General features: G+C 71.1%; 48 protein-coding genes and 2 pseudogenes (1 of these 50 running past the window's edge). 26 read left to right on the forward strand and 24 right to left on the reverse strand.

What is annotated here, in order from left to right:
- Positions 1-93 precede the first annotated feature (93 nt).
- Complete coding sequence (locus tag ACWD2L_RS19200) at positions 94-1275, forward strand: saccharopine dehydrogenase family protein (RefSeq protein ID WP_351340497.1); 1182 nt, start codon at positions 94-96, stop codon at positions 1273-1275.
- Here ACWD2L_RS19200 and ACWD2L_RS19205 read toward each other — a convergent pair.
- From ACWD2L_RS19205 to tatA, 5 genes and pseudogenes are all read right to left on the reverse strand, one after another.
- On the reverse strand, positions 1247-1975 hold the full coding sequence (locus ACWD2L_RS19205; protein WP_351340499.1) for an endonuclease V: 729 nt from the start codon (positions 1973-1975) through the stop codon (positions 1247-1249). The two genes, ACWD2L_RS19200 and ACWD2L_RS19205, sit on opposite strands and share 29 nt — an antisense overlap.
- Before the next feature lie 22 nt (positions 1976-1997).
- Positions 1998-3056: an acyltransferase family protein gene (locus tag ACWD2L_RS19210; protein WP_351340502.1), complete on the reverse strand. Its 1059-nt coding sequence runs from the start codon at positions 3054-3056 to the stop codon at positions 1998-2000.
- Positions 3053-3634, reverse strand: coding sequence for a TerD family protein (locus tag ACWD2L_RS19215; RefSeq protein ID WP_351340504.1), 582 nt, complete (start codon positions 3632-3634; stop codon positions 3053-3055). Before ACWD2L_RS19215 ends, ACWD2L_RS19210 begins: the two co-directional genes overlap by 4 nt.
- A gap of 110 nt (positions 3635-3744) precedes the next feature.
- A complete protein-coding gene (locus tag ACWD2L_RS19220) occupies positions 3745-4320 on the reverse strand; it encodes a TerD family protein (protein WP_351340507.1) in 576 nt (191 codons plus the stop codon).
- 53 nt (positions 4321-4373) lie between these two features.
- Positions 4374-4535: pseudogene (gene tatA, locus ACWD2L_RS19225) on the reverse strand (Sec-independent protein translocase subunit TatA); the annotation flags it as partial.
- A 114-nt stretch (positions 4536-4649) separates the two neighbouring features.
- On the opposite strand from tatA, the gene ACWD2L_RS19230 reads away from it, so the two are divergent.
- Positions 4650-6116, forward strand: a complete 1467-nt coding sequence (locus ACWD2L_RS19230) for an LCP family protein (RefSeq protein ID WP_451190254.1) — start codon at positions 4650-4652, stop codon at positions 6114-6116.
- Between the two features lie 4 nt (positions 6117-6120).
- Here the strand turns inward: ACWD2L_RS19230 and mgtA are convergent, their stop codons facing one another.
- The 4 genes from mgtA to ACWD2L_RS19250 are packed head-to-tail and all read right to left on the reverse strand — an operon-like array spanning position 6121 to position 10299.
- Positions 6121-8688: a magnesium-translocating P-type ATPase gene (mgtA, locus tag ACWD2L_RS19235; protein ID WP_451190257.1), complete on the reverse strand. Its 2568-nt coding sequence runs from the start codon at positions 8686-8688 to the stop codon at positions 6121-6123.
- 10 nt (positions 8689-8698) lie between these two features.
- Positions 8699-9088: an ArsR/SmtB family transcription factor gene (locus ACWD2L_RS19240; protein WP_351340512.1), complete on the reverse strand. Its 390-nt coding sequence runs from the start codon at positions 9086-9088 to the stop codon at positions 8699-8701.
- Positions 9089-9115: 27 nt separating this feature from the next.
- Positions 9116-9682 carry a Uma2 family endonuclease gene (locus tag ACWD2L_RS19245; RefSeq protein WP_351340514.1) on the reverse strand — a complete coding sequence of 189 codons (567 nt, stop codon included), beginning with the start codon at positions 9680-9682 and terminating at the stop codon, positions 9116-9118.
- A 50-nt stretch (positions 9683-9732) separates the two neighbouring features.
- Positions 9733-10299, reverse strand: a complete 567-nt coding sequence (locus ACWD2L_RS19250; RefSeq protein WP_451190261.1) for an MSMEG_1061 family FMN-dependent PPOX-type flavoprotein — start codon at positions 10297-10299, stop codon at positions 9733-9735.
- Between the two features lie 129 nt (positions 10300-10428).
- Here ACWD2L_RS19250 and ACWD2L_RS19255 point away from each other — a divergent pair, with 129 nt between their 5' ends.
- Genes ACWD2L_RS19255 through ACWD2L_RS19270 form a run of 4 tightly spaced genes read left to right on the forward strand, consistent with a single transcriptional unit; the run spans position 10429 to position 14353 of the window.
- A complete protein-coding gene (locus tag ACWD2L_RS19255) occupies positions 10429-11448 on the forward strand; it encodes a FecCD family ABC transporter permease (RefSeq protein WP_451190264.1) in 1020 nt (339 codons plus the stop codon).
- A complete protein-coding gene (locus ACWD2L_RS19260; RefSeq protein WP_351340516.1) occupies positions 11445-12491 on the forward strand; it encodes a FecCD family ABC transporter permease in 1047 nt (348 codons plus the stop codon). The genes ACWD2L_RS19255 and ACWD2L_RS19260 overlap by 4 nt, the downstream gene beginning before the upstream one ends.
- A gap of 2 nt (positions 12492-12493) precedes the next feature.
- Positions 12494-13318, forward strand: coding sequence for an ABC transporter ATP-binding protein (locus ACWD2L_RS19265; protein WP_351340519.1), 825 nt, complete (start codon positions 12494-12496; stop codon positions 13316-13318).
- Positions 13319-13357: 39 nt separating this feature from the next.
- Positions 13358-14353, forward strand: a complete 996-nt coding sequence (locus ACWD2L_RS19270; RefSeq protein WP_351340521.1) for an iron-siderophore ABC transporter substrate-binding protein — start codon at positions 13358-13360, stop codon at positions 14351-14353.
- Here ACWD2L_RS19270 and ACWD2L_RS19275 read toward each other — a convergent pair whose 3' ends face one another.
- From ACWD2L_RS19275 to ACWD2L_RS19290, 4 genes are read right to left on the reverse strand one after another with little or no spacing between them, the layout of a single operon-like run.
- Complete coding sequence (locus tag ACWD2L_RS19275; protein ID WP_351340523.1) at positions 14354-15169, reverse strand: ABC transporter permease; 816 nt, start codon at positions 15167-15169, stop codon at positions 14354-14356.
- A 12-nt stretch (positions 15170-15181) separates the two neighbouring features.
- Positions 15182-16084 carry an ABC transporter permease gene (locus ACWD2L_RS19280; protein ID WP_351340526.1) on the reverse strand — a complete coding sequence of 301 codons (903 nt, stop codon included), beginning with the start codon at positions 16082-16084 and terminating at the stop codon, positions 15182-15184.
- 1 nt (position 16085) lies between these two features.
- On the reverse strand, positions 16086-17300 hold the full coding sequence (locus tag ACWD2L_RS19285; RefSeq protein ID WP_451190271.1) for an ABC transporter substrate-binding protein: 1215 nt from the start codon (positions 17298-17300) through the stop codon (positions 16086-16088).
- The gene (locus ACWD2L_RS19290; RefSeq protein ID WP_451190274.1) at positions 17287-18411 is read right to left on the reverse strand and encodes an ABC transporter ATP-binding protein; all 1125 of its coding nucleotides are present in this window, start codon (positions 18409-18411) and stop codon (positions 17287-17289) included. The genes ACWD2L_RS19285 and ACWD2L_RS19290 overlap by 14 nt, the downstream gene beginning before the upstream one ends.
- Positions 18412-18714: 303 nt before the next feature.
- Between ACWD2L_RS19290 and ACWD2L_RS19295 the strand changes: the two genes are divergently transcribed.
- The 5 genes from ACWD2L_RS19295 (at position 18715) to ACWD2L_RS19315 (ending at position 25322) form a co-directional block, all read left to right on the forward strand.
- A complete protein-coding gene (locus ACWD2L_RS19295) occupies positions 18715-19074 on the forward strand; it encodes a spore wall synthesis regulator SsgD (RefSeq protein WP_351340572.1) in 360 nt (119 codons plus the stop codon).
- 253 nt (positions 19075-19327) lie between these two features.
- Positions 19328-20977, forward strand: a complete 1650-nt coding sequence (locus tag ACWD2L_RS19300; RefSeq protein WP_351340532.1) for an ABC-F family ATP-binding cassette domain-containing protein — start codon at positions 19328-19330, stop codon at positions 20975-20977.
- A gap of 72 nt (positions 20978-21049) precedes the next feature.
- On the forward strand, positions 21050-23386 hold the full coding sequence (locus tag ACWD2L_RS19305; RefSeq protein WP_351340535.1) for an excinuclease ABC subunit UvrA: 2337 nt from the start codon (positions 21050-21052) through the stop codon (positions 23384-23386).
- 88 nt (positions 23387-23474) lie between these two features.
- The gene (ddaH, locus tag ACWD2L_RS19310) at positions 23475-24251 is read left to right on the forward strand and encodes a dimethylargininase (protein WP_351340538.1); all 777 of its coding nucleotides are present in this window, start codon (positions 23475-23477) and stop codon (positions 24249-24251) included.
- A gap of 93 nt (positions 24252-24344) precedes the next feature.
- Positions 24345-25322, forward strand: coding sequence for an acyl-ACP desaturase (locus tag ACWD2L_RS19315; protein WP_351340540.1), 978 nt, complete (start codon positions 24345-24347; stop codon positions 25320-25322).
- Between the two features lie 25 nt (positions 25323-25347).
- Here the strand turns inward: ACWD2L_RS19315 and ACWD2L_RS19320 are convergent, their stop codons facing one another.
- Positions 25348-25590, reverse strand: a complete 243-nt coding sequence (locus tag ACWD2L_RS19320; RefSeq protein WP_351340543.1) for a WhiB family transcriptional regulator — start codon at positions 25588-25590, stop codon at positions 25348-25350.
- 136 nt (positions 25591-25726) lie between these two features.
- Positions 25727-26518 (reverse strand): VOC family protein, encoded by a 792-nt coding sequence (locus tag ACWD2L_RS19325; RefSeq protein WP_351340546.1) that lies wholly within the window; start codon positions 26516-26518, stop codon positions 25727-25729.
- A gap of 246 nt (positions 26519-26764) precedes the next feature.
- Between ACWD2L_RS19325 and ACWD2L_RS19330 the strand changes: the two genes are divergently transcribed.
- A complete protein-coding gene (locus ACWD2L_RS19330) occupies positions 26765-27985 on the forward strand; it encodes a glycoside hydrolase family 64 protein (RefSeq protein WP_351340547.1) in 1221 nt (406 codons plus the stop codon).
- Between the two features lie 26 nt (positions 27986-28011).
- Here the strand turns inward: ACWD2L_RS19330 and ACWD2L_RS19335 are convergent, their stop codons facing one another.
- Together ACWD2L_RS19335 and ACWD2L_RS19340 are read right to left on the reverse strand one after the other, a co-directional pair.
- A complete protein-coding gene (locus ACWD2L_RS19335) occupies positions 28012-29610 on the reverse strand; it encodes a GMC family oxidoreductase (protein ID WP_451190352.1) in 1599 nt (532 codons plus the stop codon).
- Between the two features lie 169 nt (positions 29611-29779).
- Positions 29780-30724: a multicopper oxidase domain-containing protein gene (locus ACWD2L_RS19340; protein ID WP_351340574.1), complete on the reverse strand. Its 945-nt coding sequence runs from the start codon at positions 30722-30724 to the stop codon at positions 29780-29782.
- 257 nt (positions 30725-30981) lie between these two features.
- On the opposite strand from ACWD2L_RS19340, the gene ACWD2L_RS19345 reads away from it, so the two are divergent.
- Positions 30982-33495 carry a ThuA domain-containing protein gene (locus ACWD2L_RS19345; protein ID WP_351340553.1) on the forward strand — a complete coding sequence of 838 codons (2514 nt, stop codon included), beginning with the start codon at positions 30982-30984 and terminating at the stop codon, positions 33493-33495.
- A gap of 22 nt (positions 33496-33517) precedes the next feature.
- Complete coding sequence (locus ACWD2L_RS19350; protein ID WP_351340575.1) at positions 33518-35737, forward strand: OmpL47-type beta-barrel domain-containing protein; 2220 nt, start codon at positions 33518-33520, stop codon at positions 35735-35737.
- 13 nt (positions 35738-35750) lie between these two features.
- On the opposite strand, the gene ligD is transcribed toward ACWD2L_RS19350, so the two are convergent.
- On the reverse strand, positions 35751-36800 hold the full coding sequence (gene ligD / locus ACWD2L_RS19355; protein WP_351340556.1) for a non-homologous end-joining DNA ligase: 1050 nt from the start codon (positions 36798-36800) through the stop codon (positions 35751-35753).
- Between the two features lie 73 nt (positions 36801-36873).
- Here ligD and ACWD2L_RS19360 point away from each other — a divergent pair, with 73 nt between their 5' ends.
- Both ACWD2L_RS19360 and ACWD2L_RS19365 read left to right on the forward strand, forming a co-directional pair.
- A complete protein-coding gene (locus ACWD2L_RS19360; protein ID WP_351340558.1) occupies positions 36874-37938 on the forward strand; it encodes an ATP-dependent DNA ligase in 1065 nt (354 codons plus the stop codon).
- A gap of 50 nt (positions 37939-37988) precedes the next feature.
- Complete coding sequence (locus ACWD2L_RS19365; protein ID WP_351340578.1) at positions 37989-38906, forward strand: DUF3048 domain-containing protein; 918 nt, start codon at positions 37989-37991, stop codon at positions 38904-38906.
- A 303-nt stretch (positions 38907-39209) separates the two neighbouring features.
- On the opposite strand, the gene ACWD2L_RS19370 is transcribed toward ACWD2L_RS19365, so the two are convergent.
- Positions 39210-39674, reverse strand: a complete 465-nt coding sequence (locus ACWD2L_RS19370) for a MarR family winged helix-turn-helix transcriptional regulator (protein WP_351343965.1) — start codon at positions 39672-39674, stop codon at positions 39210-39212.
- Between the two features lie 213 nt (positions 39675-39887).
- Between ACWD2L_RS19370 and ACWD2L_RS19375 the strand changes: the two genes are divergently transcribed.
- The 7 genes from ACWD2L_RS19375 (at position 39888) to ACWD2L_RS19405 (ending at position 46598) form a co-directional block, all read left to right on the forward strand.
- A complete protein-coding gene (locus ACWD2L_RS19375; RefSeq protein WP_351343968.1) occupies positions 39888-40670 on the forward strand; it encodes a CoA transferase subunit A in 783 nt (260 codons plus the stop codon).
- A 2-nt stretch (positions 40671-40672) separates the two neighbouring features.
- Complete coding sequence (locus ACWD2L_RS19380; RefSeq protein ID WP_351343971.1) at positions 40673-41317, forward strand: CoA transferase subunit B; 645 nt, start codon at positions 40673-40675, stop codon at positions 41315-41317.
- A 122-nt stretch (positions 41318-41439) separates the two neighbouring features.
- Complete coding sequence (pcaH, locus tag ACWD2L_RS19385; RefSeq protein ID WP_351343974.1) at positions 41440-42213, forward strand: protocatechuate 3,4-dioxygenase subunit beta; 774 nt, start codon at positions 41440-41442, stop codon at positions 42211-42213.
- 6 nt (positions 42214-42219) lie between these two features.
- Positions 42220-42828 (forward strand): protocatechuate 3,4-dioxygenase subunit alpha, encoded by a 609-nt coding sequence (gene pcaG, locus ACWD2L_RS19390; RefSeq protein WP_351343977.1) that lies wholly within the window; start codon positions 42220-42222, stop codon positions 42826-42828.
- Positions 42825-44141 (forward strand): 3-carboxy-cis,cis-muconate cycloisomerase, encoded by a 1317-nt coding sequence (gene pcaB, locus ACWD2L_RS19395; RefSeq protein WP_351343980.1) that lies wholly within the window; start codon positions 42825-42827, stop codon positions 44139-44141. Before pcaG ends, pcaB begins: the two co-directional genes overlap by 4 nt.
- Before the next feature lie 447 nt (positions 44142-44588).
- Positions 44589-45707, forward strand: coding sequence for a bifunctional 3-oxoadipate enol-lactonase/4-carboxymuconolactone decarboxylase PcaDC (gene pcaDC / locus ACWD2L_RS19400; protein ID WP_351343983.1), 1119 nt, complete (start codon positions 44589-44591; stop codon positions 45705-45707).
- A 78-nt stretch (positions 45708-45785) separates the two neighbouring features.
- A complete protein-coding gene (locus ACWD2L_RS19405) occupies positions 45786-46598 on the forward strand; it encodes an SDR family NAD(P)-dependent oxidoreductase (RefSeq protein WP_351343986.1) in 813 nt (270 codons plus the stop codon).
- A gap of 34 nt (positions 46599-46632) precedes the next feature.
- Here ACWD2L_RS19405 and ACWD2L_RS19410 read toward each other — a convergent pair whose 3' ends face one another.
- On the reverse strand, positions 46633-49323 hold the full coding sequence (locus ACWD2L_RS19410; protein WP_351343989.1) for an ATP-binding protein: 2691 nt from the start codon (positions 49321-49323) through the stop codon (positions 46633-46635).
- A gap of 240 nt (positions 49324-49563) precedes the next feature.
- Here ACWD2L_RS19410 and ACWD2L_RS19415 point away from each other — a divergent pair, with 240 nt between their 5' ends.
- Positions 49564-50616: a DUF2510 domain-containing protein gene (locus tag ACWD2L_RS19415; RefSeq protein ID WP_351343992.1), complete on the forward strand. Its 1053-nt coding sequence runs from the start codon at positions 49564-49566 to the stop codon at positions 50614-50616.
- Positions 50617-50817: 201 nt separating this feature from the next.
- On the opposite strand, the gene ACWD2L_RS19420 is transcribed toward ACWD2L_RS19415, so the two are convergent.
- Positions 50818-51450, reverse strand: a complete 633-nt coding sequence (locus ACWD2L_RS19420) for a TetR/AcrR family transcriptional regulator (RefSeq protein ID WP_351343994.1) — start codon at positions 51448-51450, stop codon at positions 50818-50820.
- Between the two features lie 100 nt (positions 51451-51550).
- Between ACWD2L_RS19420 and ACWD2L_RS19425 the strand changes: the two are divergent.
- Together ACWD2L_RS19425 and ACWD2L_RS19430 are read left to right on the forward strand one after the other, a co-directional pair.
- Positions 51551-52345: pseudogene (locus ACWD2L_RS19425) on the forward strand (phosphatase PAP2 family protein); the annotation flags it as partial.
- 182 nt (positions 52346-52527) lie between these two features.
- Positions 52528-53535: a DMT family protein gene (locus tag ACWD2L_RS19430; protein ID WP_351343997.1), complete on the forward strand. Its 1008-nt coding sequence runs from the start codon at positions 52528-52530 to the stop codon at positions 53533-53535.
- On the opposite strand, the gene ACWD2L_RS19435 is transcribed toward ACWD2L_RS19430, so the two are convergent.
- The 3 genes from ACWD2L_RS19435 to tgmB form a co-directional block, all read right to left on the reverse strand.
- Positions 53488-54288, reverse strand: a complete 801-nt coding sequence (locus ACWD2L_RS19435) for a phospholipid scramblase-related protein (protein ID WP_351344000.1) — start codon at positions 54286-54288, stop codon at positions 53488-53490. The two genes, ACWD2L_RS19430 and ACWD2L_RS19435, sit on opposite strands and share 48 nt — an antisense overlap.
- A gap of 41 nt (positions 54289-54329) precedes the next feature.
- A complete protein-coding gene (locus ACWD2L_RS19440) occupies positions 54330-55817 on the reverse strand; it encodes a carboxylesterase/lipase family protein (RefSeq protein ID WP_451190289.1) in 1488 nt (495 codons plus the stop codon).
- A gap of 102 nt (positions 55818-55919) precedes the next feature.
- Positions 55920-56806, reverse strand: partial view of an ATP-grasp ribosomal peptide maturase gene (gene tgmB / locus ACWD2L_RS19445; RefSeq protein ID WP_351342050.1) — the 3' portion only. Its footprint extends 145 nt past the window's final position; the window shows 887 of its 1032 coding nt (coding positions 146-1032); its start codon lies beyond the right edge, outside the window; it ends in the stop codon at positions 55920-55922.

A 56806-nucleotide genomic window follows, 5' to 3' on the forward strand; every position in this document is an offset into this window, starting at 1 on the left:
AGGGCTTTCGGGAAGGGGTGGGGCGGGGGGTTCCAGTGCGGAGGGGTTAGCCTCGGCCACCGGCAGCGGCGCGCGACGAGGGTGAGGGGTGGCATGAACGAGTCGAGCAGGACGTACGACGTGGTGCTTTTCGGGGCGACGGGGTTCGTGGGGGTACTCACCGCCGAGTACCTCGCGGCCAACGCACCCGAGGGACTGCGGTGGGCGATCGCCGGACGCGACACCACGAAGCTGGAGCGGCTGCGTGAGCGGCTGACCGAGATCAACCCGGAGTGCGCGGTACTCCCACTGGTGCGCGTGGACGTCGCCGAGCGGGCCTCGGTACGCGAACTGGCCGTCAACACACGCGTGGTGGCGACGACCGTGGGCCCGTACCTGGAGTACGGCGAAGCGCTCGTCGCCGCCTGCGCGAGCACGGGCACCGATTACGTGGACCTCACGGGCGAGCCGGAGTTCGTGGACCTCATGTACGTGCGGTACGACGCCCTCGCGCGCGACACCGGCGCCCGCATCGTGCACGCCTGCGGCTTCGACTCCATCCCGCACGACCTGGGCGCGTACTACACCGTCAAGCAGCTGCCGGAGGGCGTGCCGCTGCGCGTCGACGGCTTCGTACGGACGAACGCGACGCTCTCCGGCGGCACGTTCGCGTCCGCCCTGAACCAGTTCTCGCGGGCCCGGCAGATGCTCGCCGCCCAGCAGGAGCGGCGCCGCCACGAGCCCCGCCCGATCGACCGCACGGCGTACGCGCCGACCGGCACCCCGCGCTACGCCAAGGAGATCGGCGCGTGGGCCCTGCCGCTGCCGACGATCGACCCGCAGGTGGTACAGCGTTCGGCGCGGGCCGTCGAGCGTTATGGCCCCGACTTCCGCTACCGGCACTACGCGGCCGTGCGGACGTTGCCGTTCGCGGTCGGTGGCGTGGCGGGGATGGGCGCGTTGTTCGCCGCGTCCCAAGTGCCGCCGGTACGGCGGTGGTTGAGCGGGCGGCTCAAGCCGGGCGACGGCCCGGACGAGGCGCGCCGGGCCAAGAGCCGGTTCTCGGTGCGGTTCGTGGGCGAGGGCGGCGGGCGCCGCGTCTACACGGAGGTGTCGGGCGGCGACCCCGGCTACGGCGAGACCGCGAAGATGCTCGCCGAGTCCGCGATGTGTCTCGTACGGGACGAACTCCCGGACACGGCAGGGCAGGTGACGACCACGGAGGCGATGGGCGACGCCCTCATCGAGCGGCTGCGGTCGGCCGGCATCACGTTCCGGGTCGCGGCCGAACGCTGACCGCGCCGCCGCCGACGAGCTCGGCGAGCGCGTCCCGGCACAGGCGGTCGGCCCGGCGGGTCGTCTCCGGGACGCGGTACGCCGGCGTGAGCGACAACGCGTGCGCGCACGCGTTGTCGAGCGAAATCCGGTGGCCCACGGACACGTACACCGGTTTCACGCCGTCCTGGGTGCGCAGCGCGCGGCCGACCTCCTCGGCGCCGTCGAGGAGCGCCGCCGTGCTCCCCCGCCGTGCGCCCAACTCGCCGTGGGAGAAGACGAACGGGTTCTTCGCGACGCCCATGGTGGGCAGGCCTGTGAGCACGCCCAGGTGACTCGCGAGCCCGAAGCGGCGCGGGTGGGCGAGCCCGTATCCGTCGCAGACGACGAGACCGGGGTCGGTGGTCAGCGCCTCGAGCGCGCCCACGACCGCCGGGATCTCGCGGAACGCCAACAAGCCCGGCACGTAAGGGAAGGCGACCTCCCCGAGGGCCGTCGCCTCCTCGACCACGTCGAGCGTCGCGCCGTCCAGGACGACGGCGGCCGCCGCGACGACGCCCCGCTCGTCGTCGTACGCGACGTCGATCCCGGTGACCGTGCCGGCACCCGGCGGCGGCCCGGCCTCGTCCCGTACGACACGGTCGCGCAGCGCGTCCTGCATCCCGCGCGCCGCGCCCTCGTTCGCGGGCCAGCCTTCGGGCACCCCCGTGATCGTCACCATGTGTCCGACCCTAGCCCCAGCCCTAGCCCTTGCCTTCGGGCTTCCGTCTGAACGCCCAGTCCATTCTCGGCTCCATCACGAACCGGAACGTCCGCTGCACCGGTGGTGTGCACAGCAGCGTGATCACGGCCGCCCCGATGAGGGTCACCGTGATCTCGCCCCACGGGGTGTGCACCCAGTCGACGTCGTACCAGTCCCAGAAGCGGGAGCCCTTGGCGAGGAAGCCGTGGAGCAGATATCCGTAGAGCGTTCCCGCGCCGAGCGCCGTGAACCAGAGTTTGCGGCCCGGCACCCACGCGAGGAAGCACGCGACGAGGATCGCCGAGCAGCCGAACATGGCCAGCGTCATGGCCACTCCGGTCCAGCCGGGCGCGCCCAACTCCTGGGCACTGTCCCGCCGGTAGAACCAGGCCGCGTTCATCCTCGGCACCGCCCAGTACGCGAACAGCAGCGCCGCCGCGAACACCGGCACCGCGAGGATCCGCGCCTCCTTGCGGCGCACCAGCTGGAAGTGTTCCGGCTTCAGGACCAGGCCGAGCACGAAGAACGGCAGGAACTGCAGGACGCGTTGGAGGTCCAGGTCGTCGCCGATGCTGGGCGAGACCGAGGCGAGCGCCGCGATGGCGAGCGCCAGCGGGAGCGGCCACCGGATCACCTTCCACAGCGGCGTGGTCAGCCGCCACACGAAGAGTGCGATCAGGAACCAGGTCAGGTACCAGGGGTCGAGCAGGCTGACCGGATAGCCGGGGTCGTCGCCCGCCGTCCGCTTGAAGAGGGTGTAGGCGACCTCGAACACCACGTACGGCACGGCCACGCCCGTGATCAGCCGCTTCAGCCGGCCGGGGCTCGCGTCGAAGGAGCGCGAGAAGTAGCCGGAGATCACGATGAACGCCGGCATGTGGAACGCGTAGACCGTGGTGTAGAGCGCGGCCGCGGCCCGGCTGTCGTCGCGCAGCGGCTCCCACGCGTGCCCCATCGCGACGAGCACGATCGCCAGATATTTCGCGTTGTCGTAGAACGCGTCCCGGCCCCCCGCCGCCCGCACCTCCGTGCGGGCGGCCGGGACCGCCGTCACGCTCACAGGTGGCGGGTGATCGCGGGCATCAGGTCCTGGAAGGTCCGGCCCGCCGCCGGCTCCCCGATCGCTCTCAACTGCCAGCCGCCGCCCTCGCGTTGGACCTTGGCCATGATCTGCGCGGTGTGGCCGCCGCCGCCCTCGAGCGTGTAGCGGGCGAGTTCCTGCCCGGTGGTCTCGTCGACGAGTCGGCAGTACGCGCTGCCGACTTCGGCGAAGGTCTGCCCGGTGAACGAGTTCACGGTGAAGACGATCTGGTCGACCTCCTTTGGCACGCGCGGGAGTTCGACGGCGATGGACTCGTCGTCGGCCTGCCCGGTGCCGCCCACGAGGTTGTCGCCGCTGTGCCGCACCGACCCGTCCTCGCTGACGAGGTGGCGGAAGAAGACGACGTCGACGTAGCTCTTCCCGGAGAAGAGCACGGCGGACGCGTCGAGGTCGATCTCGCGGGTGCCGGTCAGCTTGGCGAGGAAGCCCTTGCGGGGCGCGGCCTGCCAGCCGAGTCCCATGCGTACGAGGGTGAGGGCGTCGCCGGTGTCCTTGCTGAGGCTGATCTGCTGGCCCTTGGCCAGGTTCACGGACATTGCGATGCTTTCTGGTCGGGCGGTCGGGTGGTCTGGGTGATCGGACGGTGTCGTACGAGGCGCCGCCCGCCCGGAGTCCCGGAGCGGGCGGCGCCGGAGCGGCGCGTGCCTCAGACGTTGACGCCGAAGTCCTGCGCGATACCGGCCAGGCCCGAGGCGTACCCCTGGCCCACGGCGCGGAACTTCCACTCCGCCCCGTGCCGGTACAGCTCGCCGAAGACCATCGCGGTCTCGGTGGAGGCGTCCTCGGAGAGGTCGTAGCGGGCGATCTCGGCGCCGCCCGCCTGGTTCACGACGCGCATGAACGCGTTGCGGACCTGGCCGAAGCTCTGGCCGCGCGTCTCGGCGTCGTGGATCGACACCGGGAAGACGATCTTGTCGACCTCGGCGGGCACCCCGGCGAGGTTCACCTTGACGCTCTCGTCGTCGCCCTCGCCCTCACCGGTGAGGTTGTCCCCGGTGTGCTCGACCGAGCCGTCCGGGCTGGTGAGGTTGTTGTAGAAGACGAAGTGCCGGTCCGAGAGCACCTTCCCCGCCGCGTCGCACAGCAGGGCGCTCGCGTCGAGGTCGTAATCGGTGCCCGTCGTCGTGCGCACGTCCCAGCCCAGGCCGACCGTTACCGCGGTCAGGCCCGGCGCCTCCTTGCTGAGCGAGACATTGCCGCCCTTGCCCAGGGAAACTCCCACAGCTGCTACCTCCATCATTTCCAACACTTGCGCAAAGCTTAAAGTGGTGTCGCGGTCTCGTCGCTCTCCTTCATGGCCTTCGTCTCGCTTTTGAGGATGCGCAAAGACTTGCCCAGGGAGCGTGCGGTGTCCGGCAGCTTCTTGGACCCGAAGAGCACGATGATCACGACGCCCAGGACCAACAGGTGCCAGGGCTCCAGTGCGTTGCGGAACATGGCGTTCACCTCTTGTCGTGGTCGGACCGCGACCGGAGTGGGCGTCCCACCCCCACAGCCGCGCTTGCTACATTGCGCAACTGTACAACCAACGGGTGGATCTACAGCAAGGGCATGGGTATGGGGCGACGGCGTAAGCGCAGCCGACTGCGGATCACACTCGTGACGGGCCTTGCGGTGCTCGTCCTGATCACCGGCGGCGCCGGCTGGCTCTACCTGAAGCTGAACGGGAACATCGACACGTTCGGCTCGGACGGCCTGTCCAGGAACCGGCCCGCCGACACGTCCAAGGGCGAGAACGTGCTGGTGATCGGCACCGACGCACGCACCGGCGGGAACAGCGACCTCGGCGGCGGCGACAGACACGACATCGGCCGCTCGGACACCGCGTTCCTGCTGCACGTCTACGCCGACCACCGACACGCCGTCGGCATCTCCATCCCCCGCGACACCCTGGTCACCATCCCGCCGTGCAAGCTCCCCGACGGTACGTGGAGCAGCTCGCGGACCAACGTGATGTTCAACGCGGCCTATACGACGGGCCAGACCGCCGAGGGCAATCCGGCCTGCACCCAGAACACCGTCGAACAGCTCACGGGGCTGCGCGTCGACCACACCGTCGTCGTCGACTTCAAGGGCTTCTCGCAGCTCACCGACGTGGTCGGCGGCGTCAGGGTCTGCCTGCCGAACGACGTCTACCAGAACGACCTCAACCCGAACCGGCCCACGCAGGGCAAGCGCCTCTTCAAAAAGGGCGAGCAGACCGTCGCCGGGCAGCGGGCGCTCGACTACGTCCGCATCCGGCACGGCATCGGCGACGGCTCGGACATCGGCCGCATCCAGCGCCAGCAGTCCTTCGTCTCCAGCCTCATCAAGAAGATCAAGTCCGATGGCCTCACCCCGACGAAGCTGTTGCCGCTCGCCGACGCCGCCACGAAGTCGATGACCGTCGACCCCGGTCTGGGCTCGGCGGACAAGTTGCTGTCGTTCGCGATGTCGATGAAGGACGTCGACCTGCACAACACCAAGTTCGTCACCATTCCCTGGAAGTACGAGGGCAACCGCGTCGCCGTCGTGCACCCGGACGCCGACGCGCTGTGGGCGGCGCTCAAGAAGGACCGCACGCTCGACGGCAAGGACGCGAGCGGCAAGAAGGGCGGTGCCAAGGCGGGTTCGTCCCCCAGCCCGAGCGCCACCGAGGAGATCTCGGGCGAAGGCGTCTCCGTCAACGTCTACAACGGCACCGCCACCCCCGGCCTCGCCGCCGACGCCGCCGCGGCGCTCACCGGCCGCGGCTTCACCGTCCCCGCGACCGGCAACGCCGCCGACCGGGCCCGCGCCACCACGACCATCACCTACGGCCCCGGCGAGAAGGCCCACGCCTCGGCCGTCGCCCGGCTCTTCCCCGACGCCGAACTGACCGCGGGCACGGCGCCGGGCATCGGCGTGGTCCTCGGCGCGGACTACCGGCCGGGCAGCGCGGCCTCGCCGACGCCGACCCCGACGACGGTGCCCTCCGGCGTGGCCGACACCGCGCGCTCGGCGGACCAGGACATCTGCTCGCACCTGTCGTACGGGTGAGGCCCTACGGCTGCTCCGCCCAGCTGCCCCTGCGCCGCAGCAGGACCAGCGCCAGCGCGTACGCCACGAGGATCGCCGCGAGCAGCGGGTAGTAGAGCGGCGGCAGGCCGGAGACGCCGAGCCACGGGCCGAGCGGGGTCAGCGGCAGCAGGATGCCGACGGCCGCGAGGCCCGTCGCCGCCCAGCGCACGGGGCCCGGCGTACGGCCCTCGGCGGTCCTGCGGCCCGTGCGCAGCAACAGCATCACGAGGGCCTGGGTCAGCAGGTTCTCCGTGAACCAGCCCGCGTGGAAGCCCTGTTGGTCGCCGATGTTCAGGGAGCCGGGCAGGCACAGGGCGAGCGCGCCGAAGGTCGCGAGGTCGGCGAGCGCGCCCAGGGCGCCGAAGCCGGTGATGAAGTGCAGGAAGGGCCGGGGCCGCAGCACGGTGGGGCGGCGCAGCGCGGCCGTCCGTGGCCGGTCGAAGGCGAGCGCGAGCTGGGCCACGTCGAAGCACAGGTTCTGGACGAGGACCTGCGGCGGCAGCATCGGCAGGAACGGCAGCAGCAGGCCCGCGGCGAGCATCGCGATCACGTTGCCGAGGTTGGAGGAGAGCGTGATCCGCAGGTACGAGGCGATGTTGGCGCTGGAGTGCCGGCCCGCCACGACGGCGTGTTCGAGCGCCGTGAGGTCCTTGTCGGCGAGCACCACGTGCGCGCTCTCGCGGGCCACGTCGACGCCTCCGGCGGGGCAGACGCCGACGTCGGCGGCGCGCAGGGCGGGCAGGTCGTTGACGCCGTCGCCGAGGAATCCGGCGGTGTGGCCGCGGCCGCGCAGGGCGGCGATGACGCGGGCCTTGTGCTCGGGGGTGCAGCGGGCGAACACGGTGGTGCGGGCGGCGAGCTCCCCCAGCCGCTCGTCGTCGAGGTGCTCGATGTCGGCGCCGACGACGACCTCGCCGGGCTCGATGCCCACGTCGCGGCAGACGCGGGTGGCGGTGGCCGGGTGGTCGCCGGTGAGCACCTTGACGGTGACGCCGCGCTCACCGAGGGCGCGGACGGCGTCGTGCGCGGTGTCGGCCGGGGCGTCGTGGAAGGCGACGAAGCCCTGGAAGGTCAGGCCGCGTTCGTCGGCCGGGGTGTAGCCGCGGGCGCGGGCCGTGCGCTCGGCGGTGGCCACGGCCAGCAGACGGACGCCGTCGGCAGCGAGGTCGTCCGCCCGCTTGTGCGCCGCGGCCAGCTCGTCCTCGTCGAGCGCGCAACGCTCCAGGACCTCCGCCACGGCGCCCTTCACCGCGAGGACGTGCACGCCGAGGGTGCCGGGTTCCTTCACGACGGCGGTGGCCAGGCGGCGTACCGGGTCGAAGGGCAGGGCGTCGACACCGTCGTACGCGTCCCAGTCCTCGGGGCCCGTGGCCGCGAGCAGCGCCTCGTCGAGCGGGTCGGGGTCGGTGAGTTCGGCGGTCTGCAGCGTCCACCAGGCGGAGGCGCCCGCCCAGTGCAGGGCCTCCGGCTCGGTGCGGTCGGGGTCGACGGCGGGCTGGTCGCGGGTGAGGGTGCCGGTCTTGTCGACGCACAGCACGTCGACGGCGCCGAGGTCGTGCAGGGCGGGGAGACGGCGCACGATGACGCCGTGCGAGCGGGCGAGGAGGGAGGCGCCGCGGGCCAGGCAGATGGTGACGATGACCGGCAGCATCTCTGGGGTGAGGCCGACCGCCACGGCCACCGCGAAGGGCAGGGTCTCCAGGCCCCGGCCGCGCACCGCCGCGTTCGCCATCAGCACCAGCGGCGGGGTCAGCAGCATGAAGCGGATCAGCACCCACGAGATGCCGTGCACGCTGCGGTCGAAGGCGCTCGCGGGTCGGTCGCGGCGCGCTCCGTGCACGGCGGCGAAGCGGGTGTCGGCGCCGGTCGCGACGACGACCGCGGTGCCGCTGCCGGAGGCGACGCTGCTGCCCTGGAACAGCAGGTGCCCCTCGCCGTCCCCGTCCGGCAGGTCGGCCGGTTCCTTCGGCACGGGCGCGGACTCGCCGGTGAGGGCGGCCTGGTGCACGGTGAGGCCGCGCGCCTTCAACAGGCGTACGTCGGCGGGTACCAGGGCGCCGGGCGCGAGGCGCACCACGTCGCCGGGTACGAGGTCGTCGACCGGGATCTCACGCACGCGTGGTGCGTCGCCGGGGCGGTCCCTGCGCTGCACGCTCGCGGTGCCCGCGACGAGTTCGCGCAGCCCGGCGCCGGCCCGGTCCGCCCGGTACTCGCCGTGCGTGCGCAGCACGCTGCTGACGATGACCAGGGCGAGGATGACGCAGGCCGTGCCCCAGGAGGCGACGAGCGCGGAGACGAGCCCGAGGCAGAACAGCACGGTGGTGAACGGGTCGCGCAGGCTGCGCCACATCCGCAGCGGCCACGAGGGCTGCCGGGCGGTGGGCAGGGTGTTGCCGCCGTACCGGGCCAGTCGCCGTTCGGCCTCGTCCGCGGTCAGTCCGCGCGGGCTCGCGTCCAGAGCACGCAGCGTCTGCAGCGCACTCGGACCCTCGGGGGCGGTACGCGGCTGCGGCACCGAGCCGGTCCGCTCGGCCGGTTCGGGAACGGCCACGGGCCGGCCTTCAGGCTCCCGCGCCACGCAGGCGGCGCACCGGCGCCTTGGCCTGCTCGGCGCGCTCGGTGAGCTGGCCGATCATGAGGTGGACCACGCTCACGACCTCGGGATCGTCGACGTAGTACACCTGCCGCCGGCCCTCGCGCCGGGACCGTACGAGGCCGGCGAGCTTCAGCTTGGTCAGGTGCTGGCTGACGGCGGGCAGCGCGCCGCCCACCCGCTCGGCGAGCCCGCTCACATCGCTCTCGCCCTGCGCGAGGGCCCACACCATGTGCAGCCGCACCGGCGACGCGAGCAACGCGAACGCCTCGGCCGCCTCGGCGAGCACATCGGCGGACGGATCCTCGAACCGCCTGGCCCCTGCCACCACTGTCCACTCCTGTCCCACTGCCGGCATGCGTGCAGGGGCAAGTCTAGGCGCGCTTCAGATGGCTCCGAGGTCGACCGTCAGCTCGAAGGGCGCGGTGGCCTTCACCGTGCCGGTGAACACGTCGCCGTCCCGGTAGGTCTTGTTCGCGGGGTCCAGGACGTACGTGTAGACGATCGGGAGGCCGGTGACGGCCTGTTCGATGCGCCAGTAGAAGGGGATTCCCGCCTTCGCGTACTGGTCGACCTTGACGATCCGGTCGGTGGTCTCCGAGCCGGGTGACACGACCTCGACCACGAGGAGCACGTGTTCGGGGCGGGTGGGGGTGAGGTCGATGGTGTCGGCCCGGTACACGGTGACGTCGGGTCGCCGATTGGTGAGGGGGACGTCCTGAAGGCGTACGTCGAAGTCGGTGTCGGCGTTCCAGTCCGCGCCGGCGGCGGCATCCAGGGCATTGGCCAGGATGCGGGCGAGCCGGTTGTGCCGTTTGGATGCGCTGGGGCTCACGACAACCATCCCGTCCACGACCTCGATGCCGGCGCATTGCTCCTCGCTCCAGGAGTCGTACTGCTCCGCGGTGATCGGCGTGTGCATCCAGTCCGGTGCGACCATCTCGGCGGTCATGACGTACCTCCCTCGCGAGTGCCCGACGCTTCCCGTACCGCCTCGCCAGCCTACTGTTCCGCGCCCTCCCACGTCTCCGGCCGCCACAGGCCCGCGCGGCGGAGGGACTGGGGGCAGTGGAGGTAGATCTCGTCGATGTGCAGGAGGAGGGCCAGGCTCGGGGGTTGGCCCTTGACCGTCATGTCGGCGAAGAAGGGGGCGTCGGTGAGGATGCGGGCGCGGCCGTTGATGCGCAGGACGTCCGTGGCGCCGGGTATCAGGAAGAGCAAGCCCGCGTGCGGGTTCTGGATGATGTTGTGGAAGCTGTCGCCGCGGCGGTTGCCGGGGCGGTCCGGCAGGGCGATCGTGCGGTCGTCGACGATGTGCGCGAAGCCGGGGGCGTCGCCGCGCGGCGAGGTGTCGCAGTTGCCGTCCGCGTCGGACGTGGAGACGAGGCAGAACGGTGAGCGGGCCAGCAAGCCCCGGTCCTTCTCGGTGAGTTCCCCGTGCACCTTCTCGATCACGATGGGCCAGGGCTCGCCGAGGATCTCGCGCAGCAGGGCCGGGGACGTCAACTCCTCACAGCCCTCGGGGAGTCGGGGCGATCCGGTCGCGAGGGTGTCCGTGACGTGCGGCAAGCCGACTCCTGAGTCCGAGGTGGTTGATTCTCGTACCTTATCCGATGTTAGGTTAGGCTCCCCTAATGTTCGGAGCGCCCGGTTCCGGCGCCTGCCGCTGCGCGGCAACACGGTGAACAGGACGGAACGGTGCCACTCATAGCGCGGAGACCCCGCGGATCCCTGCTCGCCGGGCTGCTCCCCCTGGCCCTCGTACTCGCGGGCGCCGTTCTGCTCAGCCTCGCCGTCGGCTCCGGCGACGTCCCGCTCGGCGATGTCGTGGCAGGCCTGTTCCACCCGGACCGCGCCGACCGGGCCCAGCTGATCGTGCGTGAGGTCCGCGTGCCCCGCACGGCCGCCGGGCTCCTCGCCGGGGTGGCGCTCGGGCTCGCGGGCACCGTGATGCAGGGCGTGGCCCGCAACCCCCTCGCGGATCCGGGCCTGTTGGGCGTCAACGCCGGTGCCTCCGTCTTCGTCGTCTTCGCCATCAGCGTGCTCTCGCTGAGCGACCCCTCGCAGTACATCTGGTTCGGCTTCCTCGGAGCCTGTCTCGCCGCCGTCCTCGTGTACGGCGTCGGCAGCCTCGGCCGGGACGGCGCGACGCCCGTGAAACTCGCCCTGGCCGGCGCCGCCGTGGCCGCCGCCCTCGGCTCGGTGACCAGCGCCATGCTGCTCACCGACAGCCGCGCCTTCGACCAGTTCCGATTCTGGCAGGTCGGCTCGCTCAATGGGCGCGAGCCCGAAGTGCTGTGGCAGGCGCTGCCGTTCATCGCCGTCGGCGCCGTGCTCGCCCTCGCCCTCGGACCGCAGCTCAACACCCTCGCCCTCGGCGACGACACCGCGCGCGGCCTCGGCCAGCGGATCGCGCTCGCCCGGCTCGGCGCGGCGGCCTGCGTGGTCCTGCTGTGCGGGGCGGCGACCGTCGTCGCGGGCCCGATCGCCTTCGTCGGGCTCGCCGTTCCGCACGCCGCGCGCCTGATCACCGGCCCCGACCACCGCTGGATCCTGCCGTACAGCGCGCTCATCGCACCCTCCGCGCTACTCCTCGCCGACGTCGCGGGACGCCTCGTCGCTCGCCCCGGCGAGGTACAGGTCGGCGTCATGACGGCGGCGCTCGGCGCGATCCCCTTCGTCGTCCTGGTACGCCGCAGAAAGACGGTCGAGCTGTGAACACCGAGCTGCGTCCCGCCGCCGGACGCGTCGCCGCCGTACGCCGCCGGGGGCGTGCCCGGTTCACCGCCGTGAGCGCGGCGCTCGCCGCGGCCGCGTTCGCCGCGCTGTGCGTCTCGCTCAGCCTCGGCGACTACACGCTCCCGCTGGCCGACGTCGTACGCACCCTGTTCGGAGGCGGCGACAGCGGCACACAGTTCGTGATCCTCGAACTCCGGCTCCCCCGCGCCCTGTTGGCGCTCCTGGTCGGCTGCTGCTTCGGGCTCTCCGGCGCCGTCTTCCAGACGCTGCTGCGCAATCCGCTGGCCAGCCCCGACATCATCGGCGTGAGTTCGGGCGCGGGCGCCGCCGTCGTGCTCGCCGGGGCGATAGCCGGGCTGAGCGGTCCTTCCCTGTCGGCCGTCGCGCTCGCCGGCGCGCTGGTGGCGGGAGCCGCCGTCTATCTGCTCGCCTGGCGCAAGGGCGTCACCGGCTACCGGCTCGTCCTCATCGGGCTCGGCGTCGGCACCGGCCTGTCCAGCCTCATCTCGTACCAGATGACGCGCTCCGACGTGACCGAGGCGCAGACCGCGTTCCTGTGGCTGGCCGGAAGCCTCAACGGCCGGTCCTGGCCCCAGTTCTGGCCGCTGCTCGGGGCCGCCGTGCTGCTGCTTCCGCTGACCGCGCTCGCCGCCCGCGCCCTCACCGCGCTCCAGCTCGGCGACGACACCGCCGGCGGACTCGGCGCCCGTGTCGAGCGGGACCGGCTCGCCCTCCTCGCCTGCGCCACCGCGCTGGCCGGCGTGGCCACCGCCGCCGCGGGCCCGGTCGGCTTCGTCGCCTTCGTGTCCGCGCCGATCGCGCGCCGCCTGGTGCCGGGGCAGGGCGCGGCGCTGCTGCCGGCCGCCCTGACCGGGGCGCTGCTCGTGACGGTCGCCGACTTCGTGGGGCAGCACCTGCTGTCCGGCACCCAACTGCCGGTCGGCATCGTGACGAGCGTGATCGGCGCCCCGTATCTGCTGTGGCTGCTCGCCCGGTCCAACCGCGCGGGGACGGGCGGCTGACCATGACCACCAGCAAGGAGAAGACCGTGGCATCCCCGCACACCCTGCAGGCCCGCGGCCTCGAACTCGGCTACGGCGAGCGGCGGATCATCTCCGGCCTCGACGCCGACATCCCGGCGGGCCGCATCACGGTCGTCGTCGGCCCCAACGCCTGCGGCAAGTCGACGCTGCTGCGCTCCATGGCCCGGCTGCTCACGCCGACCGACGGCGCGGTCCTGCTCGACGGGCGCGACATCCAGCGGACGTCGACCAAGGAGGTCGCCGCGGTCCTCGGTGTGCTGCCGCAGACGCCGGTGGCGCCCGAGTCCATCACCGTCGCCGATCTGGTGGGCCGGGGCCGCTACCCGCACCAGGGCTGGTTCCGCCGCTGGACGGCCGCCGACGACGAGGCGGTAGCCGCCGCCCTGCACGCGACCGACGTCCTCGACCTCGCGGACCGGCCCCTCGACCAGCTCTCCGGCGGCCAGCGCCAGCGCGTGTGGATCGCGATGGCGCTCGCCCAGGAGACCGACGTGCTCCTCCTCGACGAGCCGACCACCTACCTCGACATCAGCCACCAGCTCGACGTCCTCGACCTGCTGACCGACCTCAACCGGGAGCGCGGCGTCACCCTCGTCGTCGTCCTGCACGACCTCAACCTGGCCTGCCGCTACGCCGATCACCTCATCGCCATGAAGGACGGCCGGATTGTCGCCGAGGGCGCGCCCGCCGACGTCGTGACCGAGTCCCTCGTCGACGACGTGTTCGGGCTGCGCAGCACCGTCATCCCCGACCCGGCGTCCGGCACCCCGCTGATCGTCCCCATGGGGCGCCACCACATCCGGTAGCCCCCACCTCCGTACCCCTTCGTAGAGAGAACACACACCATGGCCCGCACTGCCCCTCGCAGACTGCTCATCGGCGCCGCCGCCCTCGCCCTCACCGGCTCGCTCGCCGCCTGCGGATCCGAGAAGAGCGACGCCGCCGACGGCTCCGGCCAGAAGTCCTCCGGCGCCTTCCCGGCGAAGGTGTCCACCAAGTTCGGCACCGTCACGGTCGAGGAGCAGCCCAAGCGGGTCGTCGCCCTCGGCTGGGGCGACGCGGAGACGGCGCTCGCGCTCGGCGTGCAGCCCGTGGGGGCGAGCGACTGGCTGGCGTTCGGCGGCGACGGCCTCGGGCCGTGGGCCAAGGGGAAGTACGACAAGTCCCCGCAGAAGATCGGCACGCTGGAGCCCGAGTACGAGAAGATCGCGGCCCTCAAGCCGGACCTCATCCTCGACACCAAGGCCAGCGGCGACAAGACCCGCTACGACACCCTCAACAAGATCGCGCCGACGGTCGGCGTCCCCAAGGGCGGCGACCAGTACAAGACCCCCTGGAAGAAGCAGACCGAGATGGTCTCGCAGGCACTCGGCCTCGCCGACAAGGGCGAGAAGTTGATCGACGACACCGAGCAGGAGTTCGCCGCGGCCGCGAAGGAGCACCCGGAGTTCAAGGGGAAGACCATCACGATCGCCTCGCGCACCGCCTCCGCCTGGGGCGCCTACGTGCGCGGCACCGGCCGCATCGACTTCGTGGAGCGGCTCGGCTTCAAGAACAACCCGGCCGTCGAGAAGAAGGCCGGCAGCGCGTTCTCCGTGCCCGTGTCGGAGGAGAACCTCCAGATGCTGGACGCCGACCTCATGGTGATGGCACCCATCGGCACCACCGCGAAGAAGATCGCCGACGACCCGCTGTACAAGGCGATCCCGGCGGCGAAGAGGGGCCACTCGCTCGTCTTCGACGACAAGAACATCAGCTCGGCGTTCGCGACCGACTCCGTCCTGTCGGTGCGGTACGCGCTGAAGCACGTGGTGCCGCTGTTCGCGGACAAGCTCAAGTAGTCACACCCGGCTCCCCGCCGCCGTGTCCGACGACAGTCGCTGCGCCACGTACACGGGGATCACGGACAGCAGGACGAGGACGACGGCCACCACGTTGACCACGGGGGCCTGCTGGGGGCGGGACATGTTGGAGAAGATCCAGATGGGCAGGGTCTGGACGCCCGCGCCCGCCGTGAACGTCGTCACCACGATCTCGTCGAAGGACAGCGCGAACGCGAGGAGGCCGCCCGCCGCGAGCGCCGAGCGCATCAGCGGGAACGTGATGTCACGGAAGGTGCGGAAGGGGCCGGCACCGAGGTCCATCGCGGCCTCCTCGTACGAGGAGGCGAGGCGGCGCAGCCGGGCCGCGACGTTGTTGAAGACGACCACGACGCAGAACGTGGCGTGGCCGACGACCACCGTGAACAGGCCGAGGCCGATGCCGATCGGTTCGAGGACCGTGCGGAAGGCCGTGTTGAGGGCGACGCCGGTGACGATGCCGGGCAGCGCGATCGGCAGGACCACCGCGAAGGAGATCGCCTCGCGGCCGAAGAAGCGGTAGCGGGACACCGCGAACGCGGCGAGTGTGCCGAGGACGAGGGCGATCGCCGTGGCGGCGGTGCCCGCCTTCACCGACGTCCACAGCGCGTCTCTTGCGCCCGCGCTGTGCCAGGCGTCGCGCCACCAGTCGAAGGTGAGGCCGGGCGGCGGCCAGCCCGAACTCCGGTCGGGGTTCAGCGAGTTGACGACGACCAGGAGCAGCGGGACGTAGATGACGGCGAAGCCGAGGCCGGCGCCGACGCGGAGCGCGATGCGTGCCGGGCGGGACAGGTGCATCTCTGGCCCCCTTCAGAGGCTGCTGAGCGCACCCGTGCGGCGCACCGCCAGCAGGTACAGGACGATCACCACGACCGGCACGGTGCCGAGCGCCGCCGCCAGCGGCAGGTCGAGCGTGATGTTCGCGTAGACGAGATTGCCGATCAACTGCGTTTTCCCGCCCACGATTTGGACCGCGATGTAGTCGCCGAGACTGAGCGAGAACGTGAAGACCGAACCGGCCGCGACCGACGGCAGGACGAGCGGGAACAGTACCGTGCGGAAGGTGCGCCAGGCGCGGGCGCCGAGGTCGGCGGAGGCGTCGAGCATGCTGTCGGGGACGCGTTCGAGGCCCGCGTGGATCGGAAGGATCATGTACGGGAGCCAGAGGTAGGTCAGGACGAGGACCGTCGCGACGAGCCCGTAGCCGGGCGCGTCGAGACCGAAGGGCTTCAACAGCCAGTCGAGCAGGCCCCCTTGGGCGAGCATGACGCGCCACGCGTACGCCTTGACGAGGTAGCTCGCCCACAGGGGTGTGAGGATCGCGACGACCAGGAGCGGGCGCCACCGCGGCTTCGCGACGCGCGCCGTGCAGAACGCGATCGGGAAGGCGATGACGATGCACAGCGCCGTCACACCGAGCGCGACTCCTACGCTCCGCAAGGCCACTTGGCGGTACACCCCGGTCGTGAACAGTGCCTTGAAGTTGTCCAGCGTCCACGTCCGCACGATGTCCGACGTGAACGGGTCCGTGGTCCACAGGGCGGAGAGGAACAGGACCGCGAGCGAGCCGAGGTAGGCGACGACCAGCCAGGTCAGGGGCGCGGCGAGCAGCAGGGACAGGCGGAGCCGGGGGCTGCGGTGCAGCGCTCCGGCGGCGCGCTTCGAGACACCCGCGGCCCGCTCCGAGTCACCCCGCTTCGAGGTCAGTGACACGTCACCCCTTGATCTCCGTCCACGCCTGCACCCACTTCGCGTACGGCACGCACTTGGTGTCGGTGCGGCCGTCGAGGCACTGCGGGATGGGCGTGGTCCAGAAGTGGACCTTCTTCCAGTACGCGGCGTCGTCGGCGTGGTACGTCGCGCAGTGCTTGGGGTCGGCGGTCTCCTCGCAGGCCTTCGCGTTGGCGGGGGCCTCGCCGAAGTACTCGGCGACCTGGGCGTTGACCTTCGGCGAGACGATCCAGTCGAGCCATTTGTAGGCGCAGTTGGGGTGCTCGGCCTTGGCGGACACCATCCAGGTGTCGGACCAGCCGGTGGCGCCCTCCTTCGGGAGGATCGCCTTCACGGGCGCCTTCTCGCCCTGCGCGGTGTTCAGGATGACCTGCCAGCTGGTGCCGACGACGGAGTCTCCGCTCTTGAACGCGGAGACCTCCTTGAGGTAGTCGCTCCAGTACTCACCGACGTTGGCGTTCTGCTTCTTCAGCAGGGCGACCGCCGCGTCGAACTGCTTCTGGTCGAGGGCGTAGGGGTCCTTGATGCCGAGGTCCGGCTTGGTCTTCATCAGGTAGAGGGCGGCGTCGGCGATGTAGATCGGCGAGTCGTAGGCGGTGACGCGGCCCTTGTGCTGCCCTGCGTCGTCGAAGACGGCCTTCCAGGAGTCGGGTGCGGGTTTCACCTTGTCCGTGCGGTACATGAGGAGGTTGGCGCCGCGGCCGTGCGGGATGCCGTACGCGACCTTCTTGACCGAGTTCCAGGGCTGCGTCTTCAACCCCGGGAAAACATCTCGGTAGTTGGGCACGAGGTCGGTGTTGACCGGGGCCGCGTCGCCGGAGGCGATCAGGCGCAGGGAGGCGTCGCCGGACGCGGAGACGGCGTCGTACTGTCCCGTCTTCATCAGGTTGACCATCTCGTCGGAGGTTCCCGCGACCTTCGTGGAGACCTGGCAGCCGGTCCGCTCCTCGAAGGGGTGCACCCAGTCGACCTTCGGGTCGTTGGAGCCGTCCTCGGCGTAGCCGGCCCAGGCGATCAGGTTGACCTCGCCCTCGGTCTTGCCGAGGGACTTCGGGGCGGACATCTTCGGCGGGGTGAAGCCCTGCCCGCCGGGCGCGCCCTTGGCGCCACCGCCGCCGTCGTCGGACGAGCCGCAGGCGGTGGCGAGCAGGAGGCCGCCGAGCGCGGCGCCGGCCATCAGGGTCCTAGTTGCGCGCACGTGAACACTCCCAGGTCGTCGGGGTGAGTCGACTTGGCTGGTACAGAGGGACGTTGTGCCGATGGTGCCAGCGCAGGAGGACGCGGGCGCCGGGCGGCGCGGGCGCGTCCGCCGTGCCGTCCGGGTCGCCCGTGCCGTCCGCACTGTCGGCGGGGCCGGTGTTCTGGCGTATGACGACGAAGCGCACGCCCGCGTCGGTGTCGACGACGACGCGGGTGCTGTCCCCCAGGTACACGGCGTCGGCCACGGTGCCGCGCACCTCGCTGTGGTCCTCGCGGGCGTGCTCCGCACCGGGGTCGAGGACGCGGATCTTCTCGGGCCTGACACCGAACGTGCCCGCTCTCCCGACGAGCAGTTCGGCGGCGGCCCCGGTGAGCGTGTTGGAGGTGCCGACGAAGGACGCGACGAAGGCGGAGGCCGGGCTCTCGTACAACTCCCTCGGCGTGCCGACCTGTTCGACACGTCCCGCGTGCATGACGGCGACGCGGTCGCTGAGGGCGAGGGCCTCGGCCTGGTCGTGGGTGACGAGGACGAAGGTGATGCCGACCTCGCGCTGCAACTCCTTTAGCTCGACCTGCATCTGCTCGCGCAGCTTGAGGTCGAGGGCTCCGAGGGGTTCGTCGAGCAGCAGGACGCGCGGGCGCACCACCAACGCCCTCGCCAGGGCAACGCGTTGGCGCTGCCCGCCCGAGAGCTGTCCCGGCCTGCGCCCGCCGAAGTCCTCGAGGCGGACGGACGCGAGGGCGGCGCGGACCCGCTCGGCCTGCTCCCGGCGCGGGACGCCGCGCACCTTCAGGCCGTAGCCGACGTTCTGCTCGACATTCATGTGCGGGAACAGGGCGTAGTCCTGGAAGACGGTGGTGACGTCGCGTTCGAAGGGCGCGCGCCGGGTCACGTCCTCGCCCGCGAGATGGATCGTGCCGCCCGAGGGAGCCTCGAAGCCGGCGACGAGCCGCAGCACGGTCGTCTTGCCGGATCCGGAAGGACCGAGCAGCGAGAAGAACTCGCCCTCGGCGACGTCGAGTTCCAGCCCGTCGACGGCGCGCACTTCGCCGAACGACTTGCACAGGTCCCGCAGCCCGATCGCTGCGCCCTCCTTGGCGGTGGCCATAGCCGTAGATCATGCACACTTCAACGACAGCCACAAGGGTGCGGGAGGCCCGCAGATCACCTTTGTACGGGAATTGACGCGCCTGCCATCCCAGCAGTACCGACGGTCACACCCGCACCACGGTTGGATCCGGTGACAGAGGTCACTCGAATTTGACCGGGTTCAGGCGCACGGATTCCCTCATTCCGCCGTCTCTACATATGAGGCCGTGCAGTGGTCCACCGTCCAGCCGTCACAAGGGAGCAGGCGTTGTCCGTCATCGAGCAAGCCGTCGAGGCCCGTCTCGTCGCCGCCGCGCCGCGCATGGCGCACATTCCGGCGACCCTGCGCTACGACGTCCGCGACCCGTTCGCCGTGCGCATGTCCTTTCCGGCCCCGGCCACCCTCGAAGGCATCGCCGTGAGCTGGACGTTCGCCCGTGAACTGCTCACCGGCGGGGTGAGCGGTCCGGCGGGCGCGGGTGACGTGCGGGTGAAGCCGTACGGGTACGACCGCACGGTCCTGGAGTTCCACGCGACGGAGGGCACGGCGATCGTGCACATCCGCACCGGCGAGCTGCGCCGCTTCCTGGCGGAGACGACGGAGCTGGTGCCGGTCGGCGAGGAGGCGTCGCACGTGGACGTGGACGGCGACCTGGAGGAGCTACTGCGGGACGCCTGTTAAATCCTTTGACGGCTCCGGCAGGTACTTCTACCTTGGTTGACGGTTCTGTTGCCGTCGATAGGAGAAGGACGTTGCTCGACTGAGGTCCTGAGACACCGCGCATGACACGCCGCTCGCTCGCGTGTCCGTGCCGCCGTGTGCCGACCTCGGTTTCTCCCGAGCCGTCCTCCCGCAGCAGGCCTTCCGTGCCCCCGCGGTGTCTCGAACGCGTTGCATCCCACCGTTCACACCGAGCAAACCGCGAGGCCGCCTCATGTCACATTCCTCCACGCACCCGGGCTCCGCCCCCGCCTCCGTCGCCTGCACCGCCCTCGACTTCGCCTGGCCCGACGGCACCGGCGTCTTCGACGGACTCCAGGTCGCTTTCGGCCCCGGCCGCACCGGGCTCATCGGCCTCAACGGGGCAGGGAAATCAACCCTGTTGAAGCTGATCTCCGGTGAGCTGACCCCGACCGACGGCACCGTGCGGGTGTCCGGCGACATCGGCTACCTGCCTCAGAACGTCACCCTCGACACGGCACTCCGCGTCGACCAGGCGCTCGGCATCGCCGTCACCCGCGCCGCCCTGCACGCCATCGAGGCCGGCGATGTACGGGAGGAGCACTTCACCGCGGTCGGCGACGACTGGGACGTCGAGGAGCGGGCGGGAGCCATGCTCGGCGAGCTGGGTCTCGGCCACGTAGACCTGGACCGCACGATCGGCGAGGTCTCCGGCGGCGAGTCCGTACTGCTGCGGCTCGCCGCACTCCTCCTGCGCCGCCCCGACGTACTGCTGCTCGACGAGCCCACCAACAACCTCGACCTGCGCGCCAGGCAGCGCCTGTACGCCGCCGTGGAGGCGTGGTCCGGAGTCATGATCGTGGTCAGCCACGACCGTGAACTCCTCGACCGCGTCGACCAGATCGCCGATCTGCGCGACGGCGAGGTCGCCTGGTACGGCGGGAACTTCTCCGCGTACGAAGAGGTGCTCGCCGCCGAACAGGAGGCGGCGGAGCGGATGGTGCGGGTCGCCGAGTCCGATCTGAAGAAGCAGAAGCACGAACTGACCGACGCCCACGTCAAGTTGGCGCGGCGCAAGCGCTACGGCCAGAAGATGTACGACATCAAACGCGAACCGAGGGCGGTGATGAAGCTGCGCAAACGCTCCGCACAGGTCTCCGCGGGCAAGCACCGCATCCTGCACGAGGAGAAGCTCGCCGAGGCGAAGGAGCGGCTCGACGAGGCCGTGGAGGCGGTGCGCGACGACGACGAGATCCGCGTCGACCTGCCGTACACGGCCGTGCCGCCGGGCCGCTCCGTACTCACCCTGCGCGGGCTCCAACTCGCTTACGGGGCACGGGTGGACGGCGAGTGGGAGCTGCGGGGCCCCGAACGCATCGCGCTCGTCGGGCGCAACGGCTCGGGCAAGACGACGCTCCTGCGCACCATCGCGGGTGAGCTCGAACCGGTCGCGGGCGAGACCCTCGCCCACGTGCCGCTGCGCTTCCTGCCCCAGCGGCTCGACGTGCTCGACGAGGAGCTGAGCGTCGCCGAGAACGTGGCAAGGTTCGCGCCGGACGCCACCAACAACCGGGTGCGGGCGCGGCTCGCCCGCTTCCTGTTCAAGGGGGCCAAGGCCGACCAGCCGGCGGGGACGCTGTCGGGCGGCGAGCGCTTCCGTGCGGCGCTCGCCGCGCTGATGCTCGCGGAGCCCGCGCCGCAGCTGCTGATGCTGGACGAGCCGACGAACAACCTGGACATCGCGTCCGTGCACCAGCTGACGTCGGCCCTGGAGTCGTACGAGGGCGCGCTCATCGTGGCGGGCCACGACCTGCCGTTCCTGGAGTCGATCGGCGTGACGCGGTGGCTGCTGATGGACGGGACGCTGCGGGACACGACGCTGGAGGAGGTGCGGGCCGCGTAGTCAAGTAGCCGGTCCAGAAATTGGCGGGATACCCGACAAAAGGTGTCGGGTATCCCGCCTAGCGTCGCTGACATGCAGCGCACCAAAGCCACCGGAACCGGACCCGGCCACCGCCACATCCGCATCGTCGGCGCCCGCGAGAACAACCTCCGGGCCGTCACCCTGCGCATCCCCAAGGAGCGGCTCACCGTCTTCACCGGGGTGTCGGGGTCGGGCAAGTCCTCCGTCGTCTTCGACACCATCGCCGTGGAGTCGCAGCGGCAGCTGGGCGAGACGTATCCCAGGTTCGTCCGCAACCGGCTGCCCAAGTACGAGAAGCCGCACGCGGACGCGCTGGAGGAGCTGACGCCCGCGATCGTCGTCGACCAGCGACCGATCGGCGGGCACTCCCGGTCCACGGTCGGCACCATGACCGACGTGTACTCGGTGATCCGCGTGCTGTTCTCGCGGCACGGGACACCGAGCGCAGGCGGCGCGACCGCGTACTCGTTCAACGACCCGAGCGGGATGTGCCCGGCGTGCGACGGGCTCGGGCGCGCCGTGCGCCCCGACTACGAGCGCATCCTCGACCCGTCGAAGTCCCTCGCGGGCGGAGCGGTGCTGTTCCCGCCGTTCGCCGCCGGGACCTGGCAGGGGCAGACGTACACCAACACCACTGACCTCGACACCGCCAAGCCCGTGGGCGAATTCACCGCCGCCGAGCGGCAGTTCCTGATGCGCGGGACCGGCACCAAGGTCAACGTGGACAATACGGGCGGCAGCCGGGACATCTCCTACGAAGGGCTCGCCGACCGTTTCGAGCGGCTGTACCTCAACCGCGACCTGTCGACGCTGAGCCGGCGCACCCGCGATCTCGTCGGCCGGTACCTGACCGAGGGCACCTGCCCGGTCTGCGACGGGGCGCGCCTGAACGCCGCCGCGCTCGCCACCCGCGTCGAGGGCCTGAGCATCACCGAGTGCACGCGCATGGAGGTCGGCGAGCTGATCCCGGCGCTGCGCCGCATCAAGGGCGCCGTGGCCGGGCCGATCGCCGAGGCCGCCGTCACCGCCCTGGAGCGCATCGAGGCGATCGGCCTCGGCTATCTCAGCCTGGACCGCGAGACGTCGACGCTGTCCGGTGGCGAGGGGCAGCGCCTGAAGACCGTGCGGCACCTGGGCTCCAGCCTGACCGGGATGACGTACATCTTCGACGAGCCGAGCGTGGGCCTGCACCCGCGCGATGTGGGGCGGCTCAATGATCTGCTGCTGCGCCTGCGCGACAAGGGGAACACGGTCCTCGTCGTGGAACACGACCCCGATGTCATCGCCGTCGCCGATCACGTCGTCGACATGGGCCCGGCGGGCGGCGCCGACGGCGGGCGCGTGGTGTTCGAGGGCACACCGGGCGCGCTGCGGCGCGCGGACACGCTCACCGGCCGCTGCCTGCGCCGCACGGGCGGGGTGAAGGAGCACCCGCGCGCGGCGACCGGGCACGTACGGGTCGAGGGTGCCCGGATCCACAACCTCAAGAACGTCACCGTGGAGGTGCCGACCGGGGTGCTCACGGCCGTCACCGGCGTCGCCGGGTCCGGAAAGAGCTCGCTCGTGTCCGGGGAGTTCCGCGCCGCGCACCCGGAGGCCGTGGTCGTCGACCAGTCGTCCATCGGGATCTCGGGGCGCTCCACCCCGGCGACGTATCTCGGGATCATGGACACCGTACGGAAGGTGTTCGCGCGCGAGACCGGCACGGAGCCGGGGATGTTCAGCTTCAACTCGGTCGGCGCCTGCGAGCGCTGCGAGGGACGCGGCGTGATCTTCAGCGATCTGGCGTTCATGGACCCGGTGACCACGGTGTGCGAGGCCTGCGGCGGGCGGCGCTTCAAGGACGAGGTGCTGGGCCTGACCGTGCGCGGCCGCAGTGTCGCGGACGTGCTCGACATGACGGCCGCGCAGGCCCTCGACCACTTCGCGGACCTCGACGACAAGGGCGTACGCCGCAGGCTGCGCGCCCTGCGCGACGTCGGCCTCACCTATCTCACGCTCGGACAGCCGCTGAGCACCCTGTCGGGCGGCGAGCGCCAGCGCATCAAGCTGGCCACGCAGCTGCACCGGCACGCCGCGACGTACGTCCTGGACGAGCCGACCACCGGCCTGCACATGGCGGACGTCGACGGGCTCGTGGCACTGCTCGACCGGCTCGTCGACGCGGGCAACACGGTGGTCGTCGTCGAGCACAACCTCGATGTGATCCGGCGGGCGGACTGGATCGTCGATCTGGGCCCGGAGGGCGGCCGACACGGCGGCGAAGTGCTTTTCGAGGGAACGCCGGCCCAACTGCTCGGCGCGGAGGGCTCGTTCACGGCCGAGCATCTGCGGCGGGCCGTCGCGGGCGCGGACAGGCCCGGTGAGGGGGACGTGACGGCCGCGTGACAGGGGATTCCGCGGCACTTCCGCGACACGTGTCGCCCTGTGCATGATGTGCGCACCGTCACTCTCGCTCTTCGTCATGGAGTACGTCGTGCCCAGCAAGAAGGCCCTCGTCCGCCGCCCGGGACCGCGCATCGCGGACGGGCTCGTCACCCACATCGAGCGGACCCCCGTCGACGCCGCGAAGGCGCAGGAGCAGTGGAAGGGGTACGTGGGCGCGCTGGAGGCGTGCGGCTGGGAGACGTTCCTGGTGGAGCCGGTCGACCTGTGCCCGGACGCCGTGTTCGTGGAGGACACGGTGGTGGTCTTCAGGAACGTGGCACTGATCACCCGGTCGGGCGCCGAATCGCGGCGCCCGGAGACGCCGGGCGTCGAGGAGGCCGTGGCGCGGCTCGGCTGCTCCGTCAATTGGGTGTGGGAGCCGGGGACCCTCGACGGAGGCGACGTACTGAAGGTCGGTGACACGATCTACGTAGGGCGCGGCGGGCGCACCAACGCGGCGGGGGTGGCGCAATTGCGCGCCGTCTTCGAACCGCTCGGCGCGCGTGTGGTGGCCGTTCCCCTGTCCAAGGTGCTGCACCTGAAGACCGCGGTGACCGCGCTGCCGGACGGGACCGTCATCGGCCATCCGCCGCTGGTGGAGCACGCCTCGCTGTTCCCGCGCTTCCTGCCGGTGCCCGAGGAGTCGGGGGCGCACGTGGTGCTGCTCGGCGAGGACCGGCTGCTCATGGCGGAGAGCGCGCCGAAGTCGGCGGAGCTGCTCGCCGACCTCGGTTACGAGCCGGTTCTGGTCGACATTTCCGAGTTCGAAAAGCTGGAGGGGTGTGTGACCTGCCTCTCAGTTCGCCTGCGAGGCCTGCACACGTAACAGGATCTTTATTGGGCGCTTAACCTACGGCAACGTAACCTACGACACCGTAGGTATCTCCGCTCGTCTTATCTCCGTCCCCCAGGAGCCTCCGTGACCGTCACCTCTCCCCACCTCGGCTCGTCGACGACGTGGACCGACGCCCGCTTGCTCCACGCGCTGGAAGAAGTCGTTGAGCAGGAGCTCAACCGACACCTCAAGGTCGCCAAGGACTGGATGCCGCACGACTACGTGCCGTGGTCCGACGCCCGTAACTTCCCCGAGTTCTTCGAGGACGGCGAGGCCTGGTCCAAGGAGCAGTCCAAGGTTACCGAGGTCGGCCGCACCGCTCTCATCGTGAACCTGCTCACCGAGGACAACCTGCCCAGCTACCACCACGAGATCGCCTCGCTGTTCGGCCGCGACGGCGCGTGGGGCACGTGGGTGCACCGCTGGACGGCGGAGGAGGGGCGGCACGGCATCGTGATGCGCGACTACCTGCTCGCCTCGCGCGCCGTCGACCCCGACAAGCTGGAATCCTTCCGCATGTCGCACATGAGCGAGGGCTTCGAGTCGGACAACCGGCACTCGATGCTGCACTCGGTCGCCTACGTCTCCTTCCAGGAGCTGGCCACCCGCGTCTCGCACCGCAACACGGGCCACCAGTCCGGTGACCCGGTCTGCGACCGCATGCTCGCCCGTATCGCTACGGACGAGAACCTGCACATGGTCTTCTACCGCAACCTGCTGAAGGCCGCCTTCGAGATCGCCCCCGACCTGACGATGCAGGCCGTGCGCGACGTCGTCGTGAACTTCCGGATGCCGGGGCACGGCATCCCCGGCTTCGAGCGGGCCGCCGCGCAGATGGCGATCGGCGAGGTCTACAACATGCGCATCCACCACGACGACGTGATCCAGCCCGTGCTGCGCTTCCTGAAGGTCATGGAAATCGACGGCCTCGGCCCCGAGGGCCTCAAGGCCCAGGAGGAACTCGGCCTGTTCATGAACGGTCTGGACACCGAGGCCGCCAAGTTCGACGAGAAGCTGGCGGCCCGCAAGGCGCGGATGGCGGCGCGGGCGGCCGGCGCCTGACCACGCCCGACCACGCCCCGGAGCGTCAGCTCCGCCTGAGGCGCTGACGCTCCTTCTCCGAGAGGCCGCCCCACACCCCGAACCGCTCGTCGTGGGTGAGGGCGTACTCGAGACAGCTCTGCCGGATCGTGCACAGGCCGCAGATCGTCTTGGCCTCCCGGACGGAGCTTCCCGGCTCGGGGAAGAAGAATTCGGCACCGGTCTGGGCGCACAGCGCCTGGTCCTGCCAGGTGGGGCCGGCAGGCGTAAGGGTCGTGTTCGCGTACATGCCGGCCACTCTGCCGCCACCCGAAAAACGTTCGATCAACGCTCAATCAACGCGCAATCAAGCCCCGCCGGCGCTTGAGGCGCGGGGCCCGGGACAGAGCCCCGCACCCCCACGCCGAGCCGCAGCCACGCACCGACTACCGCTGCTCCGGATCCCCCTTGATCACGGCGAACGCCGCACCGTGGGGATCCGTCAGCTTCGCGATCCGCCCGACGCCGGGGATACTGACCGGCTCGGACCGCACCGCGCCACCCAGCTCCCGCGCGCGGTCCGCCGTCGCGTCCACGTCCGGGACGTGGAAGTACGGCTGCCAGTGCGCGCCCGCCGCGCCCTCCACCGGGTCGGCGGCCAGCGGGACCACGCCGCCGAACATCGCGTTCTCGTCCGTGCCCGGCGGGTTGATCGTCGTGTAGCTGCCGCCGGGGAACTCGACGTCGAACGCGCCCCAGTTGAAGACCGAACCGTAGAACCTCTTCGCGGCGGCCACATCCGGGACGTACAACTCCACCCAGTTCAGCCCGCCGTCGTCCTTGATGTACTCGAGCCCCTTGTTCTTCCCCGGCTGCCAGATGCCGAAGTAGGCGCCCGCGGGGTCGGCGAAGACGGCCATGCGGCCCAGGTCGAAGACGTCCATCGGCTGCAGCGCCGCGGTGCCGCCGGCCTGCTCGACCGCCTTCGCCGTGGCATCCGCGTCCGCGCTCTGGAAGTACACGGACCAGCCGGGCTCGCCCTGCTCCGCGGTGACGGTCATGGCACCGCTCACCGTCCTGCCTTCGAGCTGGAACATTCCGTACCCGCCGGCCTCGGGGCCCGCCGACTGGAAGGTCCAGCCGAAGAGGCCGCCGTAGAAGGAGATCGCGCCCTCCATGTCGGGGGTACTGAGGTCCATCCAGTTCGGCGCGCCGTCCACGAACTCGGTAGTGATCATGGGTCTTGCCCTCCTCGTCGAGGGATTCTTTTCCGGACTGCCGAGTCTTGCACCGGGCACTGACAACCGCCCTCGCACCACGCTGACCTGGGCTGGTTCAGACCAAAGGAACCGAACACTCCGCCTTCAACAGTTGAACCCAAACAAAACGTGGGAGCGCTCCCTGTGCGAAGTCTTGACGCCTCCGTCCCCTCTCGCCACAGTAGTGCTCCCCCACACACCCCCCACATTCAGGGAGCGCGCATCGTGATCTCGCGCAGAATATTTCTCGCCAGTGCCGGAGCGGGTATCGCCACGACGGCCGCAGCACTCACCCTTCCCTCATGGACCGCGGGCGCCGCACCGGCCACCTGTGAACTGGCCCTGGAGAACAAGTCGTTGAGCGGCACGGTGCACGCGTACGTCACCGGCCACGAGGACGGGAGCGGCAACTGGGTGCTGCTGCGCGCCGACGGCAGCGTCTACCACCCCGAGGAGCCGGGCGCCCCGCAGACCCCGCTGCCCGTCGACTGCGCCATCCCGCTCGGCGCCGCGGGATCGGCCCCCAAGGTCGTGACGCTGCCTCAGATGTACGGCGCCCGCGTCTACTTCGTCCGCGACGACAAGCTCGAGTTCTTCCTGAACCCCGGCCCCTCGCTCGTCGAGCCGGCGTTCGCCACGAAGGAGGACGCGAACTACGGCAAGACCTGGGCGTTTGCCGAATTCACCTTCAACTCCGAGCAGCTGTACTCCAACATCAGCTACGTCGACCTGATCACGGCCCTGCCCATCGGGATCAAGTTGGAGGGCGACGCCACGCACACCGTCGCTCCGTTCCCCGACGGCGCCGTCGACAAGATCGCCTCGGATCTCGCGGCGCAGGCCGCCAAGGACGGGCAGCCCTGGGACAAGCTCGCCATCAAGGGCGAGGACGGCAAGGTGCTGCGCGTGATCTCCCCGCAGAACCTCATGGCGCCGTACTTCGACAAGCCGGACGAGATGCCGTTCCGCGACCTGTGGGGCTCCTACGTCGACAAGGTGTGGGAGAAGTACGCCTCGACCGACCTGAAGATCGACCTGCAAGGCGGGCGCGGCGTCTTCACCGGCCGCGTCAGCGGCGACACCCTCACCTTCAACGGCGGACACACGTTCTCCAAGCCCGCCTCGAAGGACATCTTCACCTGCAACCACGGGCCCTTCGCCAACAACCCGGACGACTCCGACGACAAGAAGGGCATCTTGTCCCGCCTCGCCGCCGGGTTCAACCGCAGCGTCATGCTCACGCACGCCGAGCAGCCCAACGGCCTGACGTCCGCGGACTACTACCAGGACGCCACGACCAACCACTGGTCGCGCATCGTCCACGCCAACTCGCCCATCGGCTACGCCTTCCCGTACGACGACGTACAGGCCGAAGGGCAGCCGGACGTGTCCGGCGCGGCACACGACGGCAATCCGCGCCGGTTCACGGTGAGCGTGGGTTCGTAATGGTGAGCGCGGGTTCGTAACTCCCCTTACGAGACCCGCCACTTGGTGGCGTCCTCGCGGATCAGGTCGGCCGCCCGTTCCGCGAGGGCGACCGTCGGCGCGTGCGTGTGGCCGCGGGTGATGCGCGGCATGACGGAGGCGTCGACGACGCGCAGGCCCTCGGTGCCGCGCACGCGCAGGCGGGGGTCGGTGACCGAGCCCTCGTCGGAGCCCATCCGGCAGGTGCCGACCGGGTGGTACAGGGTCTCGGCGGTCGCGCGCACCGAGCGGGTGAGCGTCTCGTCGTCGACGACGCCTGGGTAGCCGCCCATCGGTTCGGTGTGGTGCGCGGCGAGGACGCTCTGGGCGAGCAGTTCCTCGGCGCGGCGGACGCCGGCGACGAGCGTGCGCACATCCTCGTCGTGAGCCAGGTAGTCCGGGTCGATGCGCGGCTTCCCGTCGGGTCCGCCCGGGGTGATCCGGCCCTCGCTCTTGGGCTGGAGCAGGATCACGCCGAGGGTCAGGCCGTGCTCGGTCGGCTCCTCCAGGCCATGGTTCACGAACGGCACCGGCGCGTAGATCAACTCGATGTCAGGGGCGGCGAGTTCGGGCTTGGTGGACAGGAAGGCGACTGCCTCGCCGACGTTCGAGGTGAGCGGTCCGCGCCCGCCGAGCAGGAACCGGGCGATGTTGGCGGGCGAGTCGGCGCCGGTGAGCGAGATGGGCTTCGCGGCGCGGACGTTCAGCGCGTACATCAGGTGGTCCTGCAAGTGCCGGCCGACGTCGGGCGAGGCGACGAACGTGTCGATGCCCGCCTCCGCGAGGGTCTCCGGGTCGCCGATGCCCGCCTGTTGCAGCAGCTGCGGCGAGTTGACGGCGCCCGCGGAGAGGATGACCTCGCGGCTGGCACGCAGGGTGCCCGCGGGTATCCCGGAGGCGACGACGCCGGCGGCGCGGGTGCCGTCGAAGTCGATGCGGGTGACGCGGGCGCCCGTGTAGACGTCGAGGTTGGGGCGGCGCGCGGCGGGCTTGAGGTAGCCGTCGGCGGCGCTCCAGCGGCGACCTCGGTACTGGTTGAGGGGCGTGAGGGCGAAGCCGGAGTGGTCGGCCTGGTTCAACTCGTCGAGTTCGCGCAGGCCTTGGGCGCGGCAGGCGTCGAGGAACGCGGCCGTGGTCGGGTTCGGGTGGCGCGGCGGCGAGATGTGCAGCGGTCCCGCCGTGCCGTATACGGAGTCCTCCCGCGAGGCACCCTGCCACCGCTCGGCGCGCTGGAAGTAGCGCACGAACTCGTCGTACGACCACGGGGATCCGGCGGCCTCGCCCCAGGCGTCGTAGTCGGCACGGTGGCCGCGCACCCACATCATGGCGTTGATGGCGGAGGAGCCGCCGAGCGTGTGGCCGCGCGGCCAGTACAACTCCCGGTCGTCCAGGGCGATTTGCTTCGACGTCAAGTAGTCCCAGTCGTACGACGTCTTGAACAGCTTCGGGAACGCGGCCGGGATCCTGATCTCGGTCTTGCGGTCGGGCGGCCCGGACTCGACGAGGGCGACCTTGACGGAAGGGTCCTCGGAGAGCCGCGCGGCCAGCACGCAGCCGGCGGATCCGGCCCCGACGATGACGTAGTCGTACGTACGGTCCTTGCTCAACGCGGCTCCCTCGACGGTCAGTGCCTGTGCAGGTGGCACCGATGCTCTACTCCCCGGTAAGCGCTGTCCAGAGCCGGTTGTGCGGGATGAGCGAGGATCGCGTCACGGGGCGGTCACGTTCCGCGGCCACGCACGCGCCGCGCCTCCGCCCCGCTCCGTCGCGGCCGGCTCAGTGGTGCGGCACGTCGTACGGCGGGATCGTCCCGTCCGCCTTCTTCACCAGGAACAGGCCCGCCATCCCCATGTCCGAGTGACTCTGGACATGGCAGTGGTACATCCACGCCCCGGCCCCGACGCCCTCGCCCGCGACGATCTGGAACCCGAAGGAGTCGGCGGGGCCGCAGATCTTGTTGTCGAGTACCTGAGTCGGGTCGTCGGGGCCCGTGAGCATGCCTGTGCGGTTGTCCGCCCAGCGATGACCGTGCATGTGGAACGTGTGGTAGTACTCGCCGTGAGTGATCATCACGATCTCGACGCGATCACCCACCGTCGCCTCGAAGTTGGGCGCTTCGTGGGCCGCCTTGTTGTTGATCGTCATGTCGTTGAAGACGATCGTGAACGTCTTGCCGGGGTCGGGCAGGATGTCGCCTTTGCGGCGCACGATCACCGGACCGTACAGGCCCTTCCTGATCCCGCCCGTGCCGTGATCCGTGCCCACGACATGGTCGTGGTAGTGCCAGTAGCCCGCGGTCCCGGCCCGCCAGGTGCCGTCCTTCCTGCGGCCCGGGGCGTGCGTGCGCCAGGTGTAGGTGCGGGTGCCGCCGGGTTCGACGTGGCTGCGGTTCATTCGCGTGCCGTCGCTGGAGATCTCGTAGTCCATGCCGTGCACGTGCAGACTCGCGTCGACGTCCGTGAGGTTGTGGAACTCGATGTGCGCCGTGTCGCCCTCGTTGAGTTCGATCAGTGGGCCGGGGACGGACGCCTTGCCCCTCTCCAAGCCGTAGCCGAGCGAGCCGTCCGCGAGCTCCTCCGCATACATCGTGAAGCGTCTGACCTCGCCGCCCGCGGGCGCGGTGCGCGGCGGGGTGTCCGCCCCGGCAGCCGGTCCCGCCGACGCTCCGATGGACAACGATGTCACCCCAGCCGTCGCGGCCACGGCGCCGCCGATCAGCATGCGCCGGCTCACAGCACGCCTGTCCTTTTCACTCGCCCGCGTCGACGCTTCGCAAGGTCTGTCGTGCTCGGTCACGGCCAACTCCCCACCCTCGTAAGGATTTTCACGTCGCGCAGGGCACGGTAACCACATGATCTTCGTTTATCCACACTCAGGACAAAGTTTGCGTCATACCGGTCATAGCTCTTGGCGGACCGCGAAAAGAGGTCTAGCTTCCACCGCGCTGTTGCTGTGTCCGACGAGGGGTAGGTGAACACATGCGTCACTCGACGCATCAAAAGCCGTTGCCCGTACGAGAGTTCAGAGCGAGCCGGAGCAGACGCACCCGCGTCCTTGCGACCGGTGTCGTCGCGGGAGCCGTGGCCGCCGGGCTGCTGAGCGGTCCCGCCGCGAGCGCGCGGCCGGCACCGGAGCCGTCCGCGACAACGATGTCCATCAAGTCGCCGCCTGGCGGCGCGAATGTGCGGGTCCTGGTGTTCTACGGGTCCGCGGCCGACGGCGACGAGTCGCCCACGGTCAACGCGGGCATCGAGGCGATCGAGAAGATCGGCCGGTCGGGGCCCGAGGCCCAGCGGTTCACGATCACGGCGACGGACGACGCCTCCGTGTTCACGAACGCCACCAAGCTGGGCAGGTTCAATTCGGTCGTCTTCCTGACCGGCGGGGGCGACGTCCTCGACCCCGATCAGGAGGCCGGGGTCGAGGCGTACATGGAGGCGGGCGGCGGTTTCGTCGGCGTCCATGACGCGGCCCGCGCCGAGCCGTACTCGGACTGGTTCACCGGTCTGATCGGGGCCCGGCCCGCAGCGTCGTCGCCAACTGCCGCGCAGCGCGCGACAGTTGAGGTCGGCGACCGCCAGAACCCGGCGACGAAGGACCTGCCGGTGCAGTGGAAGCGCGCCGACAAGTGGCTGAACTGGGCGGCGAACCCGTCCGGAGACGTGCACACGGTCGCGCGGGTCAACGAGACCACGTACAAGCCGGGCGAGGGCGCCAACGGCGCCGACCACCCGGTGAGTTGGTGCCGCGACTACGACGGAGGGCGGTCCTTCTACACCGGCATGGGCGGCACCGTCGCCTCGTACGACGAGACGGACTTCCGCGACCATCTGCGCGGGGCGCTGCTGTGGACGACGCGCATCGTGCGCGCCGACTGCAAGGCCGCCATCGACGCCAACTACAAGGCGGAGCGGCTGACCCAGGCCAATCAGCCCGGCCAGAACGACCAGATCGGCGAGCCGCACGGGCTCGTCACCGCTCCCGACGGGCGCGTGCTCTACATCGGGCGCGGCGGCGCGGACTCGTCCCAGCCGGTCATCACCGACTGGAACAACCCCGACGTCGGCAAGGGCAAGGGCCAGATCCACGTCTACGACCCGAAGACCAAGAAGGCGACTCTCGCAGGAGAGTTGAGCATCTTCGGCAACAAGGGCGGCGGGGACGAGCTGGTCAAGGTCGAGGAGGGGCTGCTCGGCATCGAGCTGGACCCGAAGTTCGAGCAGAACGGGTACGTGTACCTGCACTACACGCCGCACTCGGGCCTCGACCGCGACAAGCAGATGGCCGAACGCCAGGTCTCCCGCTTCACGCTCGACCTGGCCACGAACAAGCTGGATCTGAGCAGCGAGAAGGTGCTGCTCAAGTGGCCGGTACAGGTGCACAGTTGCTGCCACGCCGGTGGCGGGATGGCCTGGGACTCCAAGGGGAACCTGTACATCGCGACCGGTGACAACAACTCCTCGCAGTTCAGCGACGGTTACTCGGGCAACAACCCTGAGCCGAACTACAAGGGCGTCTCGTTCGCCGACGCGCGCCGCACCGCAGGCAACACGAACAACCTGAACGGCAAGATCCTGCGCATCCACCCGGAGACCGACGGGACGTACACCCTGCCGGAGGGAAACCTCTTCACCGGCAAGGAGACGGCCGAGGGCGGCGGGAAGACACGCGGCGAGATCTATGTGATGGGCGTGCGCAACCCGGCGCGCATCTCGATCGACAAGAAGACAGACACCCTGTACGCGGGGTGGGTCGGACCCGACTCGGGCGAGCCGTCCACGACATGGGGCCCGGCCAAGTACGACCAGTTCGCCGTCATCACCAAGCCGAGCAACCGCGGCTGGCCGTACTGCATGGGCAACAAGCAGCCCTACCGCGACCGCAACCTGCCGGACCCGACGAAGCCGCTGGGCTGGTACGACTGCGACCACCCGAAGAACGAGTCCCCGAACAACAACGGCCTCGTCAACCTGCCGCCGGTGACCGGGAACAACATCTGGTACTCGCCGCAGGGCGGGGCGCCGGACTTCCCGCGCGACGCCAACGGCGTGCCCTCGTACAAGAACGAGGAGGCCACGTACCTGCTTCCGTGGCTCAAGGGCGGCGGCCAGGCCGCGATGGACGGGCCCGTCTACCGCTACGACGCGTCGATCCCGAACGCGGACAAGTGGCCGAGCTACTGGGACGGCAAGTGGTTCGTCGGTGACTTCTACGACTCCGACCAGCCGCGCAACGCGGTCCTCACCGACCCGAAGACGCACGGCGACGGATCGATTCCGGTCCACTCGGAGTCGTTGAAGAAGATCATTCCGATCGGCAACGACGGCATCAAGAACCTCATGGACTGGAAGTTCGGTCCCGACGGTGCGCTGTACGTCCTCGACTATGGGCGCGGCTTCTTCACCTCCGACGCCAAGTCTGCGCTGTGGAAGGTCACTTACACCGGCGGCGAGGCGACCCCGGCGGCCGCCTCGCTGGCCAGGAAGGGCTGATCACATGCGATCCACGCGACTGATGCGCCCCGTACGCTCCTTGCGCTCCTTGCGCAGACACAGATTCCTGACCGTGCTGCTCGCCGCGATGCTGATGTGTCTCGGCCTCGGCACACTGCCCGCCGCGACCGCGGCCCCCGCGCCCGAGGCGGCCGACCAGGTGCTGACCTGGACGGCCGGCGACGACATCACGAAGTACACGTCGGCGCCTGAGACGGCGGTCGCCGGCAAGGCGACGATCGTCTTCGAGAACAGCACGGCGACCGGCAACACCACGGGGATGCCGCACACGTTGACATTCGACGTGTCGGACCCCGAGTACAACAACGACGTGCCGCTGAACATCCTGGCCAACCCGAACGACGACATGGGCGGCAAGCACACGGCCGAGGTCACCCTCTCCCCCGGCACGTACCGCTATCACTGCACGATCCCCGGGCACACCAGCATGACGGGGGTCCTGACGGTGACGGACGGGGGTGGCGGTGACGACACGACCGCTCCGGAGACCTCGGCGAAGGCCGAGGGGCAGACCAACGCCGACGGCGCGTTCGTCGGGTCCGCGTCCGTCTCGGTCACCGCGACCGACGCGGGTTCGGGCGTCGACAAGGTCGAGTACGCGCTCGACGGCGGCGCCTACACGCCGTACACGGCGCCGGTCGTCGTCGACCAGGTCGGCGCGCACACCGTGAAGTACAAGGCGACCGACAAGGCGGGCAACGCCGCCGCCGAGAAGTCGCTCGACTTCACGGTGGTCGCGCCGCCGACGGACGACAAGACGCCGCCGGAGACCTCGGCGACGGTGACCGGCGACAAGGACGACGCCGGTGGTTACGTCGGCATGGCCACGGTGACGGTCTCCGCGTCGGACACCGGATCCGGGGTCAACACCATCGAGTACGCGGTCGGCGCCGACGGCGCCTGGCAGCCGTACACCGCCCCGGTCATGTTCCACGACCCGGACACGTACACGGTGCGCTACCGGGCCGCGGACAAGGCGGGCAACGCAGCCGCCGAGAAATCCGTCGACTTCACAGTCGTGGCACCGCCCGTGAAGGACACGACGCCTCCGACGGTGTCGCTGGCGGTCGGCGGGGACAAGAACTCCGACGGCGCGTACATCAACAACGCGAAGCTGACGGTGACGGCGACCGACGACATGTCGGGCGTCGACAAGGTCGAGTACTCGCTCGACGGCGGGCCCTATCTCGCGTACACCGCCCCCGTGGTGGTGGACCGGGTCGGCGCGCACTCCGTGGCGTACCGGGCGAGCGACAAGGCGGGCAACGCCGCCGCGGCGCAGACGTTCGTGTTCGCGGTGGCCTCGGGCGGCGGCGTTCCGGCGCCCAACTGCCCGGAGCTGGACGAGCGTTCCACCGTCTTCATCGGCACGACGGACACCGGCATCCCGAACCGGGTCACCAACAACCGGTGCCGCGTCGGCGAGTTGATCGAGGACGAGAAGGAGTGGACGTCGCACGCGCTGTTCGTGAAGCACGTGAAGACGGTCACCGACAAGCTCCTCAAGGAAGGCGTCGTCGACCAGCGCGAGTACAACAAGATCAACAAGGCGGCGCGGCAGTCCCCGATCGGCACGCCGGGCCAGACCGACGGCTACAAGAAGATCCTGGACGGCACGCAGGAGCAGTTCGCCAAGTGGGAGCAGGTCGGCGGCGGCAAGTTCGCGCTGAACGCCGACGGTTCGATCACCAGCAGCACATCCGTCGACGGCATGGGCATGCTGTGGTTCCCGCAGCGCAAGTACGGCGACTTCTCGCTGAAACTCCAGTGGCGTGACGACGCGCCGGGCACGGGCAACGCCAACGGCGGCGCCTTCGTCCGCTTCCCGTGGGTGCACGACAACCCCGAGGAGCCGAACCCGGAGTGGGTCGCCATCAAGTACGGGCACGAGATCCAGATGCTCGACAAGCCCGATGGCGACATGTACAAGACCGGTTCGATCTACGGCTTCGACCGGGTCGGCCTCGCGGGCGCGGGCGTCACCCAGAAGGGCACCTGGAACGACTACGAGATCAAGGTGGTGGACCAGCACTACTCGGTCTACCGCAACGGTGTGCTGATCAATGAGTTCGACAACACCGGTGGCCAGGTCTTCGAACCCCCGCGGGGCGACGACCCGGGCACGGACGGCCGTCGGTACTCCGAGGGCTACGTCGGGCTCCAGGTGCACAGCACCACGGACGTCATCTCGTACCGGGACGTGCGCGTGAAGGAGCTCTGAGCCTGCCTGTATTTCAGTGGGTCGAGCCAGGTCCGGCCTCGTGCCGGGCCCGGCTCGGCTGCACCCGCTTGGGCTCGCCCGGCATCTTCGGGTACTCGGGCGGGTACGGTAGGTCGCCCAGGCCCCGGTCCTTCTCGTCGCGCCCGGCCAGCTCCAGGAGGGCGTCGAGGGAGAACCTCTCCTTGTCCATGTCGGCGTGTACGTCGCCGAGTTCGGCGTACCGCTTCGGCATGGTGACGATGTCGAAGTCGCGGGGCAGCGCGTCGCCCACCTCGTCCCAGGTGAGCGGGGCCGAGACGGGCGCGTGCGGGCGGGCGCGCACCGAGTACGCGGAGGCGATGGTGCGGTCGCGGGCGGTCTGGTTGTAGTCGACGAAGATGCGCTCGCCGCGCTCCTCCTTCCACCACGCCGTGGTGACGAACTCCGGCATCCTGCGCTCCAGTTCGCGGCCGCAGGCGATCGCGGCGCGGCGCACCTCGGTGAACGTCCAGCGCGGTTCGATGGGGACGAAGACGTGCAGTCCACGACCGCCGGAGGTCTTGGGCCAGCCGCTCAGGCCACCGAAGTCATGCAGGACAGCGCGGAGTTCGCGTGCCGCGTGCACCGCGTCCGCGTAGTCGGTGCCGGGCTGCGGGTCGAGGTCGATACGCAGTTCGTCGGGGTGGTCGGGGTCGGCGCGCCGCACCGGCCAGGGGTGGAAGGTGAGGGTGCCGTACTGGGCGGCCCAGATCACCGCGGCGACCTCCGTCGGGCACATCTCGTCGGCGGTGCGACCCGAGGGGAAGGTGATCGTGGCGGTGGGGATCCAGTCGGGCAGGTTCTTCGGCGCGCGCTTCTGGTAGAAGGACTCGCCGGTCACACCCTCGGGGTAGCGCTCAAGGGTGGTGGGCCGGTCGCGCAGGGCGCGCAGGATGCCGTCGCCGACCGCGAGGAAGTAGTTCGCGAGGTCGAGCTTGGTGTAGGTCACCTTCCCGCCGTCGGGGAAGAACACCTTGTCGGGGCTGGACAGCCGCACCGTCCGACCGCCCGCTTCCAGTTCCACTGCCGCACCCTTGCCGCCCATGCGCTCACGCTAGGCCGAAAGGAAGAAACACGCATACCGGGCGATAGAGCGATGTAGAGGCCAGAATCGGGACATGGATCTTCCCGTGATGCCACCGGTCAAGCCGATGCTCGCCAAGTCCGCCGCCAGGATCCCCGCCGGGATGCACTACGAGGCGAAGTGGGACGGCTTCCGGGCGATCGTGTTCAGGGACGGTCCCGAGATCGAGCTCACGAGTCGTACCACCAAGTCGCTGACCAGGTACTTTCCCGAGCTGGTCGCGGCGCTCGCCGAGCGGCTCCCGGAGCGCTGCGTGCTCGACGGGGAGATCGTGATCGCGCGGAACGGACGGCTCGACTTCGACGCGCTCACCGAGCGGATCCACCCGGCGGCCTCGCGGGTGAAGACGCTGTCCGAGCGCACGCCCGCCTCTTTCGTGGCCTTCGACGTCCTGGCGCTCGGCTCCGAGTCCACGGTCGAGCTGCCGCTGTCCGACCGCAGACCGCTCCTGGAACAGGCCCTCGCGGACGCCTCGGCCCCGCTGCACCTGGCGCCGGCGACCACCGACGCGGAGCTCGCCCAGGTCTGGTTCGAGCAGTACGAAGGCGCGGGCCTCGACGGCGTCGTCGCCAAGCCGCTCACCCTGCGCTACCGACAGGACGAACGCGTCATGCTCAAGATCAAGCACGAGCGGACCGCGGACTGCGTGGTCGCCGGCTACCGCCTCCACAAGAGCGGCCCGGTCGTCGGCTCCCTGCTCCTCGGCCTGTACGACGACGAGGGCACTCTGCAGCACGTCGGGGTGTGCGCGGCCTTCACGATGAAGCGCCGTACGGAGCTGGTGGCCGAGCTGGAACCGTTGCGCATGGAGCTGCCCGCCGAGGGTCACCCGTGGGCGGCGTGGACCGACGAGGCGGCGCACGAGGGCCGGCGGATGCCGGGTGCGACCAGCCGCTGGACCGGCAAGAAGGACCTCTCCTGGATCCCGCTGCACCCCGAACTGGTGGCCGAGGTGGCGTACGAGCACATGGAGAACGGCGCCCGTTTCCGCCACACGGCCCGCTTCCGCCGCTGGCGGCCGGACCGCACACCGGAGACCTGTACGTACGCGCAGCTGGAGGAGCCGGTGAAGTTCGACCTGGCGGATGTGCTGCGCTGAGCACGGGGTGAACCGGGCGTGCCCGTGGGTATCCAAGGGGCGTGGACGAGATGCGCAGGCGTGCGGTCGTGGTGGGGGCTCTCGGTGTGTTCGCCTCGGCGTGCACGGCGAATCGGCTGCCCGGGGGCGGGAGTTCGGCGTCGGCGCGGGCGCCGCTGCTCGCCGTGAAGGTCGACAACGTGGGGGCGGCGCGACCACAGACCGGGCTCGACGAGGCGGACCTCGTGTACGTGGAACAGGTCGAGGCCGGGCTGAGCCGGCTGATGGCGGTGTTCGGCTCGCGGCTGCCCGCTGTGGTCGGACCGGTGCGCAGCGCCCGCGAGACCGACCTCGAACTGCTTCGCCAGTTCGACCGGCCGACGCTCGCGTACTCCGGGGCGCAGAGCGCGCTGCGGCCCTCCATCGACGCGGCGCCGCTGCGGGCGGCGGCGCCGGGCGAGGCGGGTGGCGCGTACTACCGGGGGGCGGACAGGCCGGCGCCGCACAACCTGTACCTGCGGCCTGCGAAGCTGGGCAATCCCGCGGCCGGGGTGCACGCCGGGAAGGCGGCCGGGTTCGAGTTCGCCGAGCGGGCGCCGAAGGGTGGGCGCGGCGAGGCGGAGCACACGGTGCGCTTTCCTGCCGCGCGCTTCACCTTCAACTGGTCGGCCGGGGAGGGTCGTTGGCTCGTGAGCATGGACGGACGCGCGGCGACGACCGCCTCCGGCATACGGCTCGGCGCGCCGACGGTCGTCGTGCAGTACGTCGACGTGGCGTCGTCCCGCTTCCACGATCGGTCGGGCAATACGTCGCCGCGGTCGCGCACGGTGGGGGATGGGCGGGCCGTGGTGCTGCGGGACGGTCGCGCGTACGACGCGCGCTGGCGCCGTCCGTCCGCCGCCGTCGGCACGACGTTCACGACGTCGGACGCCACCACCGCCCTACCGTTCGCACCGGGCCCGGTATGGCTGGTGCTGGCCCCCCGCTAACCCGCCCACGGGGCTCCGCCCCGGACCCCGCGCCTCAAACGCCGGCGGGGCTGGAAAGATCGGGGCTCTGCCCCGGACCCCGCTGCTCAATCGCCGCAGGGGCTTGATTGTGCGGGCCTGTGTGCATTGGCCGGCGGCGGGATCTGGTTTTCAAACCCCTGCGGCGATTGAGCAGGCCTTTAGCCCCGCCGGCGATTGAGGCGCATTCAAGCCCCGCCGACGGGTGAGCCAATTCAAGCCCCTGCGGCGATTGAGCAGCGGGGTCCGGGGCGGAGCCCCGTGGGCGCAACGTCGGCGGGGGGTTCACGCCTCCGCCGGAACCGCCTCACCCGCATGCCGGAGGCCCTCCGTCGCGTCGCACACCCGCTGGATCACGTCGAAGAACACCCCCCGCTCCTCCGCATCGAGCGGCGCCAGGAAGATCTGGTTCATGCGGGCCGTCCGCACGGCCAGCTTCTTGTGCGTGCGCAGCCCCCCGGGCGTGAGCCGCAGCAGCCAGCGCCGCCCGTCCTGCGGGTCACGCACCTTGTCGACCAGCTCCCGCCGGGTCAGCCGCGTGACCACCTCGGCGATGGTGGAGCGGTCGAGCCCCACCCGCTCCCCCACGGTGCGCTGATCCAGGCCCGGCTCGGCCACCAACGCGTTGAGGACCGCGAACTGCGGCGACGTGATCTCCTCGGAGACCATCGTGTTCCACAGCAGATAGTGCGCCTGCTGGAGCCGCCGGGCGAGATGCCCGGGATGGGTGGTCAGATCCACCGCGGCCATGGCGGTCCTCCGTCTGCAATCGTTGCGCCGCTGAAAACGGCCGTGCACTGAGCAAGGATCCGGCACCCCGCATCCCCTTGTCGAGTCCATACACGCATTTCCCGGGGAACTCTTGACGGTTCACACACCCAGTGGCAACGTGAGCGCCATCCAGAAAATGCTCAGTGCGCTGAGCACTTCATGAGCACTTCGCGGAGATGAGGGCTGGCAGGGATGGACAAGGTTGTCGCCACGGCCGCCCAGGCCGTCGCCGACGTCGGGGACGGTTCGTCCCTCGCGGTCGGCGGGTTCGGCTTGAGCGGCGTACCGAACACGTTGATCAAGGCGCTGCACGAGCAGGGCACCGGGAACCTGTCGGTGGTGTCGAACAACTGCGGCGCCCTGGACTCCGGCCTCGCCGTCCTGCTGAGCGCCGGGCGGATCGTCCGCGTCACGGGCTCGTACATCGGCGGGAACAAGGAGTTCGCCCGGCAGTACCTGGGCGGCGAGATCGAGGTCGAGATGATCCCGCAGGGCACGCTCGCCGAGCGGCTGCGCTCCGGCGGCGCCGGCATCCCCGCGTTCTACACCCCGGCCGGCGTCGGCACCCAGGTCGCCGACGGCGGCCTGCCCTGGCGCTACGACGGCAACGGCGGGGTCGCCAAGGCCTCACCGCCCAAGGAGGTCCGCGAGTTCGACGGCGTCGAGTACGTCCTGGAGCGCGGCATCCGCACCGACTTCGCGCTCGTGCGGGCCGCGAAGGGCGACCGGCACGGCAACCTGGTCTTCAACAAGTCCACGCAGAACTTCAACCCCCTTGCCGCACAGGCCGGAAAGATCACGATCGCCGAGGTGGAGGAGCTGGTGGAGCCGGGCGAGACCGAGCCGGACCAGGTCCACCTGCCGGGCATCTTCGTGCAGCGCGTCATCGCACTCACCCCCGAGCAGGCCGCCGACAAGGGAATCGAGCGGCGCACGATTTCCGCGCCTCCGGCACGAGGGACGGTGAGCAACTAGCCATGGCATGGACCCGTGAAGAAATGGCCGCCCGCGCCGCCCGCGAACTGCGCGACGGCCAGTACGTGAACCTCGGCATCGGCCTGCCGACCCTGATCCCCAACTACCTCGGCGGCGACGTCGAGGTGATCCTGGAGTCCGAGAACGGGATCCTGGGCACCGGCCCGTACCCGAGCGACGACGCCGTCGACCCGGACCTGATCAACGCGGGCAAGGAGACGGTCACCGTCCTGCCCGGCGCCTCGTTCTTCGATTCCGCGCTCTCCTTCGGGATGATCCGCGGCGGCCACATCGACGTCGCCGTGCTCGGCGCCATGCAGGTCTCCGCGAACGGCGACCTCGCCAACTGGGCCGTCCCCGGCAAGATGATCACCGGTATCGGCGGCGCCATGGACCTCGTACACGGCGCCCGTACCGTCCTGGTCACCATGACGCACACCGCGAAGGACGGCTCCCCGAAGATCGTCCAGGAGTGCTCGCTGCCACTCACCGGCAAGGGCTGCGTCGACCGGATCATCACGGACCTCGCCGTGCTCGACGTGACCGAAAGCGGCCTGGAACTCGTCGAGTTGGCGCCCGGCGTGAGCGCCGGGGAAGTCGTCGAGAAGACCGCCGCGAAGGTACGCGTCCCGGAGGCAGCCAAGTGAGCCGGAACGTCAAGGACGTCTACATCGTCGGCGTCGCCACGCTCTGCATCGGAGTGGGCCAGGGCTCCGCCCTCGTCCTGGAACGTTAGAGACCTCAGGAAGGTCAGGAAGGTCCCGCCCCCATGGCTCTCACCCAGCACGACATCGACGCGGAGATCGCGGCCAAGCGCGAGGCCTATTACAAGGGCCTCGCCGAGGGCGCACCCATCGAACACCACCCGCGGCGCGACTACGCCCCGTACCGCTCCTCCGCCCTCCGGCACCCCAAGCAGCCGCCGATCAACATCGACGTCTCCAAGGACCCGGAGCTGATCGAGCTCACCGCACCCGCCTTCGGCGAGCGCGACATCACGAAGATCGACAACGATCTGACGATCCAGCACCCCGGCAAGCCGATCGGCGAGCGCATCACCGTGGAGGGCCGCCTGGTCGACCGCGACGGGAGGCCACTGCGTGGTCAGTTGATCGAACTGTGGCAGGCGAACTCGGCCGGCCGCTACGCGCACAAGATCGAGGTGCACGACGCGCCGCTCGACCCGAACTTCACGGGCGTCGGCCGGGCGCTGACGGACGACGACGGCTGGTACAAGTTCACGACCATCCAGCCGGGCCCGTACCCGTGGGCCCAGCACACCAACGCCTGGCGCCCCGCGCACATCCACTTCTCCGTCTTCGGCTCGGCGTTCACCCAGCGCCTGGTGACGCAGATGTACTTCCCGAACGACCCGCTGTTCCCGTACGACCCGATCCTCCAGTCGGTGACCGACGACGCGGCGCGGCAGCGGCTGATCGCCACGTACGTGCACGAGAAGTCGGTTCCGGAGTTCTCGATGGGCTACCAGTGGGACATCGTCCTCGACGGCCCGCACGCCACCTGGATGGAAGAGGGACGCTGACCAGCCATGACGAAGATCGACATCAACTACCCCGAGTCCGTCCTTCCCACGCCCTCGCACACGGTCGGCCCCTGGTACGGCTACGCGCTGCCCTTCGAGGGCGGCGGTGACATCGCGCCGGTCGGCCACCCGGACACGGTCGCCGTGCACGGGTACGTGTACGACGGCAACGGCACCCCCGTCCCCGACGCGTTCGTCGAGATCTGGGGCGCCGACCCCGAGGGCAACGCCTCCACCGTCGACGGCTCGATGCGCCGCCAGCCGTTCACCGGCGGGTACCTGGGCCGCAACGGCGTGGAGTTCACCGGCTGGGGCCGCATCGAGACCGACGCGAACGGGCACTGGGCGGTGCGCACGCTGCGCCCGGGGGCGCGCGGCGGGTCGGCGCCGTACCTCGCCGTGGTGATCTTCTCCCGCGGCCTGCTCAACCACCTCTACACGCGGATCTACTTCGCCGATTCCTCCGAAGAGGTACTGGCCGGGGACCCCGTGCTGGCGCAGGTCGACGCCGCGCGCCGTGACACGCTGGTCGCGCGGCGGCAGGCGGATGGCACGTACCGTTTCGACATCCGCCTTCAGGGCGAGGGCGAGACGGTCTTCCTGGAGTTCATGTGACGTTGTTCGACCCCGGCAGCGAGGGTGCGCCCACCGAGCGCACCACCTCCGAAGAGGCTTTTCTGCAGGCTCTGTTGGACGCGGAGGCGGGCCTGACGCGGGCCCAGTGCTCGCTCGGCCTCGCGCCCTCCGGTGCCGGCGAGGCCGTCACCGCGGCCGCCGTCGCCGAGCGGTTCGACGTGCGGGACCTCGCGCGCCGCGCGCGCGGGGGCGGCAATCCGGTGATCCCGCTGGTCGCGGATCTCACGTCCTCGGTGCCCGCCGAACACTCCCCCTACGTGCATCGGGGTGCGACGAGCCAGGACATCCTGGACTCGGCGTTGATGCTGGTCGCCGCGCGGACGCTGGATGTGCTGCTTGACGAACTCGCAGACGCAGAGGGCGTGTTGGCGGGTCTGGCGCGGGAGCACCGGGACACGGTGATGCCCGGCCGTACGCTCACGCAGCATGCCGTGCCGACGACGTTCGGCCTCAAGGCGGCGGGGTGGCGCTCGCTGGTGCTCGATGCGCGGGATCGCGTGCGGGGTGTGCGGGTGGCGCTGCCGGTTCAACTGGGTGGTGCGGCGGGTACGTTGGCGGCGTTCGGGGCGTACGGGGCCGGGGACCCGGTCGCCTTGGTCGCGGCGTACGCGCGTGAACTCGGCCTGGTTGAGGCGGATTTGCCGTGGCACGTGCTGCGGACGCCGGTGGCGGATCTGGCGGGGGTGCTGGCCTTCACGGCGGGTGCGCTCGGCAAGATCGCGGCAGATGTGCTGGTGCTTTCCCGTACGGAGATCGGTGAACTGGCCGAGGGCACGGGCGGGGGGTCCTCCGCGATGCCGCACAAGGCCAACCCGGTCCGCTCCACGCTCGTCGCCGCGGCGGCCCGGCGGGTTCCCGCGCTCGCCGCGACGCTGTACGCCTCGATGTCGGCGGAGGACGAGCGTCCCGCGGGGGCGTGGCACGCCGAATGGACCACGGTGCGTGAGTTGTTGCGCGTGGTGGGTGGGGCGGCGCGGGATGTCTCGGAGCTGGTATCCGGGCTTGTGGTCCGCGTGGACGTCATGCACGCGCATCTGGCGGCGACTGGTGGGGCGATCGTGTCGGAGCGGTTGTCGGTGGAGCTGGGCGGGGTGCTCGGGCGGGGGGCGGCGAAGGAGCTCTTGGCGTCCGCCTCGCGGCGGGCCCGGTCGGAGGGCCGCTCTCTGGCCGACGTCCTGGCGACGGAGTCGTCCCTCAAGGAGACCGGTGTGAACGTGTCCGAGCTGACGGATCCGTCGCGGTACGTCGGGGCGGCGGGGATGCTGGTGGATCGGGCGCTCGCGCGTCAATGACATTGCCCCACCCCGCCCCTTCCCGAAATCCCTGCGGGCGCGCGCGGCGGAGGCGGAGTTGCGGCCACGGGGCTCCGCCCCGGACCCCGCTGCTCAATCGCCGCAGGGGCTTGATTTGGCACGCCGCACCGCACCACCTCTGCCGAGATCCCGCAACCACGGGTGGGCCGCACCCGACGACAACCACACCCCCGCCTCCCCAGGGGCGCGGGGAACTGCGCGCCCAGCCACGGGTGAGCTTCACCCGACAACGACCAGACCCCCGCCTCCCCAGGGGCGCGGGGAACTGCGCGCCCAGCCACGGGTAACCCGTAGCCGACAACGACCACAGCCCCGCCACCCTCAGGGGCGCGGGGAACCGCGCGCCCAACCACCGGTAGGCCGCGCCCGACGACGACCGTGACACCGCCAGCCCAAGTCGAACCCCGACCCACCGGGAGCACACTCATGCGTACGAACCTGAACCACCACGCCGCGGGATCGCCCACCGCTCCCCCGCTGATCCTCGGGCCCTCCCTCGGGACGAGCCTCGCCCTGTGGGACCGTGTCGCACCCGAACTGTCCACCGCCCACCGCGTCGTACGGTGGGACCTCCCCGGCCACGGCGGATCGGACGCCGGCCTGATCAAGCCCGGCGCCACCGTCGGCGACCTGGCCGACCTCGTCCTCGCGCTCGCCGACAACCTCGGCATCGACCGCTTCGCCTACGCGGGCGTCTCCCTCGGCGGCGCCGTCGGCCTGCACCTCGCCGTGCACCACCCGGAACGCCTCACCAGCCTCACGGTCATCTGCTCCTCCGCCCACTTCGGCGGCGCCAAGAACTGGGAGGAGCGGGCCGCCCTCGTCCGCGCGGAGGGCACGGCGGGCGTGGCCGAGACCGCGCCCTCCCGCTGGTTCACCCCCGGCTTCCGCGTGGAACGCCTCGTGCAGGACAACCGGGACGCCGACCCCGCGGCCTACGCCGCCTGCTGCGACGCCCTCGCCGCGTTCGACCTGAGGGACCGGCTCCCCGAGATCACCGTGCCCACCCTCCTGATCGCCGGCCGCGAGGATCCCGCCACACCCCCCGCCCACCTGCGCGAGATCGCCGACGCCGTACCGAACTCCGAGCTGGTCGAGCTGTCGGGCGCCTCCCATCTCGCCCCCGCCGAGCGGCCGGAAGCCGTCCTCGGGGCGCTGCGCACCCACCTCGGGCAGGCCGCGAAGCGCGGCATGGAGGTGCGCCGCGAGGTGCTCGGGGACGCACACGTCGACCGGGCACAGGCAAAGCAGACGCCGTTCACGGCCCGCTTCCAGGACTTCATCTCGCGCTACGCGTGGGGCGAGATCTGGACCGACCCGACCCTCGGCCGCCGCGAGCGCAGCATGATCACGATGACCGCGCTTGTCGCCCACGGCCACCTCGACGAGTTCGCCATGCACGTCCGCGCGGCCCTGCGCAACGGCCTCACCCCGGACGAGATCGGCGCGGTGGTGCAGCAGTGCGCCGTGTACGTGGGCGTGCCCGCCGCCAACTCCGCGTTCGGCGTCGCCCAGCGCGTACTCGCCGAGGAGGGCCTGGCGTAGCCCCCTCCTGACCCACCCGACAGGCCTACGTCCAGGGGGGCCACGCACAACCCACCGCCCGGCCCCTAGCCTGGACGCATGGCCACACTCCTGATCACCGGTGCCACCTCCGGCCTCGGCCGGTACCTCGCCTTCGAGCTCGTGCGCGGCGGGCACGTCGTGCTGGCCCACGGCCGCGACGAGAAACGTACGGACGCCGTCGTCGAGGAGCTGCGGGCCACCGGCGGCCGCGCCGAGGGGTTCGTCGCCGACCTCGCCTCCCTGGCGCAGGTCCGCGACCTCGGCGCCCGCGTCGCCGCCGCCCACCCGGAGCTCGACGTGCTCGTCAACAACGCAGGCGTCGGCACCGGGCCCCCCGGCTCGGGCCGCGAGCTGAGCGCCGACGGGCACGAGCTGCGGTTCGCCGTCGACCTGCTCGCCCCGGTCGCCCTCACCCGCGCCCTGCTACCCACCCTCCGGGCCAACTCGCCTTCCCGCGTGGTGAATTGCGGCTCCCTCGGCCAGTCCCCGCTGAACTTCGACGACCTCGATTTGGGCACCGACTACAGCGGCACCGAGGCGTACTGCCGCGCCAAGTTCGCCCTCGCCGCCCACACCTTCGCCCTCGCCCGCGACCTTTCCGGCACGGGTACGCACGTCAACGTCATCCACCCGGCGACGTACATGGACACGGCGATGGTCCGGGAGGCCGGGGTCGGCCCGCTGAACACCGTCGAGGACGGCGCGGCCGGTGTACTGGCCCTGGCCGTGGGCGAGTTGGGCGGCGAGGCCACCGCCGGGTTCTTCGACGGCGAGCAGCCGACGCTCGCGCACGCGGACACGTACGACCGCGAGGTCCAGGACCGCCTCGACGCCGAACTCGACCAGATCCTCGGCCCGTTCGGGCTGTAGACCACACCGCAGGCCACGCTGTGGACCACCGGGCCTAGCGCAGCCCCCGACCCGTCTCCAACACCTCTCGCGCCCGCGCCGTCAACGCCTCCGCCCCGCACGAACGGGCCAACTGCAGACCGCGGTTGAGTTCGGACAACGACCGCGCGGCGATCCCGTACTCGACGCGCGCCCGAGCGTGTTCGTACGCGCAGGGCGACGCTTCGAGGTACGTGACCGCCTTCGCGTAGAGGGTGAGTTGCTCCCGCCCGGTGGCCAGCGCCGCGGCGCACCGCAACGCCTCGCCGATCGCGGTGTCCGTGCCGAACCGCTCGGCCTGGACGCGGGCCTGGGTGACGAGTTCGGCGGCGCGCCGCGGGTCGGTGTCGGCGAGGGCGAGGGCCAGATCGCCGGCCCACGACGCGACGATGGTGTTGTGCCCGCCGCGGGCCAGGGCGACCTTGCCGCCGGTCTCCAGTTCGTTGATGCCCTCTTCGGTGCGGCCGACGGCGAGCAGCAACCTGCCGCGCACCGAGTGCGCGTCGGGCAGCAGGATCATCGCCGGGTAGGGCGCGGCGAAGCCGTAGCGGTCGGCGATCAGGAGCGCTTCGTCGGGCTTGCCGCGGGCGAGCAGCGTATCGATGAGCATGGCGGCCGCGTCCCAGTGCATGGGCAGGCCGTGGCCCACCCGGTCGGCCAGGCGCAGCGCCTCGCGCAGGAACGCCTCCGCGTCGTTGAGCCGGCCGCGCCTGCGGTGGACGTATCCGACGAAGGCGTGCGCGAGGGAGAGGTGGCCGCCGCTCCAGCCGGCGGTCTCGTAGGCCCGCATGCTCTCCGTGAACAGGCTCTCGGCGCGGTCGAGCCGGTCGGAGAAGAGGTACGACAGGCCGAGCGCGATGAGAATCTCGAAGCCCCACTCGGGGTCGGTCCAGCCGAGTCCGGGGGCGAGTTGTCCGTTGACCAGGGAGCGGTCGCAGTACTCCGCGACCTCCTCGGCGTTCTCCCCGCGGTTCATCATGTCGAAGGCGCGCAGGATCAGCAGGACGCGCTCGGGGTTGTCGCGCCCGGTGACCCGGCCGGCGAGTTCGGCAAGGGTGCGGGAACGGTCCTGCGGATCGTGCTCGCCGGCGTAGATGCACTGCCAGAAGAGGCGGGTGGCCCGCAGGCGCAGCCGATGGTGCCCCTCCTCCAACTGGCCGGTCTCGGTGTCGAGGACGGCGAGCGCGTCGTCCAGCCGGTTGGCGTGGACGAGTGCCTGGGCGAGTCGGCACACCGCGTCGACGCGCTGCTCGCCGAAGAGCCCGGGGGCGGAGTCGAGCGCGGAGCGCAGGTGCGCGACGGTGGTGGACGGTGAGGTGAGCAGCGTGGCGCAGCCCAGCTCGTACAGCACGTGCGGCCGGGTCTCGGGCAGTGGCGGTTCCTGGAGGGCGCGCTCCAGGCAGCGCCGGGCCGCCGCGGGGGCACCGACGGCGAGGTGCTCGCGGGCGGCGGCGCGCAGCTGCTCGACGAGCTCGGGGTCGTCGTCCGGGTGCACTTCGAGGAGGTGCCGGGAGGCCGCGGCGGGGCCGTGCCCGGAGGCGGTGACCGCCCATGCGGCCTGGCCGTGCATGGCGGTGCGGGTGGCCGGCGGTATCGCGTCGTACACGGCGGACGCGATCAGCGGGTGGACGAACTCCAGGGTGTCCGCGGCGCCGTACCCCGATCCGGGGGACACGGTGTCGGTCAGGATGCGGGCGGTGCGCAGGTTCTCGGCGCAGCGGCCCGCCTGCTCGGGGTTCATGCCGGCGAGGAGGGCCGCGAGGCCCGGTTCGATGCGGGTGCCGAGGATGGCGGCGGCCCAGGCGAACCGGGTCGCGTCGGTGCCGAGCCCTTCGAGCCGGGTGACCAGGCCGCGGCCGCGGGCGGAGCGGTTGAGCGCCCGCAGTTCGACGGCGGCCCGCTCGTCGGGCCGCAGCTCACTGTCCTGGACCTTGGCGAGCAACTCGACGGTCTCGTACGGGTTTCCGCCCGTGACGGCCCACACCTCGCGGCAGAACGGGTCGTCGGCCTGGGCCCCGAGCGTGGCGCGGGTCAGGCCCGCGGTGGCGTCCGGGGTGAGGGCGCTCAGCTGGGCGACGCCGGGGCGGGCGGCGGCGGCCACCGCGTCGAGGCAGGCGGCGGCGCGCCCGTCCGCGGCCTCGCGCTGCGCCACGACGACGAACACCGGCAGGCCGTCGAGGCGCTCGGCGAACGCGGCGAGCCACTCCAGGGTCTCCAGGTCGGCCCAGTGCGCGTCGTCGATGAGCAGCACCAACGGCCAGTGCAGGCGGGCCAGTCGGGATGCCGCGACGACGAGGCCGTCGCGCACGCCCTGCGGGTCGGCCTGCCGTCCGGTGGGCTCGGCGATGCCGAGGGCGGGGCCCGCGATGTCGTACCAGTCACCGAAGTACTCGCGAGCCTCTTCCTCGGTGAGCGCCACGAGGGCGGGCTGCAGGAGTTGGCGTACGACGTTGAAGGGGACGGAGGTGACGGTCTCGCCGCCGCGGGCCGACCACACGGTGGCCCGGCCCGCCGCCATCTCGCGCACCTGGGAGAGCAGCGCGGTCTTGCCGATGCCTGCCTCTCCCTTGTAGACGACGAGGCCGCCCGCGGCCTCGGATCCGCCGTACAGAGCGTCGAGCGCGCGCGCCGCGACGTCGAGTTCGGACTCCCTCTCCCACAGGTGAGGGCCAGAGGGCGCGGCGTCGGCAAGCCGTCCCTGGGTCATTCCGCAGCCTCTCGTCGTCGTCCCCGGGTGTCGTCCCGGCGTCCGGTCGCAGCCGATCACATGGGGCGATCGACGTACTGGTCACGAGACTAGTCCGCGGGGCCCCGCCTTCGTGGGGCGTCGCGGCAGCCGGTGCCATTTGGCCGGAGATGGGTGCCGCGGGCCGCCCGGGTAACGATCCCGGCCACGGGACGGCCCCCTCTCATCCCCTTTTCAGCCGGGCCTCATACTGTTCCGTCCATGACGTCGCAGACTCCCGCAGGCTGGTACTCCGATCCGGGGCAGATACCCAACGGCCCGCGCACCGAACGCTGGTGGGACGGCGCACGCTGGACCGACCAGACCCGGCCCGCCACCGCCGCCACCACCCCGCAGCCGGCGCCACAGGCGCCTTCGCAGCCCCCGGCGCAGTTCGCCCCGCAGCCGCCCGCGCCCGGGACCGACCCGGCGTACCCGAATCATCCCGGCCCTCCAGGGCAGTTGCCGCCGAAGTCGCGCGGCCGGGGCCGGATCGCGATCGCCGCGGGGATCGCGGTCGTGGTCCTCGCGGGCATCGGCACCGGTGTCTACGCGCTCACGTCGGGCGACGGGGACGACGGCAAGAGCGACAAGGCGGACTCCCGCTCGCAGAGCCCGAAGGAGGCCGCCCCCGAGGGGCCCGGCGCCCCCGACGGCGGCGAGGGCGAGAGCCCGAACCCCGACGGGCCGGGCGCCTCCCCGCAGGCGCCGCTCGACCAGGGGTTCGCCACCGACGTCAGCAACGGGGTCGCGGTCCCGGTCATCAAGAACTGGACCGGGACCGACGGCGCGGGTGTCGCCGGGGTCACGGTCGGCCCGTACGCCTGCCCCAACTCGAAGGGCGACGTCTGCGTGAAGGGCGGCGTGTCCACCTCGTCGGCGACGCGCCTCAAGCTCGACGCGAAGACGGCGAAGGCCGCTGCGAAGGAGGACATCGCCGGGAACGCGAAGGAGTCCTACGGCGGGAAGACCTACGAGGGGATCACCGGCCACAAGCAGGTGTTCGCGAAGGCGGTCACGGTCGCCGGGCAGAAGGGCTACCGGGTCCGCTGGAGCGTCGAGACGAAGTCGGGCGTCGACGCGTGGGTGGAGTCGGCCGCGTTCCCCTCGCCCGCCAACCCCGACAAGCTCGTCGTGCTGCGCGCCGGCGTGGACGTCCCGCAGAGCGCCGCGGACAAGGCGAAGGGCCCGGACGCCGGGGCGATCGACGAGATCCTCAAGGGTGTCAAGAAGGCCACGGTCACCGGCGACGGCGACGCGGGCGAAAACGTCTGAGCCCCACTGCCGCCTGAGCACCCGCTCTGGAGTTGGCCTCAGCTCTGGCCTCGGTTCTGGCCTCCGCACCAATGCGGCCGGGCGGGTCCCCCTCCGCTCAAGGAGGAACCCGCCCGGCCGGGGGTGCGCGCCGCCCCCGTCCCCACGGTGCGGCGCGGGCAGACCGCCGGTCGGTCATCTCTGCGACCGGCGGCCTCCCGTTCAGGGGGCCCGACCCTCCAGGGTCAGGCCGAGTCCCGGAATCAGCGCGTCCTCGACGAAGCGGACCAGATACTCCGCATCGGCGTGGCGCTTCTCCAGGATCGGTCGGCTGCGCATGACTCCGAAGAGCTGCGCGGCCACGTAGGGCAGCGCGGGATGGTCCGCGGCGATCTCGCCGCGCGCCACCGCCCGCTGCACGATCGCGTCGATCGACGCGAGCTCCGGCTCGATCAGCGCCTCGCGCAGGGCGCCCTTCAGCTCGTCGTCCTGGAGGGCGGCGTGCCCGAGGGCCTGCATGAGCACGGTGTCCGGCTTGGCCTGCGAAGCCGCGTTGCGCGCGGCCGCCACGAGGTCTCCGGCGAGCGTACCCGTGTCCGCCGCGAAGAACTTCGAGCAGCGTCCGGCCCGCAGCGCGGCCGCCACGAGCTGCGGCTTCGTCTTCCACTGCCGGTACAGCGTGGACTTGCTGCAACAGGCCTGCGCGGCGACGCCCTCCATGGTGAGGTCCCCGTACCCCTGCTCCCGCAGCTGATCGAGGACCACGTCGAAGAACTCCTGGGCCCGCTCGGGGCTGATCTTCGAGCGGCGCGAGGCGGTGGGTGCGGCCTCGGTGGCCTTCTCTCGCGTCGTCATGGCCCTCACTCCTCGTCGGCGGCAGTGTCGATGAGATCACACCGGCCTATCGATACGCCAGTGTACCGGTACGCCATCGTATCGGTACACTGGCGTATCGATGAACGGGAACATGCGGGAACCGGGGCAGCACGCCGCCCGGCCACCCCTGATACGCGAGCTCTTGCTGGTCGTGGGACTTTTCCTCGTCTACAAGCTCGGGCGGCAGCTGGCCAACGGCCACACCGCCCCGGCCTTCCACAACGCCGACCATGTGTGGAGCTTCGAGCGTGCCGTGCACCTGCCCGGCGAGGGCGCGGTGCAGGACGTGCTGCTGAGCAGCGACACCCTGGTGCACGTCGCGAACACCTATTACGCGTCCGTGCACTTCCCGGCCACGATCGCGCTGCTCGTCTTCCTCTACCTGCGCCGCCCGCGCCACTACCTGTGGACGCGGCGCGTACTCGCCGCGCTCACCGCGGCGGCGCTCGTGCTGCACCTGACGTTTCCGCTGGCGCCGCCGCGGCTGCTTGCCGCCACGCACCTCGTCGACACGGCGCAGGTCTACGGCCCGTCGGTCTACGCCGCGAAGCCCGCCACGGACACGATGGCCAACCAGTTCGCCGCGATGCCCTCGCTGCACTTCGGCTGGGCCCTGATGGTGGCGATCGGCCTGGTCGCCGCGACCCGCTCCCGGTGGCGCTGGCTGTGGCTGCTGCACCCGCTGTTCACGCTCGTCGTGATCGTGGGCACCGCCAACCACTACTGGCTCGACACGATCGTGGCAACGCTGCTGCTCGGCGCCGCGCTCGCGGTGATCCGGCTGCCGCGCGCGGTCGACACGACCGGTTTCTGGCGCCACCTGTTCCCGGTGCCGGCGCCCGCGACCGCGCCGCACCTGGTCGAGTCCCGCCGCACCCCGACGCCGTGGACCCCGGCTCCGGCCGCGTTCCGTACGCCGCCGGACGCTCTCACGGCCGCCGATGTGTTCGCCGCGGCGACGCCGACGCACATCCCGGTCGAGGTGATCGCCGCTCCCGGCTCTACGTCCACCTCCCCCTCCCCCTCCACCGCGCGCCTCACGACCGGAGCGGCACGATGACCGCCACACTTCTCGCCGTCGCGCTCTCGCTCGTCTCCGCGGTCGCCTACGCCGCCGCGGCCGTGGCCCAGGAACGGCTGGCCGCCGGATCGGGTGCGGGCGTGCTGCGGCTGCTCGGGACGGGGGCCTGGTGGTGGTCGGTCGGGCTGAACGCCTCGGCCGCGCTGCTGCACGTCGCCGCGCTCAAGTACGGGCCGCTCACCCTCGTCCAGCCACTCGGCGCGCTCACCCTCGTGGCGGCGGTGCCGCTGGGGGCGCGGGTCGCGGGTCGGCATGTCACGGCCGGCGAGTGGCGGGGCACGGCGCTCACGCTCGCGGGCCTCGCCGCACTCCTCGTGACGGCGTCGGGCCCCGCCCCCGACGACACCCTCTCGCTGCCCGAGGCCCTCGCCGTGGCGGGAGCGACGGCGGCGCTCATCGGCGTGCTCTCACGGCGCGGCGCGAAGCCGGGCCTGCGCCACGCCACCGCCTCCGGCATCGCCTCGGGCGTCGCGTCCGCGCTCACCCAGACCGTGACGGTGGCGGCCACCGACCGCACGGGCCCGCTGCTCGACATCCGCGTGATCGCGGTGGCCCTGCTGGTCGCGGCCTTCGCGGCAGGCGGCCTCCTGCTCTCCCAGACCGCCTACCGGGGCGGCCTCGGCGCCCCCCTGGCCATGGTCACCCTGGCCAACCCGCTCGCAGCCTCAATCATCGGCCTCGCCCTCCTGGGCGAACGCCTCCAGGGCGGCGCGGCAGGCTGGAGCCTCGCCGCGGTGGGCGCGATCCTGGCAACGGGCGGCGTAGTCCTCCTGACACACACCCATCACGCGCAGATCGACCATCCCACTCTTCCCGACTCGACGACGTCGGCCAATCAAGCGGCTCCGGTCAATCAAGCCCCGCCGGCGATTGAGGCGCGGGGTCCGGGGCAGAGCCCCGCGACCGCACCCCCGTGGAACCGCAACGACACCCGGTCACCCGAACCCACGGGAGTCCTGCTTAAGCGCCGTGTCCACAGTTAGCGCCGCAGCCACCACAAGACTCAACAACGGCTCCGGCAACCGATAATGCACCTGCAAGACATAATTGTCCGCAGTCGTGAACATCGTCTTGGCCAGCCCCTCCCACGTCTTCGTAATCCTCGCCACCTCGTTGTCCGCGTGGTCGACGATCGCGAAGTTCCAGGCCCGCCAGTTCTCCGCCTTGATCGCACCGACCTGCTGACCGTTCGCGTTCATCGCGAAGTTGATCTTCCCGATGGCGTTCTGCTGGACGATCTCGCCGACCGGCGTACCGTCCGGCCGCTCCACGAGCACCTTCGACTTGATGAACTTGGCCGGCCGCGTGAGCACCATCTGCGGCTGCCCGTACGCGTCACGGATCTCCAGCCTGTGCGTCATGTACTGGTCGACGCTGGCGACGAAGCGCAGCGCCTTCTTCATGGCGCTCTGGCCGACCTGGACGACGGAGCCCAGCGGGTTGCCGTGCTGATCCATGACGCTGTACTCGTTGGTCAGCTCGATCAGCTTGGCCTTCTGGTTCACCACGAGGACCGGCTCGGTGAACAGCGTGCCGCCGCCCTGCCCGGCCCCCGCGACGCCCGCCTGCTGCTGCACCTGACGCGGCACTTCGACGGCCTGTGCCTGTGCCTGTGCCTGTGGCTGCCCGGCATGCGTGTGCTCGGTCCATCGGGCACCGTCCCACCACCGCAGGGCCTGGGGCGCCCCCTGGGGGTCCGGGTACCAACCTGCGGGAGTGTTCGAATGCGTCGTCACCGGGGCACACTATCGCGCCATACCGGGCACGGATCCAGCCCTCAGCGCACGCCCTCCCACAGCTCCCGCTCGGCCGCCCGCGGGTCCGTCTCGACGCGGCAGGCACCCGCGTCGAACACCATGGTCGCCCTTCCCCAAGCTCTCAACTTCGTTCGAGCAGGGGAGACCCCATTCCCATCCGGCTCGTACGCGGCCCAGCCCGGGTCCCCGGACGCGGCGAACGCGACCCACGCGCCGTGCATCGCGCGGGCCAGGTCCGCCGGGGCGTGCTCGCCCGCGAGCGCCGCGTAGTCGGAGTCGTCGACGTGGTCGAAGACGAAGCCCAGCTCCAGTGCGTGGCACGCGCCCAGCGCCCCGCCGAACTGCGGCGACCGCCAGGCGAACTCGTACACGTGTGAACCCGGCACGGACTCGGCAAGCCGCACCGCGGGGATCCGCCAGAACCAGTCGGTGACGATGGCGTCGAGGAGTTCGCCGGGGCTCGCGTCCGGCCGGCTCGCCCGGTACCCCTCGAGGTCCGCGCCGAAGGCCTCGGCGCCGCGCTTCACCCGGCCCTCACTGATGGTGTCGAAGCGCCCGGTCGGCACCATGTAGAGCCGGTTCTCCTCCCGGTTGCTGCCGACGAGGATATCCACGCCCAGGTCGGGCCCCGGCAGCGTGCGCTCGTCGGCGATCGGCTCGAAGACCATCCCGTTCAGCGCGGCGTCGCCCCACACCGCCGGGTCGGGCCGCTGCCGGAACTCGTCCGACAACGCGCCCTGCGCCGCGACCAGTTCCGGCAGCGGCACCGCCGCGAACGCCTCGGCGGTGTGCGGCACCCCGAGCCGCTCCGCCATCCGCTCCCCGATGCGGCGCGCGGTGTCGGGCCGTACGAAGTGGTGACAGGCCCCGCTCTGCAGGATGGCGCGCCGGAACAGGCCGCGGGCGCGCGGCTCGACGAGCAGCCGGCCGATCGCCACCCCGCCCGCCGACTCACCGAACACGGTCACCCGGTCCGGGTCCCCGCCGAACGCCGCGATGTTGTCGCGCACCCACTCCAGCGCGGCGATCATGTCGAGCAGGCCCCGGTTGTCGGGCGCGCCCGGCAGGTGCAGGAATCCGTCCACGCCGAGGCGGTAGTTGACGCCGACGAGGACGACGCCGTCGCGGGCGAAGGTGTCGCCGCGGTAGCCGGAGGAGTTCGCGGAGCCGTTGGAGAAGGAGCCGCCGTGCAGCCACACCATGACGGGCAGGCCGGCGCCGGGGCCTGGCTCCGGGGTCCAGACGTTCAGGTTGAGGCAGTCGGCGCCGTCCTGGGACGTCTCGGGGATCAGCGCGTCGAACGGCGGGGCGTACGGGGCCTTGGGCGCGGTCGGCCCGTACTGCGTGGCGTCGCGCTCCCCCGTCCACGGCTCGGCGGGCGCGGGCGCGGCGAAGCGGTGCGGGCCGAACGGGGCGGCGGCGTACGGCACTCCGAGGAAGGAGGTGATCCCGTCCTCGGTGCGGCCGCGCAGGGTTCCCTGCCTGGTGACTGCGGTGGCGTCGGTCATACGGTGGGGCTCCCTCGGCAACGGGACGGTCGGTCGTCCACTCCTCTCGTACCCCACCGCGCGCCGCCCGTAAAGATCACCGGCGAGTCGTGTCATGTCCGGTCAGCCACACCCGGCGCCGCCGAGGGCGCGCTCGCCGTCGCCGCCCGCCGCGGATATGGGCCCGAGGGGGTCGCCCGCGAGCCATTGGGCGACGGCGCGGCCGATGGGCTGCCCCGTCTCGATCTCGATGAAGCCGAACTGGCCCGACTGGTTGCACTCCAGGAACCACCAGATGCCGTCGGCGTCCTCGGCGAAGTCGAATGCCCCGTATGCCAGTTGGGTGCGGGTCAGATAGGCCCGCACCGCGTCCGCGACGCGCCGGGGTACGGGTATCGGGCGCCAGGGGCCCGCGGCGGCGTCGAAGCGCACGTCGTCCACGGTCGCCTCGTCGGCCTGCCGGGCCCCGCCGACGTCGCGGGCATCCGGTGAGCTCGCCGCGCGCGCCGCGAACAGCAGGTCGCCCACGCAGGTCAGGCGGATGTCCGCGGCCCTGCGCACCCGGCGCTGCAACAGCGTCGGCCCGTTCGCGACGTCCTGGTAGTCCTCGCCCGGACGCACGCGCGTGGTCGGCACGGCGAGCCCGGCGTCGTCGGGGTGCTTGCCGGAGACGGGCTTCACGATCAGGTCGGGGTAGCGCTCGGCGAACTCGCGGGCGGCGCGCGGGAATGTGGTGATCAGCGTGGCCGGCACCGGGAGGCCGCAGGCGCGTGCCAGCCATAATTGCCACGGCTTGTGGCGGGCCTGGCGGGCGGAGTCGGGGTGGTTCATCCAGCGCGCGTCGGTGCACCGCAGCATCCCGTACAGGGACTGCGAGGCCTCTTCGGTGAGCCAGGACGACGCGGCTTCCGCGTGGGCGGCGGGCACGCCGGGGCGGCGCACCCAGATGGAGCGCAGGCCGCCCATGCTGACGACCCGGCCACCGACCGAGAGATGGCCGTGGAACTCGC

This window comes from Streptomyces sp. NPDC002754, from assembly GCF_053592315.1.

Bases quoted from the DNA above. Each gene is read 5' to 3' on its own strand.
- ACWD2L_RS19320 (WP_351340543.1), bottom strand. From the start codon at position 25,590: ATGTACGCGAACACGACCCTTACGCCTGCCGGCCCCACCTGGCAGGAC.
- ACWD2L_RS19200 (WP_351340497.1), top strand. From the start codon at position 94: ATGAACGAGTCGAGCAGGACGTACGACGTGGTGCTTTTCGGGGCGACG.
- ACWD2L_RS19360 (WP_351340558.1), top strand. From the start codon at position 36,874: ATGGATCTTCCCGTGATGCCACCGGTCAAGCCGATGCTCGCCAAGTCC.
- ACWD2L_RS19370 (WP_351343965.1), bottom strand. From the start codon at position 39,674: ATGGCCGCGGTGGATCTGACCACCCATCCCGGGCATCTCGCCCGGCGG.
- ACWD2L_RS19340 (WP_351340574.1), bottom strand. From the start codon at position 30,724: ATGCTGATCGGCGGCGCCGTGGCCGCGACGGCTGGGGTGACATCGTTG.
- ACWD2L_RS19240 (WP_351340512.1), bottom strand. From the start codon at position 9,088: ATGCCGGCAGTGGGACAGGAGTGGACAGTGGTGGCAGGGGCCAGGCGG.
- ACWD2L_RS19215 (WP_351340504.1), bottom strand. From the start codon at position 3,634: ATGTCCGTGAACCTGGCCAAGGGCCAGCAGATCAGCCTCAGCAAGGAC.
- ACWD2L_RS19405 (WP_351343986.1), top strand. From the start codon at position 45,786: ATGGCCACACTCCTGATCACCGGTGCCACCTCCGGCCTCGGCCGGTAC.
- ACWD2L_RS19365 (WP_351340578.1), top strand. From the start codon at position 37,989: ATGCGCAGGCGTGCGGTCGTGGTGGGGGCTCTCGGTGTGTTCGCCTCG.
- ACWD2L_RS19375 (WP_351343968.1), top strand. From the start codon at position 39,888: ATGGACAAGGTTGTCGCCACGGCCGCCCAGGCCGTCGCCGACGTCGGG.
- ACWD2L_RS19440 (WP_451190289.1), bottom strand. From the start codon at position 55,817: ATGACCGACGCCACCGCAGTCACCAGGCAGGGAACCCTGCGCGGCCGC.
- ACWD2L_RS19350 (WP_351340575.1), top strand. From the start codon at position 33,518: ATGCGCCCCGTACGCTCCTTGCGCTCCTTGCGCAGACACAGATTCCTG.
- ACWD2L_RS19420 (WP_351343994.1), bottom strand. From the start codon at position 51,450: ATGACGACGCGAGAGAAGGCCACCGAGGCCGCACCCACCGCCTCGCGC.
- ACWD2L_RS19305 (WP_351340535.1), top strand. From the start codon at position 21,050: ATGCAGCGCACCAAAGCCACCGGAACCGGACCCGGCCACCGCCACATC.
- ACWD2L_RS19380 (WP_351343971.1), top strand. From the start codon at position 40,673: ATGGCATGGACCCGTGAAGAAATGGCCGCCCGCGCCGCCCGCGAACTG.
- ACWD2L_RS19300 (WP_351340532.1), top strand. From the start codon at position 19,328: ATGTCACATTCCTCCACGCACCCGGGCTCCGCCCCCGCCTCCGTCGCC.
- ACWD2L_RS19410 (WP_351343989.1), bottom strand. From the start codon at position 49,323: ATGACCCAGGGACGGCTTGCCGACGCCGCGCCCTCTGGCCCTCACCTG.
- ACWD2L_RS19290 (WP_451190274.1), bottom strand. From the start codon at position 18,411: ATGGCCACCGCCAAGGAGGGCGCAGCGATCGGGCTGCGGGACCTGTGC.
- ACWD2L_RS19205 (WP_351340499.1), bottom strand. From the start codon at position 1,975: ATGGTGACGATCACGGGGGTGCCCGAAGGCTGGCCCGCGAACGAGGGC.
- ACWD2L_RS19430 (WP_351343997.1), top strand. From the start codon at position 52,528: ATGACCGCCACACTTCTCGCCGTCGCGCTCTCGCTCGTCTCCGCGGTC.
- ACWD2L_RS19275 (WP_351340523.1), bottom strand. From the start codon at position 15,169: ATGCACCTGTCCCGCCCGGCACGCATCGCGCTCCGCGTCGGCGCCGGC.
- pcaH (WP_351343974.1), top strand. From the start codon at position 41,440: ATGGCTCTCACCCAGCACGACATCGACGCGGAGATCGCGGCCAAGCGC.
- ACWD2L_RS19265 (WP_351340519.1), top strand. From the start codon at position 12,494: ATGACCACCAGCAAGGAGAAGACCGTGGCATCCCCGCACACCCTGCAG.
- ACWD2L_RS19230 (WP_451190254.1), top strand. From the start codon at position 4,650: ATGGGTATGGGGCGACGGCGTAAGCGCAGCCGACTGCGGATCACACTC.
- ACWD2L_RS19345 (WP_351340553.1), top strand. From the start codon at position 30,982: ATGCGTCACTCGACGCATCAAAAGCCGTTGCCCGTACGAGAGTTCAGA.
- ligD (WP_351340556.1), bottom strand. From the start codon at position 36,800: ATGGGCGGCAAGGGTGCGGCAGTGGAACTGGAAGCGGGCGGTCGGACG.
- ACWD2L_RS19415 (WP_351343992.1), top strand. From the start codon at position 49,564: ATGACGTCGCAGACTCCCGCAGGCTGGTACTCCGATCCGGGGCAGATA.
- ACWD2L_RS19270 (WP_351340521.1), top strand. From the start codon at position 13,358: ATGGCCCGCACTGCCCCTCGCAGACTGCTCATCGGCGCCGCCGCCCTC.
- pcaDC (WP_351343983.1), top strand. From the start codon at position 44,589: ATGCGTACGAACCTGAACCACCACGCCGCGGGATCGCCCACCGCTCCC.
- ACWD2L_RS19245 (WP_351340514.1), bottom strand. From the start codon at position 9,682: ATGACCGCCGAGATGGTCGCACCGGACTGGATGCACACGCCGATCACC.
- ACWD2L_RS19325 (WP_351340546.1), bottom strand. From the start codon at position 26,518: ATGATCACTACCGAGTTCGTGGACGGCGCGCCGAACTGGATGGACCTC.
- ACWD2L_RS19295 (WP_351340572.1), top strand. From the start codon at position 18,715: ATGGCGCACATTCCGGCGACCCTGCGCTACGACGTCCGCGACCCGTTC.
- pcaG (WP_351343977.1), top strand. From the start codon at position 42,220: ATGACGAAGATCGACATCAACTACCCCGAGTCCGTCCTTCCCACGCCC.